At 70.5% G+C, this 56,770-nt stretch carries 56 protein-coding genes and 1 pseudogene (2 of these 57 running past the window's edge); 42 read left to right on the top strand and 15 right to left on the bottom strand.

The window, feature by feature from the left end; all coding sequences use genetic code 11:
• The 8 genes from murG to ACQEV2_RS10880 form a co-directional block, all read left to right on the top strand.
• Positions 1–476, top strand: partial view of an undecaprenyldiphospho-muramoylpentapeptide beta-N-acetylglucosaminyltransferase gene (murG, locus tag ACQEV2_RS10915; RefSeq protein WP_433039082.1) — the 3' portion only. It extends 616 nt beyond the left edge of the window; only the last 476 of its 1,092 coding nucleotides appear in the window; the start codon falls outside the window, past its left edge; its stop codon occupies positions 474–476.
• Between the two features lie 25 nt (positions 477–501).
• Positions 502–1,296 (top strand): cell division protein FtsQ/DivIB, encoded by a 795-nt coding sequence (locus ACQEV2_RS10910; RefSeq protein WP_433039080.1) that lies wholly within the window; start codon positions 502–504, stop codon positions 1,294–1,296.
• A gap of 287 nt (positions 1,297–1,583) precedes the next feature.
• Positions 1,584–2,783, top strand: coding sequence for a cell division protein FtsZ (gene ftsZ, locus ACQEV2_RS10905; RefSeq protein WP_433039072.1), 1,200 nt, complete (start codon positions 1,584–1,586; stop codon positions 2,781–2,783).
• A 10-nt stretch (positions 2,784–2,793) separates the two neighbouring features.
• Complete coding sequence (gene pgeF, locus ACQEV2_RS10900) at positions 2,794–3,522, top strand: peptidoglycan editing factor PgeF (protein ID WP_433039070.1); 729 nt, start codon at positions 2,794–2,796, stop codon at positions 3,520–3,522.
• Positions 3,523–3,528: 6 nt separating this feature from the next.
• Entirely contained in the window at positions 3,529–4,248 is a 720-nt protein-coding gene (locus ACQEV2_RS10895; protein ID WP_433054348.1) for a YggS family pyridoxal phosphate-dependent enzyme, read from the top strand.
• 127 nt (positions 4,249–4,375) lie between these two features.
• Positions 4,376–5,017: a cell division protein SepF gene (locus ACQEV2_RS10890; RefSeq protein WP_433039068.1), complete on the top strand. Its 642-nt coding sequence runs from the start codon at positions 4,376–4,378 to the stop codon at positions 5,015–5,017.
• Between the two features lie 50 nt (positions 5,018–5,067).
• Complete coding sequence (locus tag ACQEV2_RS10885) at positions 5,068–5,355, top strand: YggT family protein (protein ID WP_004001943.1); 288 nt, start codon at positions 5,068–5,070, stop codon at positions 5,353–5,355.
• Between the two features lie 55 nt (positions 5,356–5,410).
• Complete coding sequence (locus ACQEV2_RS10880) at positions 5,411–6,526, top strand: DivIVA domain-containing protein (RefSeq protein WP_433039065.1); 1,116 nt, start codon at positions 5,411–5,413, stop codon at positions 6,524–6,526.
• Positions 6,527–6,736: 210 nt separating this feature from the next.
• Here the strand turns inward: ACQEV2_RS10880 and ileS are convergent, their stop codons facing one another.
• Positions 6,737–9,898, bottom strand: coding sequence for an isoleucine--tRNA ligase (ileS, locus tag ACQEV2_RS10875; RefSeq protein WP_433039063.1), 3,162 nt, complete (start codon positions 9,896–9,898; stop codon positions 6,737–6,739).
• Between the two features lie 640 nt (positions 9,899–10,538).
• Here ileS and ACQEV2_RS10870 point away from each other — a divergent pair.
• The 6 genes from ACQEV2_RS10870 (at position 10,539) to ACQEV2_RS10845 (ending at position 16,515) form a co-directional block, all read left to right on the top strand.
• Entirely contained in the window at positions 10,539–11,861 is a 1,323-nt protein-coding gene (locus tag ACQEV2_RS10870; RefSeq protein WP_433039061.1) for a TraR/DksA C4-type zinc finger protein, read from the top strand.
• A gap of 94 nt (positions 11,862–11,955) precedes the next feature.
• Entirely contained in the window at positions 11,956–12,552 is a 597-nt protein-coding gene (lspA, locus tag ACQEV2_RS10865; RefSeq protein WP_433039059.1) for a signal peptidase II, read from the top strand.
• A gap of 86 nt (positions 12,553–12,638) precedes the next feature.
• Complete coding sequence (locus ACQEV2_RS10860) at positions 12,639–13,583, top strand: RluA family pseudouridine synthase (RefSeq protein WP_004001950.1); 945 nt, start codon at positions 12,639–12,641, stop codon at positions 13,581–13,583.
• Positions 13,580–14,062, top strand: a complete 483-nt coding sequence (locus ACQEV2_RS10855; protein ID WP_433039057.1) for a GNAT family N-acetyltransferase — start codon at positions 13,580–13,582, stop codon at positions 14,060–14,062. The genes ACQEV2_RS10860 and ACQEV2_RS10855 overlap by 4 nt, the downstream gene beginning before the upstream one ends.
• An 87-nt stretch (positions 14,063–14,149) precedes the next feature.
• Positions 14,150–15,736 carry a Na+/H+ antiporter gene (locus tag ACQEV2_RS10850; RefSeq protein ID WP_433054345.1) on the top strand — a complete coding sequence of 529 codons (1,587 nt, stop codon included), beginning with the start codon at positions 14,150–14,152 and terminating at the stop codon, positions 15,734–15,736.
• A 38-nt stretch (positions 15,737–15,774) separates the two neighbouring features.
• A complete protein-coding gene (locus ACQEV2_RS10845) occupies positions 15,775–16,515 on the top strand; it encodes an SDR family NAD(P)-dependent oxidoreductase (RefSeq protein ID WP_433039054.1) in 741 nt (246 codons plus the stop codon).
• 46 nt (positions 16,516–16,561) lie between these two features.
• Here the strand turns inward: ACQEV2_RS10845 and ACQEV2_RS10840 are convergent, their stop codons facing one another.
• The gene (locus tag ACQEV2_RS10840) at positions 16,562–17,680 is read right to left on the bottom strand and encodes a mechanosensitive ion channel family protein (protein WP_433039052.1); all 1,119 of its coding nucleotides are present in this window, start codon (positions 17,678–17,680) and stop codon (positions 16,562–16,564) included.
• A gap of 94 nt (positions 17,681–17,774) precedes the next feature.
• On the opposite strand from ACQEV2_RS10840, the gene ACQEV2_RS10835 reads away from it, so the two are divergent.
• The gene (locus tag ACQEV2_RS10835; RefSeq protein ID WP_433039050.1) at positions 17,775–18,344 is read left to right on the top strand and encodes a dienelactone hydrolase family protein; all 570 of its coding nucleotides are present in this window, start codon (positions 17,775–17,777) and stop codon (positions 18,342–18,344) included.
• Between the two features lie 2 nt (positions 18,345–18,346).
• Here ACQEV2_RS10835 and ACQEV2_RS10830 read toward each other — a convergent pair whose 3' ends face one another.
• The 5 genes from ACQEV2_RS10830 to ACQEV2_RS10810 form a co-directional block, all read right to left on the bottom strand.
• A complete protein-coding gene (locus ACQEV2_RS10830; RefSeq protein ID WP_433039048.1) occupies positions 18,347–19,339 on the bottom strand; it encodes a zinc metalloprotease in 993 nt (330 codons plus the stop codon).
• Between the two features lie 319 nt (positions 19,340–19,658).
• Positions 19,659–21,320 (bottom strand): alkaline phosphatase D family protein, encoded by a 1,662-nt coding sequence (locus tag ACQEV2_RS10825; RefSeq protein ID WP_433039046.1) that lies wholly within the window; start codon positions 21,318–21,320, stop codon positions 19,659–19,661.
• 92 nt (positions 21,321–21,412) lie between these two features.
• Positions 21,413–22,252, bottom strand: a complete 840-nt coding sequence (locus ACQEV2_RS10820) for a thioredoxin domain-containing protein (RefSeq protein WP_433039044.1) — start codon at positions 22,250–22,252, stop codon at positions 21,413–21,415.
• Positions 22,253–22,329: 77 nt separating this feature from the next.
• Entirely contained in the window at positions 22,330–23,028 is a 699-nt protein-coding gene (locus tag ACQEV2_RS10815; RefSeq protein ID WP_433039042.1) for a hypothetical protein, read from the bottom strand.
• A gap of 89 nt (positions 23,029–23,117) precedes the next feature.
• On the bottom strand, positions 23,118–24,458 hold the full coding sequence (locus ACQEV2_RS10810) for a DUF2252 domain-containing protein (RefSeq protein ID WP_433039040.1): 1,341 nt from the start codon (positions 24,456–24,458) through the stop codon (positions 23,118–23,120).
• Positions 24,459–24,692: 234 nt separating this feature from the next.
• Here ACQEV2_RS10810 and dnaE point away from each other — a divergent pair, with 234 nt between their 5' ends.
• A complete protein-coding gene (gene dnaE / locus ACQEV2_RS10805) occupies positions 24,693–28,232 on the top strand; it encodes a DNA polymerase III subunit alpha (protein ID WP_433039038.1) in 3,540 nt (1,179 codons plus the stop codon).
• Positions 28,233–28,332: 100 nt separating this feature from the next.
• On the opposite strand, the gene ACQEV2_RS10800 is transcribed toward dnaE, so the two are convergent.
• Positions 28,333–28,497, bottom strand: coding sequence for a hypothetical protein (locus ACQEV2_RS10800; RefSeq protein ID WP_433039036.1), 165 nt, complete (start codon positions 28,495–28,497; stop codon positions 28,333–28,335).
• Between the two features lie 247 nt (positions 28,498–28,744).
• On the opposite strand from ACQEV2_RS10800, the gene ACQEV2_RS10795 reads away from it, so the two are divergent.
• The 5 genes from ACQEV2_RS10795 (at position 28,745) to ACQEV2_RS10775 (ending at position 33,925) form a co-directional block, all read left to right on the top strand.
• Complete coding sequence (locus tag ACQEV2_RS10795) at positions 28,745–29,965, top strand: NYN domain-containing protein (protein WP_433039034.1); 1,221 nt, start codon at positions 28,745–28,747, stop codon at positions 29,963–29,965.
• A 215-nt stretch (positions 29,966–30,180) separates the two neighbouring features.
• Positions 30,181–31,155, top strand: coding sequence for an ABC transporter ATP-binding protein (locus ACQEV2_RS10790; RefSeq protein WP_433039032.1), 975 nt, complete (start codon positions 30,181–30,183; stop codon positions 31,153–31,155).
• A gap of 100 nt (positions 31,156–31,255) precedes the next feature.
• Positions 31,256–32,080, top strand: coding sequence for an ABC transporter permease (locus ACQEV2_RS10785; protein ID WP_433039030.1), 825 nt, complete (start codon positions 31,256–31,258; stop codon positions 32,078–32,080).
• Positions 32,081–32,114: 34 nt separating this feature from the next.
• Positions 32,115–32,906, top strand: coding sequence for an AAA family ATPase (locus tag ACQEV2_RS10780; RefSeq protein ID WP_433039028.1), 792 nt, complete (start codon positions 32,115–32,117; stop codon positions 32,904–32,906).
• 71 nt (positions 32,907–32,977) lie between these two features.
• Positions 32,978–33,925, top strand: a complete 948-nt coding sequence (locus tag ACQEV2_RS10775) for a hypothetical protein (RefSeq protein WP_433039026.1) — start codon at positions 32,978–32,980, stop codon at positions 33,923–33,925.
• A gap of 167 nt (positions 33,926–34,092) precedes the next feature.
• Here the strand turns inward: ACQEV2_RS10775 and ybaK are convergent, their stop codons facing one another.
• The 4 genes from ybaK to ACQEV2_RS10755 all read right to left on the bottom strand — a co-directional run bounded on the left by ybaK (position 34,093) and on the right by ACQEV2_RS10755 (position 38,226).
• Positions 34,093–34,599, bottom strand: coding sequence for a Cys-tRNA(Pro) deacylase (gene ybaK / locus ACQEV2_RS10770; protein ID WP_433039024.1), 507 nt, complete (start codon positions 34,597–34,599; stop codon positions 34,093–34,095).
• Between the two features lie 43 nt (positions 34,600–34,642).
• A complete protein-coding gene (locus ACQEV2_RS10765) occupies positions 34,643–35,380 on the bottom strand; it encodes an LON peptidase substrate-binding domain-containing protein (RefSeq protein ID WP_433039022.1) in 738 nt (245 codons plus the stop codon).
• Positions 35,381–35,391: 11 nt separating this feature from the next.
• Positions 35,392–36,468, bottom strand: coding sequence for a hypothetical protein (locus ACQEV2_RS10760; RefSeq protein WP_433039020.1), 1,077 nt, complete (start codon positions 36,466–36,468; stop codon positions 35,392–35,394).
• A 180-nt stretch (positions 36,469–36,648) separates the two neighbouring features.
• On the bottom strand, positions 36,649–38,226 hold the full coding sequence (locus ACQEV2_RS10755) for an oxidoreductase (protein WP_433039018.1): 1,578 nt from the start codon (positions 38,224–38,226) through the stop codon (positions 36,649–36,651).
• Between the two features lie 179 nt (positions 38,227–38,405).
• On the opposite strand from ACQEV2_RS10755, the gene hisD reads away from it, so the two are divergent.
• The 10 genes and pseudogenes from hisD (at position 38,406) to ACQEV2_RS10705 (ending at position 45,909) form a co-directional block, all read left to right on the top strand.
• Positions 38,406–39,731: a histidinol dehydrogenase gene (gene hisD, locus ACQEV2_RS10750; RefSeq protein ID WP_433039016.1), complete on the top strand. Its 1,326-nt coding sequence runs from the start codon at positions 38,406–38,408 to the stop codon at positions 39,729–39,731.
• Positions 39,728–40,834, top strand: a complete 1,107-nt coding sequence (locus ACQEV2_RS10745; RefSeq protein WP_433039014.1) for a histidinol-phosphate transaminase — start codon at positions 39,728–39,730, stop codon at positions 40,832–40,834. The genes hisD and ACQEV2_RS10745 overlap by 4 nt, the downstream gene beginning before the upstream one ends.
• The gene (hisB, locus tag ACQEV2_RS10740) at positions 40,831–41,424 is read left to right on the top strand and encodes an imidazoleglycerol-phosphate dehydratase HisB (RefSeq protein WP_037889654.1); all 594 of its coding nucleotides are present in this window, start codon (positions 40,831–40,833) and stop codon (positions 41,422–41,424) included. The genes ACQEV2_RS10745 and hisB overlap by 4 nt, the downstream gene beginning before the upstream one ends.
• 4 nt (positions 41,425–41,428) lie before the next feature.
• Positions 41,429–41,593: a hypothetical protein gene (locus ACQEV2_RS10735; protein ID WP_031483405.1), complete on the top strand. Its 165-nt coding sequence runs from the start codon at positions 41,429–41,431 to the stop codon at positions 41,591–41,593.
• The gene (gene hisH, locus ACQEV2_RS10730) at positions 41,590–42,231 is read left to right on the top strand and encodes an imidazole glycerol phosphate synthase subunit HisH (protein WP_433039011.1); all 642 of its coding nucleotides are present in this window, start codon (positions 41,590–41,592) and stop codon (positions 42,229–42,231) included. Before ACQEV2_RS10735 ends, hisH begins: the two co-directional genes overlap by 4 nt.
• Before the next feature lie 4 nt (positions 42,232–42,235).
• Positions 42,236–42,961, top strand: coding sequence for a bifunctional 1-(5-phosphoribosyl)-5-((5-phosphoribosylamino)methylideneamino)imidazole-4-carboxamide isomerase/phosphoribosylanthranilate isomerase PriA (gene priA, locus ACQEV2_RS10725; RefSeq protein WP_433039010.1), 726 nt, complete (start codon positions 42,236–42,238; stop codon positions 42,959–42,961).
• Positions 42,958–43,356, top strand: coding sequence for a RidA family protein (locus ACQEV2_RS10720; protein ID WP_433039008.1), 399 nt, complete (start codon positions 42,958–42,960; stop codon positions 43,354–43,356). The genes priA and ACQEV2_RS10720 overlap by 4 nt, the downstream gene beginning before the upstream one ends.
• Positions 43,353–44,108, top strand: a complete 756-nt coding sequence (gene hisF / locus ACQEV2_RS10715; protein ID WP_433039007.1) for an imidazole glycerol phosphate synthase subunit HisF — start codon at positions 43,353–43,355, stop codon at positions 44,106–44,108. The genes ACQEV2_RS10720 and hisF overlap by 4 nt, the downstream gene beginning before the upstream one ends.
• A gap of 6 nt (positions 44,109–44,114) precedes the next feature.
• Complete coding sequence (locus ACQEV2_RS10710; RefSeq protein ID WP_433039005.1) at positions 44,115–44,645, top strand: helix-turn-helix domain-containing protein; 531 nt, start codon at positions 44,115–44,117, stop codon at positions 44,643–44,645.
• Between the two features lie 14 nt (positions 44,646–44,659).
• Positions 44,660–45,909 (top strand): annotated as a pseudogene (locus tag ACQEV2_RS10705) (MFS transporter).
• A gap of 7 nt (positions 45,910–45,916) precedes the next feature.
• Here the strand turns inward: ACQEV2_RS10705 and ACQEV2_RS10700 are convergent.
• Positions 45,917–46,552: a TIGR03085 family metal-binding protein gene (locus ACQEV2_RS10700; RefSeq protein WP_433039003.1), complete on the bottom strand. Its 636-nt coding sequence runs from the start codon at positions 46,550–46,552 to the stop codon at positions 45,917–45,919.
• A gap of 74 nt (positions 46,553–46,626) precedes the next feature.
• Here ACQEV2_RS10700 and hisI point away from each other — a divergent pair, with 74 nt between their 5' ends.
• The 11 genes from hisI to lgt all read left to right on the top strand — a co-directional run bounded on the left by hisI (position 46,627) and on the right by lgt (position 55,478).
• Positions 46,627–47,043 (top strand): phosphoribosyl-AMP cyclohydrolase, encoded by a 417-nt coding sequence (gene hisI, locus ACQEV2_RS10695; protein ID WP_433039001.1) that lies wholly within the window; start codon positions 46,627–46,629, stop codon positions 47,041–47,043.
• Between the two features lie 11 nt (positions 47,044–47,054).
• Positions 47,055–48,542: an anthranilate synthase component I gene (locus tag ACQEV2_RS10690; protein ID WP_433038999.1), complete on the top strand. Its 1,488-nt coding sequence runs from the start codon at positions 47,055–47,057 to the stop codon at positions 48,540–48,542.
• A 112-nt stretch (positions 48,543–48,654) separates the two neighbouring features.
• A complete protein-coding gene (locus ACQEV2_RS10685) occupies positions 48,655–49,296 on the top strand; it encodes a TIGR02234 family membrane protein (RefSeq protein WP_433038998.1) in 642 nt (213 codons plus the stop codon).
• Positions 49,297–49,410: 114 nt separating this feature from the next.
• Positions 49,411–49,662, top strand: a complete 252-nt coding sequence (locus ACQEV2_RS10680; RefSeq protein ID WP_433038996.1) for an HGxxPAAW family protein — start codon at positions 49,411–49,413, stop codon at positions 49,660–49,662.
• Between the two features lie 79 nt (positions 49,663–49,741).
• The gene (locus ACQEV2_RS10675; protein ID WP_433038994.1) at positions 49,742–50,206 is read left to right on the top strand and encodes a DUF2752 domain-containing protein; all 465 of its coding nucleotides are present in this window, start codon (positions 49,742–49,744) and stop codon (positions 50,204–50,206) included.
• Between the two features lie 138 nt (positions 50,207–50,344).
• Positions 50,345–51,154, top strand: a complete 810-nt coding sequence (trpC, locus tag ACQEV2_RS10670) for an indole-3-glycerol phosphate synthase TrpC (protein WP_128429144.1) — start codon at positions 50,345–50,347, stop codon at positions 51,152–51,154.
• A gap of 21 nt (positions 51,155–51,175) precedes the next feature.
• Positions 51,176–51,349 (top strand): tryptophan biosynthesis modulator TrpM, encoded by a 174-nt coding sequence (trpM, locus tag ACQEV2_RS10665; protein ID WP_367669387.1) that lies wholly within the window; start codon positions 51,176–51,178, stop codon positions 51,347–51,349.
• 108 nt (positions 51,350–51,457) lie between these two features.
• Positions 51,458–52,744: a tryptophan synthase subunit beta gene (gene trpB / locus ACQEV2_RS10660; RefSeq protein ID WP_433038992.1), complete on the top strand. Its 1,287-nt coding sequence runs from the start codon at positions 51,458–51,460 to the stop codon at positions 52,742–52,744.
• Positions 52,741–53,559: a tryptophan synthase subunit alpha gene (trpA, locus tag ACQEV2_RS10655; RefSeq protein WP_433038990.1), complete on the top strand. Its 819-nt coding sequence runs from the start codon at positions 52,741–52,743 to the stop codon at positions 53,557–53,559. The genes trpB and trpA overlap by 4 nt, the downstream gene beginning before the upstream one ends.
• Before the next feature lie 97 nt (positions 53,560–53,656).
• Positions 53,657–54,433 (top strand): DsbA family protein, encoded by a 777-nt coding sequence (locus ACQEV2_RS10650; RefSeq protein ID WP_433038988.1) that lies wholly within the window; start codon positions 53,657–53,659, stop codon positions 54,431–54,433.
• A gap of 100 nt (positions 54,434–54,533) precedes the next feature.
• Entirely contained in the window at positions 54,534–55,478 is a 945-nt protein-coding gene (gene lgt, locus ACQEV2_RS10645; protein ID WP_433038986.1) for a prolipoprotein diacylglyceryl transferase, read from the top strand.
• Positions 55,479–55,616: 138 nt separating this feature from the next.
• Here the strand turns inward: lgt and ACQEV2_RS10640 are convergent, their stop codons facing one another.
• Positions 55,617–56,435, bottom strand: coding sequence for an HpcH/HpaI aldolase/citrate lyase family protein (locus tag ACQEV2_RS10640; RefSeq protein WP_433038984.1), 819 nt, complete (start codon positions 56,433–56,435; stop codon positions 55,617–55,619).
• On the bottom strand, positions 56,432–56,770 hold the final stretch of the coding sequence (locus tag ACQEV2_RS10635) for a CaiB/BaiF CoA transferase family protein (protein WP_433038982.1). It continues 876 nt past the right edge of the window; only the last 339 of its 1,215 coding nucleotides appear in the window; its start codon lies off the right edge, out of view; it ends in the stop codon at positions 56,432–56,434. The genes ACQEV2_RS10640 and ACQEV2_RS10635 overlap by 4 nt, the downstream gene beginning before the upstream one ends.

The following is a 56,770-nucleotide window of genomic DNA, read 5'->3' as shown; positions in this document are numbered from 1 at the left end:
AGCAGGTCGCTCCCTGGCTGCAGCAGGCCGGCATCCAGATCCTGCACGCGGTCGGCCCGAAGAACGAACTGCCGCAGGTGCACCAGATGCCGGGGATGCCCCCCTACATCCCGGTAAGTTACCTGGACCGGATGGACCTCGCGTACGCCGCGGCCGACATGATGCTCTGCCGGGCGGGCGCGATGACCGTCGCCGAACTCTCCGCCGTCGGACTCCCGGCCGCCTACGTCCCGCTGCCCATCGGCAACGGGGAACAGCGGCTCAACGCCCAGCCGGTGGTCAAGGCCGGCGGCGGGCTGCTGGTCGACGACGCGGAACTCACGCCCCAGTGGGTGCAGCAGAACGTCCTGCCCGTGCTCGCCGACCCGCACCGGCTGTACGAGATGTCCCGCGCCGCCGCCGAGTTCGGCCGCCGGGACGCCGACGACCTGCTCGTCGGCATGGTGTACGAGGCGATCGCCTCGCACCGTCGATAGGACCGTATGACGGAAGGCAGGGGACGTGGTCGGACCGACTACCGCCGAGCGCGGTGAACGCCAGCAGGAGTCGTCCGACCCGCCCCTCGTCCGGCGGAGGTTGAGGCCGCGCCTTCGTACGATCATCATCCTTGCCGTCACCCTTGTGCTCCTCGGCGCTGGCTCCGTCTGGGCGTTGTACGGCTCCCAATGGCTGCGCGTCGAGCGCGTATCGGTCTCCGGAACCCGGGTTCTGACGCCCGCGCAGGTCCTCGAGGCCGCCGACGTCCCGGTCGGGGCACCGCTGATTTCCGTCGACACCGATGCGATTGAGGCACGACTGCGCCGGAAATTGCCCCGAATTGACGTGGTTGACGTGGTCCGTGGCTGGCCGCATGGAATCGGCCTGAAAGTGAAGGAGCGGACTCCGGTTCTGATTGTCCAAAAGGGAAGAAACTTCATCGAAGTGGACGATGAAGGTGTCCGATTCGCCACGGTTTCTGAGGCTCCGAAAGGTGTCCCCGCTCTGGAATTGACGGTGTCCCGGTCGAGCTCCGCCGCCGCGAGCCTGCGCCGCTTCGGCGAGGAACGTCTCGTGCGCGAGGCGGTGCGGGTCGCCCGTGCCATTCCGGCCGCCGTCGCGCGCATCACCCAGGTCGTCAAGGTCCGTTCCTACGACGACATCTCACTGGAGTTGGGCGACGGCCGGACCGTCGTATGGGGGAGTGGCGAGAAGGGCGCCGCGAAGGCTCGCGCACTCACCGCTCTCATGAAAGCCTCGCCGGATGCGCGGTACTTCGACGTCAGTGTTCCCACCGCCCCTGCGTCAGCGGGGAGTTGACGCACATCCGCGCAGGCCAGCACCCTGGTTGGGCAGCGACACGGCTGATCACATAGGGTGAAAAGAAAAACGGGAGGTTCGGCGTGTTCGTTGAACGTGCGCCACTTGTCGACTTAGTGTCCTGTTCAGAAGACTTCAAGGAACAGACACACTGGTAACCCTAAACTTCAGGGTTAGGGTTCGGGTCGGCGCTACGGACCGTCCCATTCGGCATCAGTCGCCGGTTCACGAAGCACACCGCTTCCCGTGATCCGACGACCCGTAACTCGAGGCGAGAGGCCTTCGACGTGGCAGCACCGCAGAACTACCTCGCAGTCATCAAAGTCATCGGTGTCGGCGGCGGTGGTGTCAATGCCATCAACCGGATGATCGAGGTCGGTCTCAAGGGCGTCGAGTTCATCGCTATCAACACCGACGCGCAAGCTCTGTTGATGAGCGACGCCGACGTCAAACTCGACGTCGGCCGTGAACTCACCCGCGGACTCGGCGCCGGAGCCAACCCGGCCGTCGGCCGCAAGGCCGCCGAGGACCACCGCGAGGAGATCGAGGAGGTCCTCAAGGGGGCCGACATGGTCTTCGTGACGGCCGGTGAAGGCGGCGGCACCGGCACCGGCGGGGCGCCCGTCGTGGCCAACATCGCACGCTCCCTCGGCGCCCTCACCATCGGTGTGGTGACGCGCCCGTTCACCTTCGAGGGACGGCGCCGCGCGAACCAGGCCGAGGACGGCATCGCCGAACTCCGCGAAGAGGTCGACACCCTCATCGTCATCCCGAACGACCGGCTGCTGTCCATCTCGGACCGCCAGGTCTCGGTGCTCGACGCCTTCAAGTCGGCCGACCAGGTCCTCCTCTCCGGTGTCCAGGGCATCACCGACCTCATCACCACCCCCGGTCTCATCAACCTCGACTTCGCCGACGTCAAGTCGGTCATGTCCGAAGCCGGTTCGGCCCTCATGGGCATCGGCTCGGCCCGCGGCGACGACCGCGCGGTGGCCGCGGCCGAGATGGCGATCTCCTCCCCGCTCCTCGAGGCCTCCATCGACGGAGCCCGGGGCGTGCTGCTCTCCATCTCCGGCGGCTCGGACCTCGGCCTGTTCGAGATCAACGAGGCCGCCCAGCTGGTGAGCGAGGCCGCCCACCCCGAGGCCAACATCATCTTCGGCGCCGTCATCGACGACGCCCTCGGCGACGAGGTCCGGGTCACCGTGATCGCGGCCGGCTTCGACGGGGGCCAGCCGCCGGCCCGCCGGGACACCGTCCTCGGCTCGACCTCGTCCTCCTCGGCCCGCCGCGAGGAGCCCACTCCGGTACGGCAGACCGAGAGCCGTCCGTCCTTCGGCTCGCTCGGCAGCGTCAAGCCGAAGGAGGACCCGGAGCCGGAGCCCGAGCCGGTGGCCGACATTCCGGTCGCCCCGCCGGTCCCGCCGTCGCGGACCTACGCCGACAGCGCGGCGGAGGAACTGGACGTCCCGGACTTCCTTAAGTGATCCTTCTGACGTGATAGGACAGCGCGACACCGTGAGCGGCGCGCACTTCGCCTTCACCGACCGGTGGGGCGGGGTGAGCGCCGCTCCGTATGAGGAGCTCAATCTCGGCGGGGCGGTCGGCGACGACACCGACGCCGTCCTGGCCAATCGCGAGCTCGCCGCCAAGTCCCTCGGGCTCGACCCGGGTGACGTCGTCTGGATGAACCAGGTGCACGGGAACGACGTCACGGTGGTCGACGGGCCATGGCGTGATCGTCCGGTCCCCGAGGTCGACGCGATCGTCACGGCGCGGCGGGGTGTCGCCCTCGCCGTCCTCACGGCCGACTGCGTGCCGGTCCTGCTGGCCGACCCGGTCGCCGGGATCGTCGCAGCCGCGCATGCGGGGCGGCCCGGCATGGTCGCCGGCGTCGTCCCGGCCGCGCTACGCGCGATGACCGAACTGGGCGCCGACCCCGCCCGGATCGTCGCCCGCACCGGCCCCGCCGTCTGCGGCCGGTGCTACGAGGTGCCGGAGGCGATGCGCGCCGAGGTGGCCGCCGTTGAGCCGGCGGCGTACGCCGAGACGAGTTGGGGCACGCCGGCGGTGGATGTGGCCGCCGGGGTGCACGCGCAGCTCGCGCGGCTCGGGGTGCGCGACCGGGAGCAGTCGCCGGTGTGCACCCGGGAGTCGGATGACCACTTCTCGTACCGCCGCGACCGCACGACCGGTCGGCTCGCGAGCTATGTCTGGCTGGACTGAATGGACATGACGGACCGTAAGGACGAACTCGCCGCGAACCTGGCGAAAGTGGAGGACCGTATCGCCGCGGCCTGTGCGGCCGCCGGGCGCCCCCGCGAGGAGGTGACACTCATCGTGGTCACCAAGACCTACCCCGCGAGCGATGTGCGGATCCTGTCGGAACTCGGTGTGCGCCATGTCGCCGAGAACCGCGATCAGGACGCGGCGCCGAAGGCCGCCGAATGCTCGGATCTGCCCCTTGTTTGGCACTTTGTCGGCCAGCTGCAGACCAACAAGGTGCGGTCCGTGGTCGGTTATGCGGATCTCGTGCAGTCCGTCGATCGTTCCAAGCTCGTGACGGCGCTTTCGAAGGAGGCCGTACGACAGGGGCGCGAGGTGGGCTGCCTCATCCAGGTGGCGCTGGACGCGGGAGAGAAGGAGAGGGGCGAGAGGGGTGGCGTGGCGCCGGGCGGGGTCGAAGAGTTGGCCGGCCTCGTCGCGAAGGCTCCGGGGCTACGGCTCGACGGGCTCATGACCGTCGCTCCGCTCACCGGGGAGTACGCGGGGCGCCAACAGGCGGCGTTCGAGCGGTTGATGGATTTGTCGACCGACCTGCGCCGAGCCCATCCGGCTGCGAACATGGTGTCGGCAGGGATGAGTGCGGATCTCGAAGAGGCCGTGGCGGCCGGTGCGACACATGTGCGCGTCGGCACTGCGGTACTCGGAGTCCGCCCCAGGCTCGGGTAACGTCGCCAAGAAGTCGGACCACAGCAGAAAATATGGTCAATGTCGCCGAAAGGCGGACGTAACGACCACGTGGATCGCGGGCATTGGCAGTCGTCGTCGATCCACCACAGAGCGGAGGACTCAGAGAATGGCCGGCGCGATGCGCAAGATGGCGGTCTACCTCGGCCTCGTGGAGGACGATGGGTACGACGGCCGGGGGTTCGACCCCGATGACGACTTCGAGCCCGAACTGGACCCGGAGCCCGAGCGGGACCACCGACGGCACGAGCCGTCGCACCAGTCGCACAGTGCACATCAGTCCCAAAGGGACGAAGAGGTGCGAATCGTGCATCCGCCCGCGCCGCGTGAACCCGTGGCCCGATCGACTTCGCTACCCGCGGAATCCAGCCGTCCGGCGCGCATCGCGCCCGTGGCGTCCATCACACAAGAACGCGCAAGCCTGGAGAAGAACGCACCGGTGATCATGCCCAAGGTCGTGTCGGAACGAGAGCCTTACCGGATCACCACGCTTCACCCGCGGACCTACAACGAGGCCCGTACCATCGGGGAACACTTCCGTGAAGGCACCCCGGTGATCATGAATCTGACTGAGATGGATGACACAGACGCGAAGCGACTTGTCGACTTTGCGGCCGGTTTGGTGTTTGGTCTTCACGGCAGCATCGAGCGGGTGACCCAGAAGGTGTTCCTGTTGTCTCCTGCTAACGTCGATGTCACGGCGGAGGACAAGGCCCGCATCGCAGAGGGCGGGTTCTTCAACCAGAGCTGAGACGCACCACCGGATAGACCGCACGAACAGGGGAGAGGGAAGCACCAGTCATGAGCGTGGTCCTGCAGGTTCTCTACATCGCGCTGATGGTGTTCCTCATCGTGCTCATCTTCCGGTTGGTCATGGACTACGTCTTCCAGTTCGCCCGCTCATGGCAACCCGGCAAGGCGATGGTGGTCGTTCTGGAGGCCACCTACACTGTCACTGATCCACCGTTGAAGCTTCTGCGGCGGGTCATCCCGCCGCTGCGTCTCGGGGGCGTGGCGCTCGACCTGTCCTTCTTCGTACTGATGATCATCGTCTACATCCTGATCACGCTCGTGCGGAGCGCGATGTGAGCGATGTGACAGATACGGTCTTGCCGACTGCCGACGACTACGTTGAGGTGAAGAGATGCCGTTGACCCCCGAGGACGTGCGGAACAAGCAGTTCACGACCGTCCGCCTCCGAGAAGGCTATGACGAGGACGAGGTCGATGCCTTCCTCGACGAGGTCGAAGCCGAACTGACGCGCCTGCTCCGCGAGAACGAGGACCTGCGCGCCAAGCTGGCCGCGGCCACGCGCGCTGCTGCCCAGAACCAGCAGAACATGCGCAAGCCTCCGGAGCAGCAGGACCAGCAGCAGGGCGGCATGCCGCAGCAGGGCATGCGCGGTCCCGGGGCTCCCGTCCCCGCCGGGATATCGGGCCCGCCGCAGCAGCAGATGGGTGGCCCCATGGGTGGCCCGCCCCAGCTGCCGAGCGGTGCCCCGCAGCTGCCCGCCGGTCCCGGCGGTCAGGGTGGCCCGCAGGGTCCCGGTCCGATGGGCCAGGGTCCGGGGCCGATGGGCCAGCCCCCTATGCAGCAAATGGGTGGCCCGATGGGCGGTCCGATGGGTGGCCCCATGGGTGGCCCCGGTCAGGGCGGCCCCGGTGGCGACAGCGCCGCGCGCGTTCTGTCGCTTGCCCAGCAGACCGCCGACCAGGCGATCGCCGAGGCCCGTTCCGAGGCCAACAAGATCGTCGGCGAGGCGCGTTCGCGTGCCGAGGGTCTTGAGCGTGACGCTCGTGCCAAGGCTGACGCCCTGGAGCGGGACGCGCAGGAGAAGCACCGTGTCGCGATGGGCTCCCTGGAGTCCGCCCGCGCCACGCTGGAGCGCAAGGTCGAGGACCTGCGTGGCTTCGAGCGCGAGTACCGCACGCGGCTGAAGTCCTACCTCGAGTCCCAGCTGCGCCAGCTGGAGACCCAGTCGGACGACTCGCTCGCCCCGCCGCGGACCCCGGCCACGGCGTCCCTCCCGCCGTCCCCGGCGCCCTCCATGGCACCGGCCGGCGCGAGCGCCCCGTCGTACGGCGGCAACCAGACGATGGGTGGTGCGCCGAGCCCTGCCGCTCCCTCCTACGGGGGTCAGCAGCAGATGTCTCCGGCCATGACCCAGCCGATGGCGCCGGTGCGGCCGCAGGGCCCGTCCCCGATGGGCCAGGCTCCCTCGCCGATGCGCGGGTTCCTGATCGACGAGGACGACAACTGACGGTTGGTAGTACGCCGTAGGCGTCGGCAGCGTTCAGGGCGGGGCCCCGGATTTCGATCCGGGGCCCCGCCCTTTTGCTACGCGTGTTCACGGGGTTTGCGGTGTTTGTTCGGGGGTTGGGTGCGGTGTCCGACGTACACAACGCCGAAGGCCCGGGACCACCAAGATTTTTTGGCGGTCCCGGGCCTTCGGATGTTCGGCCGAGCCTCGCTATGCCTTGCGCAGGCGGAACGTCAGGGTCAGCCCCTCGTCCGTGAACGCGGAGCCATACGTGGCGTCCGCCTCGCCCTGGGCGAAGTCAGTCGCCAGGACCTCGTCGGCGATCAGCTCGGCGTGCTCGCTCAGCGCCCCGATCGTCGCCGTGTCCGTCGCCGTCCACCGCAGAGCGATCCTGTCGGCCACGTCCAGGCCGCTGTTCTTGCGGGCCTCCTGGATCAGGCGGATCGCGTCACGGGCGAGGCCCGCTCGGCGGAGCTCCTCCGTGATCTCCAGGTCCAGGGCGACCGTGGCGCCGGAGTCGGAGGCGACCGACCAGCCCTCGCGCGGCGTCTCCGTGATGATCACCTCGTCCGGAGCGAGCGTGACCGTCTCGCCGTCGACCTCCACCGACGCGGTGCCCTCGCGCAGGGCCAGGGACAGCGCCGCCGCGTCCGCGTTCGCGATCGCCTTCGCCACGTCCTGGACGCGCTTGCCGAACCGCTTGCCCAGGGCGCGGAAGTTGGCCTTGGCGGTGGTGTCCACCAGGCTGCCGCCCACCTCGGACAGCGACGCGAGCGACGAGACGTTCAGCTCCTCGGTGATCTGCGTGTGCAGCTCGGGGTCGAGGGTCTCGAAGCCCGCGGCCGCGACCAGGGCACGGGACAGCGGCTGGCGGGTCTTGACGCCCGACTCCGCGCGCGTGGCGCGGCCCAGCTCGACCAGCCGGCGCACCAGCACCATCTGCTTGGACAGCTCCGGGTCGATGGCGGCGAGGTCCGCCTGCGGCCACGACGCCAGGTGCACCGACTCCGGGGCGCCCGGCGTGACCGGGACGATCAGGTCCTGCCAGACCCGCTCGGTGATGAACGGGGTCAGCGGGGCCATCAGCTTGGTGACCGTCTCGACGACCTCGTGCAGGGTGCGCAGTGCCGCCTGGTCGCCCTGCCAGAAGCGGCGACGCGAGCGGCGGACGTACCAGTTCGACAGATCGTCGACGAACGCCGAGAGCAGCTTGCCGGCGCGCTGGGTGTCGTACGCCTCCAGGGACTGGGTCACCTGGTCGACCAGCGCGTGCAGCTCGGACAGCAGCCAGCGGTCCAGGAGCGGGCGGTCGGCCGGGGCCGGATCGGCCTCCGACGGCGCCCAGTTGGACGTACGGGCGTACAGGGCCTGGAAGGCGACCGTGTTCCAGTACGTCAGGAGCGTCTTGCGGACGACCTCCTGGATCGTGCCGTGGCCCACGCGGCGGGCCGCCCACGGGGAGCCGCCGGCCGCCATGAACCAGCGGACCGCGTCGGCGCCGTGCTGATCCATCAGCGGGATCGGCTGCAGGATGTTGCCCAGGTGCTTGGACATCTTGCGGCCGTCCTCGGCGAGGATGTGGCCGAGGCAGACGACGTTCTCGTACGACGACTTGTCGAAGACCAGCGTGCCGACCGCCATCAGCGTGTAGAACCAGCCGCGGGTCTGGTCGATCGCCTCGGAGATGAACTGCGCCGGGTAGCGGCTCTCGAACAGCTCCTTGTTCTTGTACGGGTAGCCCCACTGCGCGAACGGCATCGAACCCGAGTCGTACCAGGCGTCGATGACCTCCGGCACGCGCGTGGCCGTCTTGCCGCAGCCGTCGTGGCGGCAGGCGAAGGTGACGTCGTCGATGTACGGGCGGTGCGGGTCGAGGCCCGACTGGTCGGTGCCGGTCAGCTCGGTGAGCTCCGCGCGGGAGCCGACGCAGGTGAGGTGGTCGTCCTCGCAGCGCCAGATCGGCAGCGGGGTGCCCCAGTAGCGGTTGCGGGACAGCGCCCAGTCGATGTTGTTCTGCAGCCAGTCGCCGAAGCGGCCGTGCTTGACGGTCTCCGGGTACCAGTTCGTCTTCTCGTTCTCTTCGAGGAGACGGTCCTTGATCGCCGTCGTGCGGATGTACCAGGACGGCTGCGCGTAGTAGAGCAGCGCGGTGTGGCAGCGCCAGCAGTGCGGGTAGCTGTGCTCGTACGGGATGTGCTTGAAGAGCAGACCGCGCTGCTGGAGGTCCTCGGTGAGGTTTTCGTCCGCCTTCTTGAAGAAGACGCCGCCGACCAGCGGGACGTCCTCCTCGAAGGTGCCGTCCGGGCGGACCGGGTTCACGACGGGCAGGCCGTATGCGCGGCAGACCTTGAGGTCGTCCTCACCGAAGGCGGGGGACTGGTGGACCAGACCCGTACCGTCCTCGGTGGTGACGTACTCGGCGTTGACCACGTAGTGGGTGCCGCCCTCGGTCTCCGGGAACTCGACGAGCTCGAACGGACGTTGATACGTCCAGCGCTCCATCTCGGCGCCCGTGAAGGTCTGGCCGGTGGTCTCCCAGCCCTCGCCGAGGGCCTTGGCGACCAGCGGCTCGGCGACGACGAGCTTCTCCGCGCCTTCTGGGCCCTTCGTCGCGACGACGTAGGTCACGTCCGGGTGCGCGGCCACGGCCGTATTGGAGACGAGGGTCCAGGGCGTCGTCGTCCACACCAGGAGCGCGGCTTCGCCGGCGAGCGGACCGGAGGTGAGCGGGAAACGGACGTACACCGAGGGGTCGACGACCGTCTCGTAGCCCTGCGCCAGCTCGTGGTCGGACAGGCCGGTGCCGCAGCGCGGGCACCAGGGGGCGACGCGGTGGTCCTGGACCAGCAGACCCTTGTTGAAGATCTCCTTGAGCGACCACCAGACGGACTCGATGTACTCGGGTTCCATCGTGACGTAGGCGTCGTCGAGGTCGACCCAGTAGCCCATGCGGGTCGTCAGGTCGGAGAAGGCGTCGGTGTGGCGCAGCACGGACTCGCGGCACTTGGCGTTGAACGCCGCGATGCCGTAATCCTCGATGTCCTTCTTGCCGCTGAAGCCGAGTTCCTTCTCGACCGCCAGCTCCACCGGGAGGCCGTGGCAGTCCCAGCCGGCCTTGCGCGCCACGTGGTAGCCACGCATGGTGCGGAAGCGGGGGAAGACGTCCTTGAAGACGCGGGCCTCGATGTGGTGGGCGCCGGGCATGCCGTTGGCGGTGGGCGGGCCCTCGTAGAACACCCACTCGGGGCGGCCCTCGGACTGCTCCAGGCTCTTGGCGAAGATCTTCTGCTCGCGCCAGAAGTCGAGCACGGCGTGCTCGAGGGCGGGCAGGTCGACCTGGGCGGGCACCTGGCGGTACGTCGGCGTTGTCATCAGCGAGCTTCCTCCGGCGGACTTGCTGCCTTCCGTCCGGAGGGACGAGAGCCGTGTCTTTCCGTACGCCGGTTTCGGCGCGCTCCCGCGGTACCACCCTCCTTGGCCCGCCGACACGGGGTGTGCGTCGGTGAGCCCCCTCATTGGGGTCGCGATGCCGGTTCTACTGGCCGCCGCCTACGGCTGCGGTGTTCTTCCGACGGCTCCGGGGTGATCTTCACGTCGCGCTCGCCCCCGGGCTTCCACCGTCCCCGGGTCGCTCTGGGCTGCGTACGTCGCTACTCGTCCCCATCCACGCTGTTCGCTCCGCCCAGTGTACGGCGCCCCGCGGACAGCGGCCGACCGGATTTCCGGGACGGCAGCGGGGGAAGGCAGCCGACCGGATTTTCCGGGCCGTGGGGGCGGGGATGGTGTTCGGGCCGCGATGACCCGAATGGTGCGGTACGCGTGTTCGGATTCTGGGACGTCCGGCTCGGCGGCATACCCCGCGGGGAGCTGGGCACAACGCATGCATGCCTGGCGCGCGACCTGCGCGAGGCGGGCGAATCGGGCGGTGTGCCCCGTTGCCGCGGGACTCAAGTCGATTTATCGTCCCAGCACGATTCGCGTGCAAGATCACAATATGTGAAGGGGCCGCGGCATGGTGGCGAAGAAGACCGCCGTACAGCAGTCGGCGTCGGGCCGGTCCACCCATGCGAGTGCCTCCGGCGGTGCGAGTGCCTCCGGCGGTGCGGCCAAGGATGTGGGCGGGAAGAAGAGTGCGCAGGGGGGCTCCGCGGGAGTGCGCGGCGGTCAGCCGGTGAAGACGGTGCGGGGGGCCGCTGAGTCGGCGGCGAAGAAGGCCGGGAAGAAGACGGGGGCGAGGGCGGGGGAGGCGGCGAGGACGGGTGCGAAGGCGGGAGCCAAGAAGACGTCGGAAGCGGTCCCGAAGACAGCCGCGAAGAAGGCGGTCGTTGCCAAGACCTCGGCGCCCAAGACCTCGGCCCTCAAGGCGGTCGGAGGGAAGGCGGCCGTATCGAAGACCGCCGTCGAGAAGGGCGTCACCGAGAAGGGCGCCGCTGAGAAGGGTGCCACTGAGAAAGCCACGTCCAAGAAGGCGGCCGCTGCCAAGGGGGCTCCTTCGAAGAAGGCGGTCGAGGGGGCGGCTGCCAGGAAGGCGGCGACCAAGAAGACCGCCAAGGCCGCCAAGGGCGCGAAGACGGCGAAGGGAGCCACGACCGCGTCCAAGGGCAGGGCGGCCAAGGAAGGCGCGGCCAAGAAGGCCGTGGCCGCGGAGCGGGCGGGCGAGAAGGCGGTCGGGGAGAAGGGCGTCGGTGTGATGGGGGGCGTCGAGGAGGGCGGCGCTGGGGAGAAGAGCACCTCCAAGAGGAGCGCGGCCAAGAAGAGCGTGGCCGCGGAGCGGGCGGCCGAGAAGGCGGTCGCCAAGAGCACGTCCAAGAAGGCGGGCGCGGCGCAGGCCGCGGAGCAGACGGGAGCCACGACAGTGGTTGCGAAGAAGACTCCTGGCACGGCCACGGCGGCGAAGACCGCCGTTCCCAAGGCACGCATCGCCGCGGCGGTGGAGCCCGGCGAGCTCGCCGTACGCCCCGGTGAGGACCCCTGGACCCTGGAGGAGGTCGAGGAGGCACGGGCCGAGCTGATGTCCGAGGTGATGCGGCTGCGCGACGAGATCACGTCGTCCGAGCAGTCGCTGGTCGGCCTGATGCGGGACTCCGGGGACGGCGCCGGCGACGACCAGGCGGACACCGGCGCCAAGAACATCACGCGCGAGCACGAGCTGGCACTCGCCGCCAACGCGCGCGAGATGCTCACCCAGGCCGAGCGGGCCCTGGAGCGGCTCGACGCGGGTACCTACGGCCTGTGCGAGAACTGCGGCAACCCGATCGGCAAGGCGCGGATGCAGGCCTTCCCGCGCGCGACCCTGTGTGTCGAGTGCAAGCAGAAGCAAGAACGCCGGTACTGACCGGTACAAGAAGGCCGGTACCGACCGGTAGGCGGGTGCCGCTGGACGTGTCGTACTCTCGTCCTCAGTCAGGTACCTAGGTCGAGGGACTCACGTGGCAGAGGCGGAGCGCATCATCGGTACGCCGAATACCCCAGAGGCGGCGGGAGCCGAGCCGGAGCAGTCCGACGAGAAGGCGAAGGACGCCGGGGCCGAGCGGCCCCGGGGCAGGCGCCGGATCGCCGTGCTGTTCGGGATCGCGGCCTTCGCGTACGTCCTCGACCTGGTCAGCAAGATGATCGTGGTCGCCAAGCTGGAGCACCACCCGCCGATCGAGATCATCGGGGACTGGCTGAAGTTCGAGGCGATCCGCAACGCGGGTGCGGCCTTCGGCTTCGGCGAGGCCTTCACCGTGATCTTCACGGTGATCGCGGCGGCCGTGATCGTGGTGATCGCCCGGCTCGCCCGCAAGCTGTACAGCCTGCCCTGGGCGATCGCCCTCGGCCTGCTGCTCGGCGGTGCGCTCGGCAACCTCACCGACCGGATCTTCCGCTCGCCGGGTGTCTTCGAGGGGGCGGTCGTGGACTTCATCGCGCCCAAGCACTTCGCCGTGTTCAATCTGGCGGACTCGGCGATCGTGTGCGGCGGCATCCTGATCGTGCTGCTGTCGTTCAAGGGGCTCGACCCGGACGGCACCGTCCACAAGGACTGAGGCCCGCAAGGGGCCGCGAGGCGTCCGCGAGGGGTTGTCCACAGGCTCCGTACGGGACTGTCTCACCCGTCCGGCATACTCGTCGGGTGAGCACGATTCCCGAGATCCGTACCCTGCCCGTGCCCGACGGCCTGGAGGGCGAGCGTGTCGACGCCGCCATCTCCCGCATGTTCGGCTTCTCCCGTACCAAGGCGGCCGAGCTTGCCGCGGCGGGGAAGGTCACGGTCGACGGGTCGGTGGTCGGGAAGTCCGAGCGGGTGCACGGTGGCGCCTGGCTCGAGGTGGAGATGCCCCAGGCTCCGGCGCCCGTGCAGGTCGTCGCCGAGCCGGTCGAGGGCATGGAGATCGTGCATGACGACGATGACGTGGTGGTGATCGTCAAGCCGGTCGGCGTCGCCGCGCACCCGTCGCCGGGCTGGAGCGGACCGACGGTCATCGGCGGGCTGGCCGCGGCCGGGTACCGGATCTCCACGTCCGGTGCCGCCGAGCGTCAGGGCATCGTGCACCGGCTCGACGTGGGCACGTCCGGGCTGATGGTCGTAGCCAAGTCCGAGTACGCGTACACGTCGCTCAAGCGCCAGTTCAAGGAGCGCACGGTCGACAAGCGGTACCACACGCTCGTCCAGGGCCACCCCGACCCGACCAGCGGCACCATCGACGCGCCCATCGGCCGCCACCCCAACCACGACTACAAGTGGGCGGTCACGGCCGAAGGCAAGCCGTCCGTCACGCACTACGACCTCATCGAGGCGTTCCGCGCGGCCTCGCTGCTCGACGTGAAGCTGGAGACCGGCCGCACCCACCAGATCCGCGTCCACATGGCGGCCCACCGCCACCCCTGCGTCGGCGACCTGACCTACGGCGCCGACCCGACCCTCGCCAAGCGCCTGCGGCTGACCCGCCAGTGGCTGCACGCCGTACGGCTCGGCTTCGAGCACCCGGGGGACGGGCAGTGGGTGGAGTTCGAGAGCGACTACCCGGCCGACCTGCAGAAGGCCCTGGACCAGGTCCGCGAGGAGACCTGGGCATGAGCTCTCCGGCGAATCCCCCGTCGTACGTCGTGCGGGTCGCCGAGGACCCCGCCGACCGCGAGGCGTGCTTCGCGGTGCGCAAGGAGGTCTTCGTCGTCGAGCAGGGCGTCCCGCAGGAGATCGAGTACGACGCCTACGACGCCGGTGCCGTGCATGTGCTGGCGGTCCGGGAGGACAGCATGCCGCTCGGGACCGGGCGGCTGCTGCACGGGGAGGCGGCGGCGTCCAAGGTCGGCGGTGACCCGTCCGTGGGGTCGCTGGGGCGGCTCGCCGTGACCCAGGCGGCGCGTGGCCTCGGCGTCGGGGCGGCCCTGGTGCGGGCCATCGAGGAGGCGGCACGCACGCGTGGCCTCACGGCCGTGGACCTGCACGCGCAGACGCATGCGCTGGGGTTCTACGAGCGGCTCGGGTACGTGGCGTACGGGCCGGAGTTCCCGGACGCGGGGATACCCCACCGGGCGATGCGGCGCGCTCTGTAGGCGAGGGCCTGTGGGCGCTGGTGAGAAGGGTGGCGTGGCAGGCTTGAGGTCTGCCCTGTGGACGCCGCTATCACCGGAGCGCTGACCGTGGATCAGTTGGCCCTGCTGTTCGTGCTGTTGCTCGGTGCCCTGGTGAGTGTCCCCGTGGGGGACCGGTTCCGACTGCCGGCGCCGGTGTTGATGACGTTGCTCGGGGTCGTGCTCGCGCTGCTCGACTTCGTGCCGAACGTCGACATTCCGCCCGACCTGATCCTGCCGCTGCTGCTGCCGCCCTTGCTCTACGCCGCCGTACGGCGGACCTCCTGGCGGCAGTTCGCGGCGAATGTGCGGCCCATCTTCCTGCTGGCCGTCGCGCTGGTGTTCGTCACGACGGTGTGCGTGGCCGCGGTCGCCCACGCGATCGTGCCGGGGCTGCCGCTCGCCGCCGCCGTGGCGCTGGGCGCCCTCGTCGCGCCGCCCGATCCGGTCGCGGCCACCGCCGTCGCCGGGCAACTCGGGCTGCCGCGGCGGCTGGTGTCCATCCTGGAGGGCGAGGGGCTCTTCAACGACGTGACCGCCATCGTGCTGTACCACGTGGCGATCGCGGCCGCCGTGAGCGGCACGTTCTCGCCGTGGCAGGCCGGACTCGACCTGGTGCTGTCCGCCGTCGTGGCCCTGGCCGTCGGGCTCGCCCTGGGCTGGGGCGCCAACAAGCTGATGGACCTGCTGGGGGACGCCACCCTGCAGATCGGGCTGACCCTGCTCGTGCCGTACGCCTCGTACGTGCTGGCCGAGGAACTCCACAGCTCGGGTGTGCTCGCCGTGCTGACGACCGCCCTGTTCCTCGCCGAGTACGCCACCGACGCCGACGACGTGATGACGCGGCTGGCCGGGCACGCCTTCTGGGACATCGTCGACACGCTGGTCACCGGCGTCGCGTTCGGGCTGATCGGGCTCGAACTGCACAACGCCGTGCGGACGGCGTCCGGGCGGTGGGGCGAGATGCTCGGCTGGGCGGCCGCGGTGGTCGGGGTCGTCGTACTGGTACGGCTGCTGTGGCTGCTGCCGGCCACCTGGCTCACCCAGCGGATGCATGCGAAACGGGACTACGACGAGGAAATCCCGGTGAGCTGGCGCGAGACCGTCGTGATGTGGTGGGCGGGCATGCGCGGCGTCGCCTCGGTGGCCCTGGCGCTGGCCGTTCCGCTGGAGACGGACGCGGGCGCCGCCTTTCCCGACCGGGACGAGATCGTGTTCATCGCGTTCGGGGTGATCATGGCGACGCTGGTGGCACAGGGCCTGACCCTGCCGTGGCTGGTGAAACGGCTCGGGGTGCGCGCCGACAGCGAGCGGGAGAAGGAGCTCGAGAAACAGCTGGCGGTGCGGGCGGCCAAGGCGGCGAAGCGGAGGCTGAAGGAGATCGAGGCCGTCGAGGAGCTGCCGGAGGAGCTGTCCGAGCAGATGCTGCGCCGGGCGTTCGAGATCGGGGTCCGGATCAGCCCGGAGTTCGGCGAGGAGGAGCGCCGGGAGGCGCATCAGCAACGCGTGCGGCGGCTGAAGCGGGTCCGGCGGATCCAGGGGGAGCTGCTGAGCGCGGCACGCCACGAGGTGCTGGCGGCGCGCAGTGAGCCGGGGGCCGATCCGGAGGTGGTGGATCGGGTGCTGCGGCATTTGGACGTGCGCAGTATGCGGTGACCGCGCCGCCGACCACGGTCTCTTCGTACGATCTGATCATGGCTCGCAACGTGGTGATCAGTGGTGGCGGTACGGGAATCGGGCTCGCGACGGCGCAGCTGTTCGCGGCGGACGGGGATCAGGTGCTGCTGCTCGGGCGGCGCGCCGAGGTGCTGGAGCAGGCGGCGGTGCCCGGGGCGCTCACCTACGCGGCCGACCTGAGCAAGGTGAGCGGCGTGCGGGGCGTGGAGCGCTTCGTGGCGGCGGAGCTCGGCACCGTGGACGTACTGATCCACAGCGCCGGAGGCTCCGGGTACCTGGAGCCCAAGGTGGACAGCGACGAGCCCCTCGACGTCGTCCTGCACAACTGGACCCTCAACTTCGGCCTCAACACCCTGACCGCGGCCCTGCTCACCGAGGCGCTGAAGGACCGGCTCGCCGACCCCGGCGGGCGGGTGCTGTTCCTCAGCTCGATCGCCGCTTTCCGGGGCTCGGGCAGCGGGGCGTACGCGGCGTCCAAGGCGGCGCTGCATCCGTACGTCCATGATCTGGCCCGGCAGTTGGGGCCGCGCGGCATCACCGTGAACGCGGTCGCGCCCGGCTATGTCGAGGACACCGAGTTCTTCGGCGACGGGATGGACGAGCAGCGGCGCGCGCGGCTCATCGCGGAGACCTCGACCGGCCGGGCCGGGACGCCCGGGGACGTCGCCTCGACCCTGCACTGGCTGGCGTCCCACGCCGCCGGGCACATCACCTCGCAGATCATCCAGGTCAACGGCGGAGCCGAGCGCGGCCACTGAGGCGGTCAGGAGCGTTCAAGGACAGTCACGAGCAGTCGGTGGGTGGTCAGGGGCGCTCAGGGCGTGACGCCGCCTGGTGGTCGTGCTGGTGGGTGCGGCGGGCCGGGATGCGGCCGGGTACGGGGAAGCCGGGCGGCAGGGCCGCGTCCGCCGCGTTGACGCGCGGCAGGGCGTACGGGTGCTGCTCGACCAGCCAGCGGATCAGCTGCTCGCGCACCGCGACCCGGACCGTCCACAGGTCGTCCGCGTCCTTGGCCGTGACCAGGGCCCGCACCTCCATGGTGCTCGGCGTGGAGTCGGTGACGACCAGACCGTAGTCGCGGCCGTCCCAGGCCGGGCACGCGCGCAGGATGTCGCGGAGCTGATCGCGCATCTTCTCCATGGGCGCCGAGTGGTCGACGTGGAGGAAGACGGTGCCGGTCATCTGGGGGCCGCCGCGCGACCAGTTCTCGAAGGCCTTCGCGGTGAAGTACGACACCGGCATGGTGATCCGGCGCTCGTCCCAGGTCCGCACGGTCAGGAACGTCAGCGTGATCTCCTCGACCGTGCCCCACTCGCCGTCCACCACGACGGTGTCCCCGATGCGCACCATGTCGCCGAAGGCGATCTGCAGACCGGCGAACATGTTGCTCAGCGTGGACTGGGCGGCGACACCGGCGACGATGCCGAGGATGCCGGCCGAGGCCAGCAGCGAGGCGCCGGCCGCGCGGAACGCCGGGAACGTCAGCAGCATCGCCGCCACGGCCACGACGCCGATGACCGCCGACACCACGCGCATGATCAACGTCACCTGCGTGCGCACCCGCCGCACCCGGGCCGGGTCGCGGTGGGCACGGGCATAGCGGCTGTACGAGGTCTCGACGACCGCCGCCGCGATGCGGATCGCCAGCCAGGCCGCCGCCCCGATCAGCACCAGCGTCAGCACCCGGCCGATGCCGACCTCGTGCTCCTCCAGCAGCTTCGCCTCGTCGTACGACCCTCTGAGCAGGGCCGCGCACAGGACGAGCTGGTAGGGGATGCGGGCGCGGCGCAGCAGACCCCACAGCGGGGTCTCACTGTGCCGTTCGTCGGCCTTGCGCATCAGGCGGTCGGTGGCCCACCCGATGATCAGGGTGAGCATGACCGAGCCACCGATCACGATCAGCGGTCGGAGTATCGTCTCCATCCCCCGAACGTAACCAGTCGGGCGGGGTCATGAACATGTGCGCCGGTGAGGCGGTGGTCACGATGCTGTCGTACCCGGCTGGCACCATGGCCTCATGAACATCATGCTGTTTCACTCGACCTATGGCCTCAGGCCCGCGGTGCGCCAGGCCGCGGACCGGCTGCGCGCCGCCGGACACGAGGTGTGGACGCCGGACCTCTTCGAGGGACGTACGTTCGAGACGGCCGAGGAGGGCATGGAGTTCAAGGAGCAGGTCGGCAAGGACGAGCTGCTGAAGCGGGCCGTGCTGGCCGCCGCGCCGTACTCGGAGCGAGGCCTCGTGTACGCCGGGTTCTCGCTCGGCGCCTCCATCGCCCAGACCCTAGCGCTCGGCGACGAGAAGGCGCGCGGCCTGCTGCTCCTGCACGGCACGTCGGACATCGCGCCGAACGCCTCGGTGGACGACCTGCCGGTCCAGCTGCACGTCGCCGAGCCGGACCCGTTCGAGACGGACGACTGGCTGAGCGCCTGGTATCTCCAGATGGGCAGAGCGGGCGCCGATGTCGAGGTGTACAGATACGCCGGGGCCGGCCACCTCTACACCGACCCCGACCTGCCGGACTACGACGAGGAGGCCGCCGAGGCCACCTGGCGGGTGGCACTCGGCTTCCTGGAGACCCTCTAGTCTCAGCCCGCGGCCCGGTACGCCGCCCAGTTCTGCTGCATGCGCGTCACCTGGCCCGCGGTGAACTGGTACATGCAGGAGTCGTACGTGTAGTCCATGAAGTTGTGGATCGGGTCCACGCCCGCCTTGCGGGTGCAGGTGTCGCGGCCTTCGGGGCACTGGTAGGCGGCGCTCTTCTCGGCCGGGGTGTCGTCGACGTAGTCGCCGTTGCCGTTACAGCCGCCCTGGAAGGTGTGGTAGAGGCCCATCCAGTGGCCGACCTCGTGGGTCGCCGTGTCGCCCTCGTTGTAGTTGGCGGCCGAGCCGCCCGGCAGCGAGGCGTCGAGGAGCATCACGCCGTCCATGGACGGGCTGGACTTGTAGGAGCTGGGGAAGGTCGCCCAGCCGAGGAGGTCGTCGCCGAGGTTGGCGGTGTAGATGTTGAGCGCGTTGGCGCCGCCCTTGCGCAGGGCGGACTTCATCGCCTTCTCCTCCGCGGAGCCGTAACCGACGTTGTACCAGGCCGCGTTGTCCGTGTAGTCGGTGCCGGCCAGGGTGAACTGGTAGCCGGAGTCGACGTTTCCGCTGCCCTGGCCGGCGTAGGCCGCGTTCAGGACGCTCAACTGGGCGTTGATGTCGGCGGAGTCGAGCCGGCCGGTCGCGCCGTCGTGGATGACGTGGAAGTAGACCGGGACGGTGGTGGAGGCGGCCGCGGCGAGGCTGCGGCTGCCCGAGGCGGGCAGCTTGCCGAGCTTGGCGCGCAGATCGGCGTCCATGGCCTGGGCCTTGGCGGCGCTGACCTCGTTCGGTTCGGCGACGGCTTCGCCGCTGTGTCCGGGGTGGGCCTCGCGGGCCGCGGAGTGGCCGGCCTCCTCGACGCAGTCGGCGGCCGGAGCCTGGGCCGCCGCGACTGTGGTGGGCGCCGAGAGGGGAGCGAACATCAGGGTTCCGGCCACCGCGGTCGTGGCGAGAACACGTCTGCGCGTATGGGGTGATATCCGGGCAAGCGCACGCATGCCGACTCCTAGCTGATGCGTTGGGGAGAGGGGCGCAGGGGTCTTCCTGGCCGCCGCCCGGAGATTACGTGGACATGTTCATGTCCGAAGAGAATCGTTCAGGCCCAATCAATCACCCGGCAAACAGGGGCGATTGGGGTAAGTGAATGATCAACCGTCCAGAGTCCGAGATCGCGGCGTAACGGGTTCCGCCGCCCGGGCGGGTGGTGTGTCCGGATTCGGACCGCGACTCACACCACCCGCCGTAGCGATGTGATCTCCGGTTAACGGCTCTCAAATGGGCCAGGGTTGGCTGAAAATCGACCCTGGGGCACAGCTCTTACACAGGGTCGTAGGTCCGCTCGACCTTCTGCGTGCCGCTGCGCGTGCGGTACGAACGGGTCCACTTCGCGGTCGCGTCCTGCTTCGTCTTGTCGGACAGGACGTAGTAGTCCATCTGCGCGCGGTCGGCCGTGATGTCCAGGACGCCGTAGCCGTGGCGGTCGGTGTCGACCCAGTGGACATGCCGGTTGGCGGACTTGATGATCGGCGCGGCGATCGCGGAGACCGTGCCCTCGGGGACCTTGACGATGTCGTCGAGGTTGTCCGAGGTGACCGAGGTGACGACGAACTCCGTGGCGGCGGAGGCCGACAGCGGGTACGTACCGGCGTCCACCGGCACGTCGTTGGCCCACGCCATGTGAATGTCGCCCGTCAGGAACACGGTGTTGCGGATCGCGTTCGAGCGCAGATGGGCCAGCAGCTCCCGGCGGTCGTCCGTGTAACCGTCCCACTGGTCGGGGTTGAGGGCGAGACCCTCCTGCGGCAGGCCCAGCAGTTTGGCGAGCGGCTTGAGCAGGTCCGCGGTGAGGGAGCCGATCGCGAACGGCGAGATCATCACCGAGTTGCCGACCAGCCGCCAGGTGGTGTCGGAGGACTTCAGCCCCGCCTTCAGCCAGTCCAGTTGGGCCCGGCCGGTGAGCGTGCGGTCCGGGTCGTCGACCTCGCCGTTGCCGACCGAGACCTGCTGCGAGCGGAAGGAGCGCAGGTCGAGCAGGGAGAGGTCGGCGAGCTTGCCGAAGCGCAGCCGGCGGTAGGTGGTGCCGGCGACGGCCGGGCGCACCGGCATCCACTCGAAGTAGGCCTGCTTCGCGGCGGCCTGGCGCGCGGCCCACGTGCCCTCGGCGCCCTCGGTGTGGTTCTCGGCGCCGCCCGACCAGGTGTCGTTGGCGATCTCGTGGTCGTCCCAGATCGCGATGACGGGCGCCTTCGCGTGCAGGGCCTGCAGATCCGGGTCCGTCTTGTACTTGCCGTGCCGGACCCGGTAGTCGGCGAGCGTGAGGGTCTCGTGGGCGGGCGCGGTCTGGCGTACGACGGTGCCGCGTGTGCCGTACTGACCGGTGCCGTACTCGTAGATGTAGTCGCCGAGGTGGAGCCAGGCGTCCAGGTCGCCGCGGGCCGCGAGATGGCGGTACGAGGCGAAGTATCCGGCCTCCCAGCTGGCGCAGGAGACCACGCCGAAGCGGAGGTTGGACACGGACGCGCTCGCCGCCGGCGCGGTGCGGGTGCGCGCCACCGGGGAGTCGGTGCCGCCCGCCGAGAAGCGGAACCAGTAGTCGGTGGCCGGCTCCAGGCCGCGTATGTCGGCCTTGACGGTGTGGTCGGAGGCGGCGGTCGCGGTGGCCGAGCCCTTGGCGACGATGGTCGTCAGCGCCTTGTCCCGCGCGACGACCCAGCTGACCTCGGTGTCCGGGCCGAGCCCGGAGCCGGGCGTCGCCTCGGGCGTGGGCGTCACCCGGGTCCACAGCAGGACGCCGTCGGGCAACGGGTCACCGGACGCGACGCCGTGCAGGAAGGCAGGGACCGCTTCGGCGGCACCCGCGGGCAGGCCGACGGCGAGCGGGCCGGCCAGGACAGCCGTCGCCGCCGCGGCCTTGACGACCGTACGGCGGCGAGGGGTAAGGGAATTGAGCTGTTCAGATGCTCTGTATCGACTGGTCACAGCCGATCAGATTACTGATCGGTATGAACAAAGGCGGGCGAACCTGTGAAAGTTCGCCCGCCTGTCAGACGAAGGCCGGTCTCCCGTCGGCGTCAGCCCTTGAGGGCCGCGTCCACCGCCTTGGTGAACTCCTCCGCCGTCCACGGCTGGTTGGGGCCGGAGGTCTTCAGCTGCTTGCCGTCCATGACGAAGCTGGGGGTCCCCGTCACGCCGTCCTTGTTGGTGTCGAAAGCCTTCGACATGGCCAGCGCCCAGGCGTCGTAGGTGCCCTCCTTCACCGCGTTCTCGAACTTGGCGTTGTTCTTCAGGGCGGGGACGGCGTCCGCGATCTCGATCAGGTAGTCGTCGTCCTTGAACTTGTCGTCCGTCTCCTCGGGGTGGTACTTCGCCGAGTAGAGCGCGGTCTTGTACTCGAGGAACGCCTCCGTGCTCACGTTCAGCGCGGCGCCCATGGCGCTCATCGCGTTCTTGGAGCCCTCGGCGTTGGCGCCGATCTTGCCGTCCTTCAGCTGGTCGCCGTCGAGGAAGGTGCCACCGATGAACTGGATCTTGTACTTGCCGGCCTCGATGTCCTTGTCGACGACCGAACCGGCGGCCTGCTCGAACGAGGCGCAGACGGGGCAGCGCGGGTCCTCGTAGATCTTGAGGGTCTTCTTGGCGCTGTCCTTGCCGATGACGACGGTCGTGCCGTTCGTGCCCGTGGTGTGGGCCGGGGCGACGACCTTCTCGTCCTTCACCGCCTCCCAGTGGCTGGGCTTGCTCGCCTGGACGACGGCGTAACCTATGCCGCCCGCCGCCGCCAGGACGCCGACGACCGAGCAGGCGACGATGATCTGCCGCCTGGCCTTGGCCCGCTTGGCCTCGCGCTCGCGTTCGGCGCGCAGCCGCTCCCGGGCCGCCGTCTTCGCCGCCTGGCTGTTCCGCTTGCTCATGCTGGTGATCTCCATGGGGACGCGCACACGTCGTGTGCGGGATACGTAGGGGGTGGGCTGTGGTGCTCAGATGCTGTTCACGCGAAGGTGAAGGCGGGCGAGCACGGCGGTCCACGCCGTCCCAGGGAGTGCACGAGGAAGCGGGTGCGGGCGGTGCCCGTACGACGGGCCGGGCGCGGCAGGCGGCGGACCGGCAGGGTGCGGCTTACCGTCACCGCGGCGACCGCCAGCAGCAGCGGGCGGAACGTCGTCGCCGTCACCGCCCTCAGCAGCTGGGCCAGGGCCCGCTCGCCGCGCCGCAGCCAGGCCGCGGCGAGGAGGCCGACGCCGATGTGCGCGCCGAGCAGGAGCCAGGGCGTCGCCGGGCCGGCCTGGGCGAGGACGGTGGCCAGGCGGTGCGGGTCGGCAGCGGTCACGCCGGCCAGGGGAGTGCCCACGGCGGTGTTGTCGCCGCACAGCACGTCGAAGCCGACGGACCGCAGTGGACCGGCGACCGGGCCGCCCGCCCTGCCGTAACAGACGTGCTGGCCGGTGGTGAGGATCGTGTCGGCTGCCAGCTCCAGCGGGATCAGCAGCGCGGCGATCCGCCCGAAGGTCCGCTCGCGGCCGGCCAGGGCGTACGCGACGACGAACACGGCGGCCGTGAGCAGGGCCACCGTGTTCAGCGGCAGCGGCGCGCGGGACAGCAGCACGTGCGACGCGGTGCTGAGCGTCACGACGAGTGACGTGAACAGCGCCGCGCGTACGGCTCGTAGCTGGGTCCCGGATATGTCCATAGCGGAGGAGAGTGTGTCACGTAGTCCTGTAAGAGACCCTTAAAGGGTGCCTGTGAGTGGCCGGACGGGACCTGTGAGCGGCCTTTCCGTCACAGACCCGGAATGCGGCCGTTGCGGAACAGGTCCACGAAGATCTGGTGGTCGGCACGCGCGCGTGCGCCGTAGCCGTGCGCGAAGTCGACCAGGAGCTCCGCGAACCCCTCCTCGTCGGCCGCGATCGCCGCGTCGATGGCCCGCTCGGTGGAGAACGGCACCAGGGACTCGCCGGAGGTGTCGTCCGCCGCCGCGTGCATCGTGGCCGTGGCCCGGCCGAGGTCGGCGACGACCGCCGCGATCTCCTCCGGGTCGTCGATGTCGCCCCAGTCCAGGTCCACGGCGTACGGCGAGACCTCGGCGACCAGCTGGCCCGCGCCGTCCAGCTCGGTCCAGCCCAGCCACGGGTCGGCGTTCGCCTGCAGGGCGCGCTGGGAGATCACCGTGCGGTGCCCCTCGTGCTGGAAGTAGTCGCGCAGCGCCTGGTCCGTGATGTGCCGGGAGACGGCCGGGGTCTGGGCCTGCTTGATGTAGATCACGACGTCGTTCTCGAGGGCGTCGGTGTGGCCCTCCAGAAGGATGTTGTACGACGGCAGCCCGGCCGATCCGATGCCGATGCCGCGACGGCCGACCACGTCCTTGACCCGGTAGGAGTCCGGGCGGGCCAGCGAGGCGTCCGGCAGCGTCTCCAGATAGCCGTCGAAGGCCGCGAGCACCTTGTAGCGCGTGGCCGCGTCCAGCTCGATCGAGCCGCCGCCCGGGGCGAAGCGGCGCTCGAACTCACGGATCTCGGTCATCGAGTCCAGCAGCCCGAAGCGGGTCAGCGCGCGGGCGTCGCGCAGCGCGTCCAGCAGCGGGCCCTGGGCGGTGTCCAGGGTGAAGGGCGGCACCTCGTCGCTCTTGGCGCCGGTCGCCAGGGCGTGCACACGCTCGCGGTAGGCGCCCGCGTAGATCCGCACCAGCTCGCTGATCTGCTCGTCGCCGAGCGCCTTGGCGTAGCCGATGAGGGCGATCGAGGCGGCGAAGCGCTTGAGGTCCCAGGTGAAGGGGCCGACGTACGCCTCGTCGAAGTCGTTGACGTTGAAGATCAGCCGGCCGTTGGCGTCCATGTACGTGCCGAAGTTCTCCGCGTGCAGATCACCGTGGATCCAGACGCGGGACGTCCGCTCGTCCAGGTACGGTCCGCCCCGCTTCGAGCCAAAACCATTGTTTGCAGTCAGGTCGTGGTAGAAGAGGCACGCCGTGCCGCGGTAGAACGCGAAGGCCGAGGCCGCCATCTTCCGGAACTTCACGCGGAACGCGGCCGGGTCGGCGGCCAGGAGCTCGCCGAAGGCGGTGTCGAAGACGGCGAGGATCTCGTCGCCGCGCTGCTCGTCGTTGAGCTGGGGGACCGACATCGCTGGGTGCCTCCTGGTGCAGGTGGTGCATGACGTGTGGGGCGGATGCTCCCCTCACGGCAACGTGCGAGGGTCCGTGGGAGTGCCCGCGTTCTTCGGATGAAGGTACGCGGGGAACGCGCCCGAGTGTCAGTGCCGAGGCATAGACTTCGACGCTGTCCCCCAGACTGTCCGCAGCCCGTCGGGATCCTTTCTGGATCTTGTCGACGTATGTTTGCCTTGGAGGCCCGAACCGTGTCGAAGCCGCCGTTCACGCACCTGCACGTCCACACCCAGTACTCGCTGCTGGACGGTGCCGCGCGGCTGAAGGACATGTTCAACGCGTGCAACGAGATGGGCATGACGCACATCGCCATGTCCGACCACGGCAACCTCCACGGGGCGTACGACTTCTTCCACTCCGCGCAGAAGGCCGGAATCACCCCGATCATCGGGATCGAGGCGTATGTCGCCCCCGAGTCCCGGCGCAACAAGCGCAAGATCCAGTGGGGCCAGCCGCACCAGAAGCGGGACGACGTCTCCGGTTCCGGTGGTTACACCCACAAGACGATGTGGGCCGTGAACAAGACGGGTCTGCACAACCTCTTCCGCCTGTCCTCGGACGCGTACGCCGAGGGCTGGCTGCAGAAGTGGCCCCGTATGGACAAGGAGACGATCTCCCAGTGGTCCGAGGGGATCGTGGCCTCCACCGGCTGCCCCTCCGGTGAGGTCCAGACCCGGCTGCGGCTGGGACAGTTCGACGAGGCTCTGAAGGCGGCCGCCGACTACCAGGACATCTTCGGCAAGGACAAGTACTTCCTGGAGCTGATGGACCACGGCATCGACATCGAGCACCGGGTCCGCGACGGCCTCCTGGAGATCGGCAAGAAGCTCGGCATCCCCCCGCTGGTCACCAACGACTCGCACTACACGTACGCGCACGAGGCGGGCGCCCACGACGCGCTGCTGTGCATCCAGACCGGCAAGAACCTCTCCGACCCGGACCGCTTCAAGTTCGACGGCACCGGCTACTACCTCAAGTCCACGGACGAGATGTACGCCATCGACTCCTCGGACGCCTGGCAGCAGGGCTGCGCCAACACGCTCCTCGTCGCCGAGATGGTCGACACCACCGGCATGTTCGAGAAGCGCGACCTCATGCCCAAGTTCGACATCCCCGAGGGCTACACCGAGGTCACCTGGTTCAAGGAGGAGGTCCGCCGCGGCATGGAGCGCCGCTTCCCGGGCGGCATCCCCGAGGACCGCCAGAAGCAGGCCGAGTACGAGATGGACACCATCATCTCGATGGGCTTCCCCGGCTACTTCCTCGTCGTCGCCGACTTCATCATGTGGGCCAAGAAGCAGGGCATCGCGGTCGGCCCCGGCCGAGGCTCCGCGGCCGGCTCGATCGTCGCCTACGCCCTGGGCATCACCGACCTCGACCCCATCCCGCACGGCCTGATCTTCGAGCGGTTCCTCAACCCCGAGCGCATCTCGATGCCCGATGTCGACATCGACTTCGACGAGCGCAGGCGCGTCGAGGTGATCCGGTACGTGACCGAGAAGTACGGCGCCGACAAGGTCGCCATGATCGGCACGTACGGCACCATCAAGGCCAAGAACGCGATCAAGGACTCCGCGCGCGTGCTGGGCTACCCGTACGCGATGGGCGACCGCATCACCAAGGCCATGCCCGCCGACGTCCTCGGCAAGGGCATCCCGCTCTCCGGCATCACCGACCCCAACCACCCCCGGTACTCGGAGGCGGGCGAGGTCCGGTCGATGTACGAGAACGAACCGGACGTGAAGAAGGTCATCGACACCGCGAAGGGCGTCGAGGGCCTGGTCCGGCAGATGGGTGTGCACGCCGCCGGCGTGATCATGTCCAGCGAGACCATCACCGAGCACGTCCCCGTCTGGGTCAGGCACACCGACGGCGTGACCATCACCCAGTGGGACTACCCGAGCTGTGAGTCGCTCGGCCTGCTGAAGATGGACTTCCTGGGCCTGCGCAACCTGACGATCATGGACGACGCCGTCAAGATGGTGAAGTCCAACAAGGGGATCGACATCGATCTCCTCAGCCTCCCGCTGGACGACCCCACGACCTTCGAACTGCTCCAGCGCGGCGACACCCTCGGCGTCTTCCAGTTCGACGGCGGCCCCATGCGCTCGCTGCTGCGCCTGATGAAGCCGGACAACTTCGAAGACATCTCCGCCGTGTCGGCCCTGTACCGCCCGGGCCCGATGGGCATGAACTCCCACACCAACTACGCCCTTCGCAAGAACGGCCAGCAGGAGATCACCCCCATCCACAAGGAGCTCGAAGAGCCCCTCAAGGAAGTCCTGGACGTCACCTACGGCCTGATCGTCTATCAGGAGCAGGTGCAGAAGGCCGCCCAGATCATCGCGGGCTACTCACTCGGCGAAGCCGACATCCTCCGGCGCGTGATGGGCAAGAAGAAGCCCGAGGAGCTGGAGAAGAACTTCGTCATCTTCCAGGCCGGCGCCCGCAAGAACGGCTACAGCGACGAAGCGATCCAGGCCCTGTGGGATGTGCTGGTGCCCTTCGCCGGCTACGCCTTCAACAAGGCGCACTCCGCCGCGTACGGCCTGGTCTCGTACTGGACCGCCTACCTGAAGGCCAACCACCCCGCCGAGTACATGGCCGCGCTCCTGACCTCCGTCAAGGACGACAAGGACAAGTCGGCCGTCTACCTCAACGAGTGCCGTCGCATGGGCATCAAGGTGCTCCCGCCGAACGTCAACGAGTCGGTGCACAACTTCGCCGCCCAGGGCGACGACGTGATCCTCTTCGGCCTCGAAGCCGTGCGCAACGTCGGTACGAACGTGGTCGAGTCGATCATCAAGGCCCGCAAGGCCAAGGGCAAGTACGCCTCCTTCCCCGACTACCTCGACAAGATCGACGCGGCCGCCTGCAACAAGCGCACCACGGAGTCGCTGATCAAGGCGGGCGCCTTCGACAGCCTGGGGCACACCCGCAAGGGCCTCACCGCGCACTTCGAGCCGATGATCGACAACGTGGTCGCGGTCAAACGCAAGGAGGCAGAGGGCCAGTTCGACCTCTTCGGCGGCATGGGCGAGGAGGAGAGCAACGAGCCCGGCTTCGGACTCGACGTGCAGTTCACGGACGAGGAGTGGGACAAGACCTATCTGCTCGCCCAGGAGCGGGAGATGCTCGGCCTGTACGTCTCCGACCACCCGCTCTTCGGCCTGGAGCACGTGCTGTCCGACAAGGCCGACGCGGGCATCGCCCAGCTCACCGGAGGTGAGCACGCGGACGGCGCGGTCGTCACCATCGGCGGCATCATCTCCGGCCTGCAGCGCAAGATGACCAAGCAGGGCAACGCCTGGGCGATCGCCACCGTCGAGGACCTCGCCGGTTCCATCGAGTGCATGTTCTTCCCGGCGACGTACCAGCTCGTCTCGACCCAACTCGTCGAGGACGCCGTCGTGTTCGTCAAGGGCCGCCTCGACAAGCGCGAGGACGTGCCGCGCCTGGTCGCGATGGAGCTCCAGGTCCCCGACCTGTCGAACGCAGGCACCAACGCGCCCGTGATCCTCACCATCCCCGCCACCAGGGTCACCCCGCCGATGGTCAGCCGCCTCGGCGAGATCCTCAGCCACCACAAGGGCGAGAGCGAGGTCCGCATCAAGCTCCAGGGCCCGACCAAGACCACGGTGCTGCGTCTCGACCGGCACCGGGTGAAGCCGGACCCGGCGCTGTTCGGCGACCTGAAGGTGCTGCTCGGACCGTCCTGCCTGGCGGGCTGAGCGGCAGGGCAGCCGCCGAGGTGATCGCGAGAGGGGCGCGTCCCGCACGGGACACGCCCCTCTTCATGTGCCTGGGTCTCAACAACCCGTTATGCAGATGTCAGTTGTGACCGAAGCGCTTCTGCCGGCCCTTGCGGGCCATGTCGCCCGGCGTCACCGGTGTGATGCGCGGCTCGGCCTGCGTCTCCATCGTGGACTGCTGGGCCTGCTGCTGACCACGCTCGGGCTGCGGCTGCTTTCGGTCCTGCTTCTTGTTCTTGGCCATGGTGATCTGCCTCCTGTGGGGGATCTAGGGGCCAGGGCCGCGACCAGATTCACATAGGCTGATAAAGAACGCATTTCGGATAATTACCCTGTGTAACAGCGGTTGTCGGGGCGTGGGGCATGGCGCGCCACGGTGGCGATGCCCCGAAACGCCACGCCGAAGATCGAGTTCGCCCCGTTAACCCCCGCGCGGTCGGGCAGACTCGAAGGAAGCCCGAAGCAAACCTCCCAGGAAGAGGGTGAGTCGCGTGGACCGCTGCATCGTCCTGGTGGACGCCGGGTATCTGCTGGGGGCCGCCGCCAGCCTCCTCGCCGGGGAGCCCTCCCGGTCCCGGATCACCGTCGACCACACCGCCCTCATTCAAGGACTGCGCGAGCGCGCCGAGTCCGACACCCAGCAGCCCCTGCTGCGCATCTACTGGTTCGACGGCGCCCCCGACCGCGTCCCCCAGCCCGAGCACCGCAGGCTGCGCGTGATGCCCCGGGTCACCGTCCGGCTGGGCGCCCTGACCCGCAGCGACGGCCGCTGGGCCCAGAAGGGCGTGGACGCCGCGATGCACGCCGAGCTCACCGAGCTGGCCCGCAACCGCGCCTGCTCCGACGTGGTGCTGGTGACCGGAGACGGCGATCTGCTGCCGGGCATGATGGCCGCCAAGGAGCACGGAGTCGCCGTACACCTGTGGGCGGTGCAGGCCGCCGACGGCGATTACAACCAGTCCGAGGACCTGGTCGCCGAGGCCGACGAGCGGCGCGTCCTCGACCGTACGTGGATCACCAAGGCCGTACGCGCCAAGGAGCTCACCGGAGTCTGCGCGCCCCCGCCCGCCCCCCGCCCCGAGATCGCCGCGATTCTGTCCGCGCCGCTGCCCGACTCCGCGCTGGCGGCGCCGGCCGAGCGGTCCGCCGACGAGGGCCGGCACGCCCCCGCGGTCGCCGCCTCGGAGAACGGCACGCAGGAGCGGGTGCCGGCACCCAAGGGCGTGCCCACGCCGAAGGACCTCGCCGCCCTGCGTGCGCCCGGCTTGCAGCAGGCCCAGCCCCCGGCGAGCGCGACGCTGCGCTGGTCCTCCGACAAAGGGTGGGTCGACCGGCCCGGCGTCGCGGCCGAGTCGCCCGAGGCCGCCTCGATGCCGACGCTCGCGCAGCTGACCACGGCGGAGCAGCGGTGGGCCGACCGGGAGGAGGACATCACGACGGTCGGCGGCGATCCGTACGAGGTGGGGCAGGTGTTCGCGCGGCGGTGGATGGGGCGGCTGGGGGACCAGAGCCATCTGCAGCGGCTGTCCGGGATGTATCCGCGGATTCCGCATCGGATCGACGGAGAGCTGCTCAGGTACGCGGCCCGGTTCGGGCTGCTCGCGCACAAGGACGACCAGATCGACGAGCATGATCGGTATGCGATCCGGGCCGGGTTCTGGCGGGAGATCGATGTGCGGACCGCGGCGGAGCATGCGCCTGCGGGTGAGTGAACCGGGTGGGTTGCGGTGAGTTCGTCACCGCCGGACTTCGCCGTCGTGGTTGAGCGCCGTTGCGGTGGATTTACCGGGACAGGGGGATTTGTGACCGCGAGCTGGCGATTTGTGCCGAGTGGCCGACCCGAGGGCGGAGCCGGGGGCCGGACCCCGTAGTCTCGTCCCTTGTGAGTACGCGCGCGGCACAGGCACTTCGGCACAGTGGTGATGTCGTGTGCGCCGTGCGCGGGCTGACCAAGACCTATCCGGCGGTACGCGGGCGGCGCGGGACGCCCGGGACGCCCGAGGTACGGGCCACCGACGACGTACGGCTGGACATCCGGCGCGGCGAGATCTTCGGACTGCTCGGGCCGAACGGCGCCGGCAAGACCACTCTCGTACGGCAGCTCACCGGGCTGATGCGCCCCGACCGCGGCAGCGTGGAGATTCTCGGGCACGACATCGTGCGGCACCCGGAGCGGGCCGCGCGCATCCTCGCCTACCTCGGACAGGAGTCGACCGCCCTCGACGAGCTGACCGTGTCGCTCGCCGCCGAGACCACCGGGCGGCTGCGCGGCCTGGACGTGCGGCAGGCGCGGGCCGAGCGGGACGCCGTACTCGACGAGCTGGGGCTCACGCCGATCGCCGGGCGGCCGCTGAAGAAGCTGTCCGGCGGGCAGCGGCGGCTGGCCTGTTTCGCCGCCGCGCTGGTGGGGGAGCGGCCGTTGCTCGTGCTCGACGAGCCGACCACCGCGATGGACCCGGTGGCGCGGCGGGCCGTGTGGTCGGCTGTGGACCGGCGGCGGGCCGAGCTGGGGACGACCGTGCTGCTCGTCACCCACAACGTCATCGAGGCCGAGACCGTGCTCGACCGGGTCGCGGTGCTCGACCGGGGCCGCGTGATCGCCTGCGACACGCCGTCCGGGCTCAAGGAACGCGTCGCGGGCGAGGTGCGCGTCGAGCTGCTGTGGCGGGACCGGGCGCCCCTGGACGTACCCGAGGTCGCCGCGCTGCAGGACCGGGCCGTGGAGTCCGGGCGGCGCTGGACGCTGCGGCTCGCCCCCGAGGAGGCGCGCGCGGTCGTCGCCACCGTCACCGGCGGGGCCGCCTTCGCCGCGCTGGACGACTTCACGCTCGCCACGCCGAGCCTGGAGGACGTGTATCTGGCGCTGGGTGGGGCCGCACAGCAGGGGCTGGTGAAGGCGTGAGCACACGGACTGTCGTATCCGTATCCGTACGGAGCAGGGTCACCGCAGGGAACAGGGCCACCTCCCCAGTGATCCCCAGTGTGAAAGGGAGCAGCGCCACGTGAGTGTCGTACCCGCCGAGGTTCTGCCGGGCAGCGCCCTGGCCGTGGACGAGACGGCCGCTCCGGCCGCGGCCGAGCTCGGGCCGCGCGCCCGGCTGTGGCCGTCGCTGTGCGCCGTGTACCGGGCGCAGCTGTCCCGTGCGCGGGTCGCGCGGATCCCGCTGCTGTTCGTGGCGACCTTCCAGTCGATCGGGATCATGGTCCTGATGCGCGGAGTCGTGGACGGCGGGGCCGAGGCGCAGGCCGTGGTGGCCGGGTCGGCGGTGCTCGTGGTGGCCTTCGTCGCGCTGAATCTGCTCGCGCAGTACTTCGGGCAGCTGCGGGCCAGCGGCGGGCTCGACCACTACGCCACGCTGCCGGTGCCGCCGGCCGCGGTGGTGCTGGGGGCGGCCGGGGCGTACGCCTCCTTCACCGTGCCGGGGACCGTGGTGACGGCCGTCTTCGGGTGTGTGCTGTTCGGGTTGCCGGTGGCGCATCTGTGGGTGCTGGCGGCGGTGATCCCGTTGGCCGGAGCCGCGCTGGCGGGGCTGGGGGCGGCCCTCGGGCTGCTCGCCCCTCGTCCCGAACTGGCCACGCTGCTCGGGCAGTTGGGGATGTCCGCGGCGCTGCTGCTGGGCGTGCTGCCGGCCGACCGGATGCCGGAGGCGGTGCGGCTCGCGCGGGATCTGCTGCCGTCGACGTACGGCGTGGAGGCCTTCGCGCGGACGTTCGGGCCGCATCCCGACTGGGCCTTCGTGCTCAGGGACCTCGCGGTGTGCGGGATGGTCGGGGTCGTCTCGCTGGCCGTCGCCACCTGGGCGTACCGCCGGGCGGCCGTCCGGTGACGCGCCGCACAGGTCGGCCTGGCACGATGGCAGGGTGACCGCTCCGCTGACTCCACCACCGCCGCCGCGTGACCAGTCCCCGAACAATGCGTGGCAGCCGCCCGCTGCCGGGCACGCGGCCTCCGCGCCGCATGACGCCGGGTACGGCGCCCCGTCCGGTTCCTCCGGTCCTCCCGGTCCCCAGAGCCTCCAGGGTCCCCAGGGCCCGCACGGCGGGTACGCCATGTACGGCGTCCATGGTTCGTACGGACAGGACGGTCCCGGGATGAAGACCGAAGTGCGAGAGGCTGCCCTGGTCACGGTGGTGGTGGCGCTCTGTGGGGCGCTGCTCGGGGTGCTGTGGTGGTGGCTGGCCCCCAGTGTGCCGCTGGTCGGGGACGTCGTCGACGAGAACTGGGTCGTCTACTTCAAGGACACCGAGGGCGAGCAGGCGGTCGGGGTGGACGGAACGTTCACTCTGCTTGCGCTCGCGTTCGGGCTGGTGAGTGCGGTTGCCGTGTTTCTCATACGGCGGCGTGGGGGCGTGCCGTTGGTGGTGGCGCTGGCCGTCGGGGGGTTTCTCGGGTCGTTGCTGGCCTGGCGGGTGGGGGTGTGGCTCGGGCCGACCGAGGATGTGATCGCCCACGCGAAGGATGTGGGGAAGGGGGTTGCCTTCTCTGCGCCGTTGAAGCTGGGGGCCAAGGGGGTGTGGCTGGTGTGGCCGCTGGCTGCGCTGGTGGTGCATCTCGGGCTGATGGCGTTGTTCGGACCGCGGGACGGGGATCCGTATCAGCAGCATGCGGAGGGGCATGCGCAGCAGGGGCCGTACGGGGCGCCGCCGGTGTAGGGCTCCGGGGGGCGCGTTCGCGCCGGAGACCAACTGCGCGGTCGAACACGCGCGTCCCTTAGGGTCTCGGCATGCGGCGCACGGACATCACTCGGGACGACGGCACGTGGACCGGCTTGTCCCTGGAGATACAGGCGCGTCGCCAACCGGGTCTGTGCCTTTTCAGCGCCGAGCGACGGCTGCTTCTCGCCCAGCAGTCGCGGCCTGTGCTCCTTGCCGCTGTCGACGAGGACCACTGTGGCGTGGAGTTCTGGCGCACCGACGCGTACCGCTCTGTCGTCCCGCCGCTGCGTGCCGAGACAGGACGGGCTCTGGCCGGTCGGCTGGATCGCTGGGCGTACCGCTTCGCCCAGTGCCTGCTCGACGCGCCCGGCAGCCCTCTGCACGACGGCCGATGGCTGATCTCGCAGGACAGCCCGCTGCTGCGCTGGAACCACGGCCACCTGCCGCAGTCCGAGTACTGGGCCTCCATGCTCATCGAGGGGCATCCGGACGGATACATCGACTGGTTCGTCCATTCCGGCTCGTGGGAGGTCCTCGCCCTGCGGCGCATGCCCGACGCGGGCGACGGCCGGGTCAAGGCGTACCGCAAGCAGGCCCGTGACGGGACGCTCCCGCCCGTCCTGCTGTGGTGGGTCAGCGGCTTGGACTGCCATCTGATCCTGGACGGCCATGCGCGACTCGCCGCGGCGATCGCCGAGTCGACCGCGCCCCCGCTGCTGCAACTGGACCGCATCTCACCGAGCGATGAGGTGGTCGCAGGCACCGGGCAGGCAGTGCAGCGTTACGAGGCAGAACTGGCGCGCTTCGCCGAGCTGCGCGCCAGCCATGGGGCCGCTGTCCCGGATGGTGCCGCCATCGCGGGACCGTCCCTGGCCCGCCGCCTCCACGAACTGCATACGGCGCCACAGCGCACCTGGGCCTGGCCGCTGCCGGGCGGTGAGGCCCAGTGGCGGGGCATCGCACGTGAGGTGACTGCCAGCCAGGGCTGGGCCCCGGCCGGTCGGCCACCGACCTGACGTCGAGCGGACCCCTGCCAGGGGGCGTGCGCCCCCTGGAGGTGCCGGTGTCTACGCCGGGCGGTGGCCGTGGTTCGAGCGGCCCTTCTTGGTGCGCCACTTGCGTTTGCGTGTTTTCTTCGACATGTCCTTCGTAGTTAGCCGAGGATGCCGTGGGCGTCGAGGGGTCACGCACGCCCGATGGGGGCGAGGGCCGCGTTCGTGAGCTTGGTCAGGGCTTCGGGGGAGAGTTCGACCTCCAGGCCGCGGCGGCCCGCGGAGACGCAGATCGTGGCGTGGGCGGAGGCCGATGCGTCCAGGACCGTCGGGAGCTTCTTGCGCTGGCCCAACGGGGAGATGCCGCCCCGGACGTATCCGGTGGTGCGTTCCGCCAGGGCCGGGTCGGCCATCGTCGCGCGCTTGCCGCCGACGGCCGATGCCAGGGCCTTGAGGTCCAGCTGGCCCGCCACCGGGACCACCGCCACGGTCAGGTTGCCGTCCACGTCCGCCACCAGGGTCTTGAAGACCCGGTCCGGGGAGACGCCCATCGCCTCGGCCGCTTCCTCACCGTAGGAGGGGTGGGAGGGGTCGTGGTCGTAGGAGTGCATCGTGTACGAGACGCCGGCTGCGGTGAGTGCCACCGTCGCGGGCGTGCCGCCGGGCTGCTGCTGTTGCTTCTTCGACTTCTTCGCCATGTGGCCGGTTCCCCAGAAGGCTGTGCTTCAGTAAGGCTGTGCGTCAGTTGAGACTCGTCGGGCCGCGCGTCAGGTCCGACGCCGGCAGCGACGGCAGGGTACGGATGATCGAGGTCTCGGTGCGAAGGAGTTTCAGCTCGTCGCGCAGGCGGGACGCCGTGTCGGGGGATTGCAGCAGGCGCTGCTTGGTCGGGGTGTCCAGCATCATCGCGGCCGCCACCAGGTAGGAGACGACCGAGGGCTGGTCCGGAAGTTCGGCGGCCGTGGACAGGGAGCGTTCGCGGGCGCCCGCCAGGCGCTTCTGGTACTGGCGGAAGGCCCGCAGGACCCCCTCCGCCAGCGCCCCCGCCTCGTCGCCCGGCTCCTCCGTGAGTTCTTCCAGTTCCGCCGTCAGGAACGGGCCCGACGCGTCCACCGACAGCAGGCGTACGCGCGTCGTTCCTGTCGCCAGTACCTCGAAGGTGCCGTCGGCCCGCTCCCGGATCGTCGCCGCGTCCGCCACGCAGCCCACCCCGTGGAACGCCTTGAGCGGGTCCGGGCCGAAGCCCGCCGCCGGGCCGCGCTCGGGGATGGATGTGGGATCCGGCATGCCGGGGGCGCTCTGGGCCACCTCGTGGCCGTCGCGGATCGCCACGACGGCGAAGCGGCGCGGTTCCTCCTCGGGGGTTTTCAGGAGTTCGCGCATCATGGCGCGATAGCGCTCCTCGAAGACGTTCAGTGGCAGCACGAGCCCCGGGAACAGCACCGAGTTCAGGGGGAAGAGCGGAAGGCGGACGGTCACGGCGTCAAAGCCTAGTGGTCACCGGGCTGAACACGTCCGGCGTGCCCACTCCGTGGATGACCGGCCCCTGGAGGACCGGTCCGTGGGTGACCCGCGCGCGCATCCCGCGGAGCGGCGGCAGCCGCCCGCGCCCGGACCTCCTCGCGTACCTCCAGGAACCGGCCCAGCGGATCCTCCGAGAACCGGCCCCACGGGAAGGACGTGGCGTACGGGCCGATCAGGCGCAGCTGCTCCAGGGCGTCCTCCCAGCGGCCCAGCCGTACCAGGACGTACGCCAGCTTGTTGCGCATCCCGGCCGGCCAGAGGTCGGCCGCAGGGAACAGGGAGGAGAGCGCGATGGCCCGGTCGGCCGCCGCGTCCAGCCGCTCCGGCGGCACGCCCGGACCGCAGCCGTCGGTCAGGTAGGCGAAGGCGGCCCGGGTCGGCAACGCCTGCACGAGGGAGTCGGCCGGGGCATCCTGGGCCGCCCGGTCGGCGAAGTCGAAGCACTCCCGGTGGGAGCCGTGCCAGGACGTGGCCAGGTAGCGCAGGGCGGCCACATGGCAGCCGTAGTGGAGCGGGGCGCGCCGCAGCGCCGCCTCCCACAGTTCCCCGAAGTAGGTGTGCCCGGCGCGGGAGCCGCGCGCGTGGTCCAGCGCGATCCGCCACGGCACCGGGTCGCGGTCGTCGGCGCGAGCGGCGGCCGTGATCAGCGGGCTCACCCCGCGCAGCTGCTCGGCCCGGGCCGGTGACTGCCAGGCGCGGTCCACCGCGAGCTGGGCCTGGACCAGCAGCGCGTCCGGATCGTGCGGGGCGGCCGCGCTCCAGGCCTGCAGCCACTCGGGCCGCGAGCGGGCGAAGGCGGCAAGGCGCAGCACATACCCGTCGCGGGACTCCCACCGTGCCCCGAGCCGGGTGGCGGCGAGCAGCCGGGCAGCAGGTTCGTACGCGCCCCGCCCGGCCGCGACCAGCGCGGGTCCGAGGTGGTCGTCGGGCGCGTCGAGGAGCACCTCGCCGTCGGCGGGGAGCCCGACGGCGGGGTGTTCTACGTTCCTTGTCGTCCGGGACGCACGGCCGAACGGGAGCAGCAGAGCCATGGTGTCGACCATTGAAAGACCGCTGGTCCTACCCGCGCCAGAGGGAACGGACAACCCGTGGAAAGTTGTACGCGGATGGGTCAAGAACCGGTAAAGGTCAACGGTTCAACAACTGTCCGACATTCGTATGTTCTCCTCAAGAACCCCACTGACCTCACAAAACTCAGGGAAATTCTGCGAAACTCCGCCGGGTCAGTTCCGTCGCAGCAGCCGCGTGGCCCCCGCCGCCACCGTCGTCGCCAGGATCCAGCCCAGCAGGATCATCGCCGCGGCGAGCCACTGCCAGCCACCGCTCAGCTGCCAGAACCCGACCTGCCCCAGTTCGATGACCGGCAGCAGCAGATCGAGGGCGAACAGGGCCGGGTTCCAGGTCGGATGCTCGCCGCCCTTCAGCGGGGGATGGTCGGCGTACGCGAAGGCCACCGAACTCGCCGCCCACAGCACCGCCATCCATACGGCGGCCCGGCCCGGCCGGTAGCCGTAGGCGACCGTCCAGTCCTGCGCGTACCCCCACAGCTTGGCCGCGGGCGGCAGGGTCTCGCGGCGGCGGCGCTGCTTGGCGAGCAGCACCTCGCGCGCGTCCTCGTCCTCACCGCCCGCCCGCAGCACGGAGGCCAGCCGCTCGTACGGTTCCGGGTTGTACTCGGCGGTCGCCGCGGCCACCCACTCCAGCCGTCGCTCAAGCGGGAACGGGCCGCGCGGGACGAGGTTCTCGTAGGTGAAGCCGCCCATGTGCAGCAGGCCGGGACCCGGCCAGGCGTCCGCCCGGTCCATCAGGTTGACGACCCGCGCCCCCGACAGCACCACCCCGCCGCGCTCCGGCCGCTCCCCGAGGAAGCGCAGCTCGGGCGTCTGGATGCGGCGCAGCGACAGCTCCTGCTCGTCGGTGAAGGTGAACCGGGCCCGCTCCAGGTCGACAGCGTCCCCGAACCGACCGTCGTCCAGCCGCACCCCGCCCTGGCAGGCGAACCGCTGGATGCGTGTCCCGCGCGCGGGTGTGCGGCCGCTCAGCAGCGGGCTGCCGATGCCCGCCGGGGTCAGATAGAGGGTGCGCCCGACGGTCAGCTGGGGGGCGTTCAGCGCGAGCCGCGTGTACGGGTTGACCAGCCGCGCGCCCCGCAGGCTGAGCGACACGCCGATGTTCGCGCCGCGCAGACTCAGCTCGCCGTGCGACTCCAGCATCTCGGCCTGGAAGTCCTGGCCGACGTTGATGCCGTCCGCGGCGATCGACCGGCCGCTGCGGTCCCGGTAGACGATCGCCTGATTGAGCAGCAGATCCGTGCCGATCTGCGCGTCGGTGAGCCGTACCCCGTTGTGGAAGCGGCAGCGCGGCAGGTGCAGGTCACCCTCGGTGTGCACCCGGGCCGCCTCCAGACGCGGCACCGAGCAGCCGACCAGCCGCACGGTGGTGAAGTGGGCCTCCGGCAGCCGGATCTCCTGATCGAAGCGGCAGCCGCGCATCTCGACGTACGGCACCACCGTGCCGCCCGCGAGGTCCATCGTGTCGCTGATCCGCACGCCGACCAGCTTCAGCGACGACACCCGGCCCGCGAGGGCGGGCGGTCCGTCCAGCAGCAGCCAGCAGACGATCCGCGCGCGTACGGTCCGCTCCTCACCCCAGGGATGCCCGCCGTGCGGATCGTCGACGACCGTGTCGCCGCTGCTCAGGTCGTACACGGTGCCATTGCGGAAGGCCTGCCACATGCCTATCTCGGCGGCGGTCAGACCGTCCGGCAGTTCCCCGTCCGGGGTGCCGGGCCCCTCGGTCACAGCTTTACCTTCCTCCCCGTCTACTCGCGGGTCGTTTGTCCTCGTACAACCGTTCATGCCCGCTGAGTAACGCCCCGAACGCTAGACGTGAAGGGGATCTTCCGGGTTCCTGACGACGCGCGTATCAGCCACTGGAATGCGCGGACGGCTCGCGACCCGGGTCTGAGAGAATTGAGCCCGTGATCTCCCGAATCGATCTGCGCGGCGACGCCCTTCCCGAGGGCCCCGCCCTGCGTGACCTGCTGCCCCGAGCCGAGTTCGACGTTCAGGCCGCCCTGGAGAAGGTGCGTCCGATCTGCGAGGCCGTGCATCATCGGGGCGACGCGGCGCTGATCGACTTCGCCGAGAAGTTCGACGGCGTCAGGCTCGACCAGGTGCGGGTGGCGCCCGCGGCGCTCAGCCGCGCGCTGGAGGAACTCGACCCGGCCGTGCGCGCGGCCCTGGAGGAGTCCATCCGCCGCGCCCGGCTCGTCCACCGCGAGCAGCGCCGTACGACGCACACCACCCAGGTCGTGCCCGGCGGCTCGGTCACCGAGAAGTGGGTGCCGGTCGAGCGGGTCGGGCTCTACGCGCCCGGCGGCCGCTCGGTGTACCCGTCCTCCGTGGTCATGAACGTCGTGCCCGCCCAGGAGGCCGGCGTCGAGTCGATCGCCCTGGCCTCGCCCGCCCAGGCCGAGTTCAACGGCCTGCCGCACCCGACGATCCTCGCCGCGTGCGCGCTGCTCAGCGTCGACGAGGTGTACGCGGCCGGCGGTGCGACGGCCGTCGCGATGTTCGCGTACGGCACCGAGTCCTGCCCGCCCGCCAACATGGTCACCGGCCCCGGCAACATCTGGGTCGCCGCGGCCAAGCGCTACTTCACCGGCAAGATCGGCATCGACGCCGAGGCGGGCCCGACCGAGATCGCGATCCTGGCCGACTCCACCGCCGACCCGGTGCACGTCGCCTCCGACCTGATCAGCCAGGCCGAGCACGACCCGCTCGCCGCGGCCGTCCTCGTCACCGACTCCGTGGAGCTCGCGGACGCGGTGGAGAAGGAGCTGGAGCCGCAGGTCGCGGCCACCAAGCACATCGACGACCGGATCGTCCCGGCCCTCAAGGGCAAGCAGTCCGCGATCGTCCTGGTCGACGGCGTGGACGAGGGCCTGCGGGTCGTCGATGCGTACGGCGCCGAGCACCTGGAGATCCAGACGGCCGACGCGGCCGCCGTGGCCGACCGGGTGCGCAACGCCGGCGCGATCTTCATCGGCCCCTGGGCGCCGGTCTCGCTCGGCGACTACGCCGCGGGCTCCAACCACGTGCTGCCGACCGGCGGCTGCGCCTGCCACTCCTCCGGGCTGTCCGTGCAGTCGTTCCTGCGGGGCATCCACATCGTCGACTACACCAAGGACGCGCTGGCCGAGGTCGCGCATCACGTGGTCACGCTGGCGGAGGCGGAGGACCTGCCGGCGCACGGTGCGGCCGTCAAGGCTCGGTTCGGTTGGAAGGTTCCTGAAGGCAAGTGACTGGCATCGACGATCTCCCCGTACGGGACGAGCTGCGCGGCAAGTCCCCCTATGGCGCGCCCCAACTCGACGTCCCCGTACGGCTGAACACCAACGAGAACCCCTACCCGCTGCCCGAGCCCCTCGTCGAGCGCATCGCCGAGCGGGTCCGCGAGGCGGCCCGGAACCTCAACCGCTACCCGGACCGGGACGCGGTCGAGCTGCGCACCCAGCTCGCCAAGTACCTGACGGACACGTCCGGTTACGAGGTGGGCCTCGCGAACGTGTGGGCGGCCAACGGGTCCAACGAGGTCATCCAGCAGCTGCTGCAGACCTTCGGCGGACCGGGCCGTACGGCCATCGGCTTCGAGCCGTCGTACTCGATGCACGGCCTCATCGCGCGCGGCACGGGCACCGGATGGATCTCCGGACCCCGCAACGACGACTTCACGATCGACCTCGCCGCCGCCCAGAAGGCGATCGCCGAGAACCGGCCGGACGTCGTCTTCATCACCACGCCCAACAACCCCACCGGCAACGCGGTCCCGCCCGAGACGGTCCTCGCCCTGTACGAGGCCGCGCAGGCCGCCAAGCCCTCGATGGTGGTGGTCGACGAGGCGTACATCGAGTTCAGCCACGGCGACTCGCTGCTGCCGCTGCTCGAAGGCCGGCCGAATCTGGTCGTCTCCCGGACGATGTCGAAGGCCTTCGGCGCGGCCGGCCTGCGCCTCGGCTATCTCGCCGCGCACCCGGCGGTGGTGGACGCCGTCCAGCTCGTACGGCTGCCGTACCACCTGTCGGCCGTCACCCAGGCGACCGCCCTGGCCGCCCTCGAACACACCGACACGCTGCTGAAGTACGTCGAGCAGCTGAAGGCGGAGCGGGACCGGCTGGTGAGCGAACTGGTCGCCATCGGCTACGACGTCACGGCGTCGGACGCCAACTTCGTGCAGTTCGGACGGTTCGACGACGCGCACGCCGTCTGGCAGAAGATCCTCGACCGGGGCGTCCTGGTCCGGGACAACGGCGTGCCCGGATGGCTGCGCGTGACCGCCGGAACCCCCGAAGAGAACGACGCGTTCCTCGACGCGGTACGTGAACTGAAGAAGGAGCAGAGCGCATGAACCGCGTAGGACGCGTGGAGCGGGTGACCAAGGAGACCTCGGTCCTCGTCGAGATAAACCTGGACGGCACGGGCCAGGTCGATGTGTCGACCGGCGTCGGCTTCTACGACCACATGCTCGACCAGCTCGGCCGGCACGGTCTGTTTGACCTGACCGTGAAGACCGAGGGCGACCTGCACATCGACTCCCACCACACCATCGAGGACACCGCCCTCGCGCTGGGCGCCGCCTTCAAACAGGCGCTCGGCGACAAGGTGGGGATTTATCGATTCGGCAACTGCACGGTTCCCCTTGACGAATCGCTGGCCCAGGTGACGGTCGACCTCAGCGGCCGCCCGTACCTCGTGCACACCGAGCCCGAGAACATGGCGCCGATGATCGGCGAGTACGACACCACGATGACCCGGCACATCCTGGAGTCCTTCGTCGCCCAGGCGCAGATCGCGCTGCACGTGCACGTGCCGTACGGGCGCAACGCCCACCACATCGTGGAGTGCCAGTTCAAGGCGCTGGCGCGGGCCCTGCGGTACGCCTCCGAGCGGGACCCGCGCGCGGCCGGCATCCTTCCCTCCACGAAGGGTGCGCTGTAAAGCCATGAACGGTCTGTCGACCCTGCTGATCGTCGTCGGCCTCTTCCTGGTCGGCGGCATCTACTCCTTCGTCAAGCAGCAGATGCCGAAGGGCCTCATCGTGCTGCTCTCGATAGGCGCCGCGATGTGTCTCGTCGCGGGCGTCCTGAGGCTGGAGGTGTGGAATTGACCGAGTCCAAAAAGGTCGTGGTCTTCGACTACGGCTTCGGCAACGTCCGCTCCGCCGAACGCGCCCTCGCGCGCGCGGGAGCCGACGTCGAGATCACCCGTGACTTCGACAGGGCCATGAACGCCGACGGCCTGCTGGTGCCGGGCGTCGGCGCCTTCGCCGCCTGCATGCAGGGGCTCACGGAGGCCCGCGGCGACTGGATCATCGACCGCCGGCTGTCCGGCGGACGTCCCGTGATGGGCATCTGCGTCGGTATGCAGATCCTGTTCGCGCGCGGCATCGAGCACGGCGTCGAGACCGAGGGCCTCGGCGAGTGGCCCGGCTCGGTCGAGCCGTTGCAGGCCGACATCGTGCCCCACATGGGCTGGAACACCGTGGACGTGGCGGCCGGCTCCGAGCTGTTCGCCGGCCTGGACGCGGACGCGCGCTTCTACTTCGTGCACTCCTACGCCGTCCACGACTGGAATCTGGAGACGCACAACCCGGCGATGACCGCTCCCAAGGTCACCTGGGCGACGCACGGCAAGCCCTTCGTGGCCGCCGTGGAGAACGGCGCCCTGTGGGCCACCCAGTTCCACCCCGAGAAGTCCGGCGACGCCGGAGCGCAGCTGCTCACCAACTGGATCGGAACCCTGTAGAGACATGGCCAAGCTCGAACTCCTCCCCGCCGTCGACGTCCGCGACGGCCAGGCCGTCCGCCTCGTGCACGGCGAGTCCGGCACCGAGACCTCCTACGGTTCCCCGCTGGAGGCCGCCCTGGCCTGGCAGCGGGCGGGCGCCGAGTGGCTGCACCTGGTCGACCTGGACGCCGCGTTCGGCACCGGCGACAACCGGGAGCTGATCGCCGAGGTCACCAAGGCGATGGACATCAAGGTCGAGCTGTCCGGCGGCATCCGCGACGACGCCTCCCTGGCCGCCGCCCTCGCCACCGGCTGCACGCGCGTGAACCTCGGCACGGCCGCCCTGGAGACCCCCGAGTGGGTCGCCAAGGTCATCGCCGAGCACGGCGACAAGATCGCCGTAGGCCTCGACGTACGCGGCACCACCCTGCGCGGCCGCGGCTGGACCCGCGACGGCGGCGACCTCTACGAGACGCTGGAGCGCCTCAACAAGGAGGGCTGCGCCCGCTACGTCGTCACGGACATCGCCAAGGACGGCACCCTCCAGGGCCCGAACCTGGAGCTGCTGAAGAACGTCTGCGCGGCGACGGACCGTCCGGTCGTCGCCTCCGGCGGCGTCTCGTCCCTGGACGACCTGCGGGCCATCGCCGAGCTGGTGCCCCTCGGTGTCGAGGGCTCCATCGTCGGGAAGGCCCTGTACGCGAAGGCGTTCACCCTGGAAGAGGCCCTGGAGGCGGTAGCCCGGTGAGCGGCGTACGACGCGTCACGACGGGTGCGCCCTGGGAGGAGGACTTCGGCTACTCCCGGGCGGTCGAGCTGCCGAACGGCCTGGTGCTGGTCTCCGGCTGCACGTCCATAGTCGACGGCCAGATCGCCGGAGGCGGTCCGTACGAGCAGACGGTCAACGCCTTCAACGTCGCCTTCGCGGCGCTGGAGCAGGTGGGCCTCGGCCGCGACGACGTCGTACGTACGCGCATGTACATCACCCACGCCCGGGACGTGGACGAGGTCGGACGCGCTCACAAGGAGCTGTTCGACGCCGTCCGGCCCGCCACATCCATGATCATCGTCTCCGGCTTCGTGGACCCCAGCCTGGTCGTCGAGGTCGAGGTGGAGGCGTACCGAGAGGCACCCGAGTCATGACCCTGGCCGTTCGAGTCATCCCTTGCCTGGACGTGGACAACGGCCGGGTCGTCAAGGGCGTCAACTTCCAGAACCTGCGCGACGCGGGCGATCCCGTCGAGATGGCCAAGGTGTACGACGCCGAGGGCGCCGACGAGCTGACGTTCCTGGACATCACCGCCTCGTCGGGCAACCGCGAGACGACGTACGACGTGGTGCGCCGCACCGCCGAGCAGGTGTTCATCCCGCTGACGGTCGGCGGCGGCGTCCGTACGGCCGAGGACGTGGACCGGCTGCTGCGCGCGGGCGCGGACAAGGTGGGCGTCAACACCGCCGCCATCGCCCGCCCCGACCTGATCCGCGAGATCGCCGAGCGGTTCGGGCGGCAGGTGCTGGTGCTGTCGGTCGACGCGCGGCGCACTCCGGAAGGCACCTTCGAGGTCACCACCCACGGCGGCCGCAAGGGCACCGGCATCGACGCCGTCGAGTGGGCGCACCGGGCCGCGGAGCTGGGCGCGGGAGAGATCCTGCTCAACTCGATGGACGCGGACGGCACGAAGGACGGCTACGACCTGGAGATGATCCGGGCGGTACGCAAGCACGTGACGATCCCGGTGATCGCCTCCGGCGGCGCCGGCAAGCTCGACGACTTCCCGCCGGCCGTCGGGGCGGGGGCGGACGCGGTGCTCGCTGCCTCCGTGTTCCACTTCGGGGATCTGCGGATCGGCGAGGTGAAGGAGACCCTGCGGGCGGCGGGGCACGCCGTCCGCTAGCGGGGCGTGGCCCGGTCAGCCCCGGTCGACCGGCGACTGATCATCGCGCGCTCGGCGACCGCGTCCCAGCTGGCCGACCAGGTCGACGAGGCCGTCTCGCTGGTCAGCTACCACCTGCGCAAGCTCGCCGAGCACGGGCTGATCGAGGAGGCCGAAACGCAGAGCGCGGACGGCCGGGAGCGCTGGTGGCAGCCCGCCTCCGACGGGATCTCCATCCGCGACGAGGACTTCCGGGACGCGCCGGAGAAGGCCGCCGCGCACACCGCGGCCAGCCGGCTCTTCTTCGAGCAGCGCGCCGACATGTACCGCCGCTACCTGGACGAGCGCCCCCACTGGGGCGACGCGTGGACCACGGCCTCCGACTCCGCCGAGTGGCTGCTCAGACTCACCGCGGATGAGCTCTCGGAGCTGTCCAAGGAGATGTACGCCCTCGTCCGCAAGTACGAGGAGCGTGGCCGGGCCGCCGACGCATCCGGCGACACCGAGGGCCGCGAGAACGTCGCGGTGCACACGTACGGCTTCCCGTTCCGCTTCTGAGAGGAACAGCACCCGTGACCGTCACGCTCACAGGCCCTGCCGTCGCCGCCGAGCGGCCCGCCCACCGCGACCCCAACGTACTGCGCTGGCTCACCGCGTACACCGCCTCCATGGTCGGCGACAACATCTACTACCTGGCCCTGTCCTGGGCGGCCGTACAGGCCGGGACGCCCGCGCAGGCGGGCCTGGTGATGACGGTGAGCGCTGTGCCGCGGGCCCTGCTGATGCTGGGCGGGGGAGTGATCGCCGACCGGTTCGGCCCGCGCAGGGTGGTCATCGGCAGTGACGCCGTGCGCTGCGTGGCCGTCCTGGCCGTGGCCGCGCTGCTCTTCCTCACCGACCCTGGGCTGTGGCCGCTGGCCGTCCTCGCCGTGGTCTTCGGCACGGTCGACGCCGTGTTCATGCCCGCCGTGGGCGCCCTCCCCGCGCGCGTGACGAGCCGGGCCCAGCTGGCGCGCGTGCAGGGCATGCGCGGGCTCGGGATCCGGTTCGCGAGTGTCGTCGGCGGCCCGCTCGGCGGCCTCGGCGTGGCCATGGGCGGTGCCGCGGCGGCCTTCGGGCTGGCGGGGCTGCTGATAGCGGTGTCCATGCCGCTGCTGGTCTCCGTACGGGTACGTGAACTGCCCCCGACGACAAGGCGAGCCCCGCCGCCGAAACGGCCTGGCGCGATCTGGTGGTCGGCCTGCGCTACATCCGCCGGCACCGTGTCCTCGCCCCGCTGATGATCGCCATCGCCCTCGGAGACCTCGGCTTCGTCGGCCCCTTGAACGTGGGACTGGCGCTGCTGGCCGACCAGCGCGGCTGGGGCGCCGCCGGGATGGGCTGGGTGCTCGCCGGCTTCGGCGTCGGCGCGGGGGCCGCCTCGCTGCTGCTTACCGTGCGGGGGCGGCTACCGTACGCCGGTCATGTCGCCGCGTACGCGATCCTGGCGGGCGCGGTCGCGATCGGCGCCCTCGCCTACGCCCCCGCCGTCGCCGTGGCGGTCGGCGTGGCCGTGCTGATCGGGGTGCTCGCCGGACTCAGCGGCGCCCTGTGCGCGGCCCTGCTGCAGACCCAGTCCGACCCCGCCTACCTCGGTCGCGTCTCCGCCGTCGCGAGTCTGGCCAGCCTCGGCCTCGCCCCGCTCAGCATGCCGCTGGCCGCCATGGCGATCGAGGCGTGGGGCACAGGTCCGGTCTTCGTCGTCAGCGCGGCGGTCTGCGGTCTCGGCGGCGTCGTCGCCCTTGCCGCCCGTCCCCTCCGCCGCGCCGAACTGCCTCGCTGACCGCCCCTCAGATGCCCAGCTGCTTCGTCTCGTGCAGCTTGGCGATCGCGTCCTTGTCGCCGTCCAGCTCCACCTTGGCGGCGCTCTGCCGGCCGTAGGCGAACAGCAGCAGCTCCGACGGCTCGCCGGTCACCGTGACCACCGGCGTGCCGCGGTGGGCGACCGCCGTCTGGCCGTTCGGGCGGCGCAGCACCAGGCCCGTGGGGGCGCTGCGGCCCACGAGACGGGCGGAGCGCTCGAAACGGGACCACAGAGCGTCCTGGAACACCGGGTCGAGCTCGCGGGGCGTCCAGTCCGGCTGGGCGCGGCGGACGTCCTCGGTGTGGACATAGAACTCGATCGTGTTCGACGCCTCGTCGATCTGCTTGAGCTGGAACGGCGAGAAGCGCGGCGGGCCGGTGCGGATGAGCTGGATCAGCTCCTCGTACGGCTTGGCCGCGAACTCCTCCATCGCCTTGTCCAGGCGCGGCGCGAGCTGCTTGATCAGCAGGCCGGCGGCGGCGTCGGGGCGGCGCTCGCGCACCACGACGTGCGCGGCGAGATCACGGGTCGTCCAGCCCTCGCAGAGGGTGGGGGCGTCGGGGCCCTCGGCCTCCAAGAGGTCGGCCAGGAGAAGTCGTTCACGCTTGGCGAAGGTCGACATGGAGTCAGCCTACGACCGCCCATGAGGTCCGCCCAATGGACAGTCACGCAGCGTTGTCAGTGGCGCGCGGCACAATGGCATCCATGACCACCAGCACGCCCCGTCAGCCCAGCCGGCTGGACCCCGAGATCGCCGCGCGCCTGAAGCGCAGCGCGGACGGGCTCCTCCCCGCCATCGCCCAGCAGTACGACACCGGAGAGGTGCTGATGCTCGGCTGGATGGACGACGAGGCCCTGCATCGCACGCTCACCACCGGCCGCTGCACCTACTGGTCCCGCAGCCGCCAGGAGTACTGGGTCAAGGGCGACACGTCCGGCCACTTCCAGTGGGTCAAGTCGGTGGCCCTGGACTGCGACGCCGACACCGTGCTCGTCAAGGTCGACCAGGTCGGCGCCGCCTGCCACACGGGCGCGCGCACCTGCTTCGACGTCGATGTGCTGCTCAGGGAGACCGAGGGCGCCGATTCCGGCGTACCGGTCTCGGATCAGTAAGGTCAGCCGCCATGGACCTCGAGACGTTCCGCAAGCTGGCCACCGACCGCCGGGTCATTCCGGTCACCCGCAAGCTCCTCGCCGACGGCGACACCCCGGTCGCGCTCTACCGCAAGCTCGCCGCCGAGCGCCCCGGCACGTTCCTGCTGGAGTCCGCGGAAAACGGCCGTTCGTGGTCCCGCTACTCATTCGTGGGCGTACGTTCGTCGGCGACCCTCACCGAGCGGGACGGCCAGGCCCACTGGCTCGGCGCCCCGCCCGTCGGCGTCCCCGTCGAGGGCGACCCGCTCGCCGCCCTCCGCGCCACCATCGAGGCCCTGCACACCCCGCGCGACCTCGCCCACGACCTGAACCTGCCGCCCTTCACCGGCGGCATGGTCGGCTATCTCGGCTACGACATCGTGCGCCGCCTGGAGAAGATCGGCCCCGGCGAGCGGGACGACCTGGGACTGCCCGAGCTGACCATGCTGCTCACCAGTGACCTCGCCGTCATGGACCACTGGGAGGGCTCCGTCCTGCTGATCGCCAACGCGATCAACCACAACGACCTCGACACCGGCGTCGACGAGGCCTACGCGGACGCCGTCGCCCGCCTCGATGCCATGGAGGCCGACCTGTCGCGCGCGGTCGCCCAGCCCCCGGCGGTGCTCCCGCCCTCCGAACTCCCGGAGTACACGGCCCTGTGGGGCGGCGAGGACTTCCAGGAGGCCGTCGAGGACATCAAGGAGCGCATCCGGGCCGGGGAGGCCTTCCAGGTGGTCCCCTCCCAGCGCTTCGAAACCCCGTGCACGGCAAGCGCGTTGGACGTCTACCGGGTCCTCAGGGCGACCAATCCCTCCCCGTACATGTACCTGTTCCGCTTCGACGGCTTCGACGTCGTCGGCTCCTCGCCGGAAGCCCTGGTGAAGGTCGAGGACGGACAGGCGATGGTCCACCCCATCGCCGGGACCAGGTGGCGGGGCGCCACGCCGCAGGAGGACCAGGCCCTCGCCGACGAACTGCTCGCCGACCCCAAGGAGCGCGCCGAGCACCTCATGCTGGTCGACCTGGGCCGCAACGACCTGGGGCGGGTCTGCGAGCCGGGTTCGGTCGAGGTCGTCGACTTCATGTCCATCGAGCGGTACTCCCATGTGATGCACATCGTCTCGACGGTGACGGGACGGGTCGCGCCGGGACGCACCGCCTTCGACGTCCTGACGGCCTGCTTCCCGGCCGGCACCCTCTCCGGCGCCCCCAAGCCCCGCGCGATGCAGATCATCGACGAACTCGAGCCGTCCCGGCGCGGGTTGTACGGCGGCTGCGTCGGCTATCTCGACTTCGCGGGCGACTCCGACACCGCCATCGCGATCCGTACGGCCCTGCTGCGGGACGGCACGGCGTACGTCCAGGCCGGCGCGGGCATCGTCGCCGACTCGGACCCGGTCGCCGAGGACACCGAGTGCCGGAACAAGGCGGCCGCGGTCCTCCGGGCGGTCCACACGGCGAACCGGCTCGGGTGACCGCGAGAGCCTGGCGCCCGGTTCACATGACCGCGCGCGCCCGGCTCGGGTGAACCCGGGTGGCCGTTCTCACCGAACCCCGGGTGACTGATCGTTCCGGGTTCGGGTGATAGTGGAGTACGTGACTGCTGTACCTCACCTCCGTTCCGAAGCCCCCGGTTCCGCCCGGGCCGGCCGTATGAGCCTCGCCGTCGCCCTGCTGTGCGGGGCGCTCGGCGCGGCCGTGGCGCTGCTCGCCACCCGGCAGCGCTGGTCGGAGGGCACCGTGACGGTGGCCGGCGGCCCGTTCCCCCTGATCGCCAAGGGCAGCGACGTCACGGGCGTCCCCGCGGCCCTGGCCATAGTGGGGCTCGCCGCGCTGGTCGCCGTCTTCGCCGTCCGCCGGGCCGGCCGCTTCATGGTCGCCGCCCTGCTCGCGCTCTCCGGCGCCGGCACCGTCGCGGCCGCCCTGCTCGGCGCCTCCGACAGCTCCGCGCTCGACGAAAAGGCCGCGCAGGCCTCCGGCGACACCTCGGCCACCGTCCAGGCCCTCACCCACACCGCGTGGCCGTATGTCGCGGCCGTGGGCGGCGTCCTGATCCTGCTCGCCGGACTGCTGGCCCTGCGCTACGGCCGCCTGTGGCCCGGCATGTCCGGCCGCTACGAGCGCGGCGGCGCACCCCGGCCGCGCCGCAGGGCCCCGGCCACCGACCCCGACCGCCCCGAGGAACTCTGGAAGGCCCTCGACCGCGGCGAGGACCCGACCGGAACATAGCCCCGGCCTCCGCGTCGTGACCCCCGATCACCGCACCCGCACGCGTGCGGGACAATGACAGCGAGCGACCGGCTCACCCACGTACAACACGTACACAGCAACGAGGAGCAAGCAATGGCGGGCAGCAGCCACGGTCACACCCCGGCCGCCTGGACCGGTGTCACGATCGCCTTCATCGGTTTCTGCGTGGCGGGCGCCTTCATGGTGATGGACCAGCCCGCAGGCTTCTGGGGCGGCATGGGCCTCGTGGTCGTCGGCGGCATCGTCGGCTGGGTCATGAGCGCGATGGGCATGGGTCAGCCGAAGGACGCGCACAAGGCGCTGCTCACGACCCAGGAGCGCGAGACGGCCGGCGCCGAGAGCTGAGACGCGCAGCACCTCGCTGAGGGGCGACCCGGCGCCGATGGGTGCCGGGGGACGCCCCTCACGCGCGTACGGGGGCACAATGCGAGACGTGAACGCCGACAGCCAGGAGCCGACCGACAGCCGCGGGGCGACGCAGCCCGGCACCGGCGCCGTCCTGGGGCGACTGGCCGTCCCGGCGGGGGTGCTCGCCGCCGTCGCCGGCGCCTTCGCGTACGTGGGGGCCGTGGACCCGAACGAGCCCGGCCACTATCCCGCCTGTCCGCTCCTGCAGTACACCGGCCTCTACTGCCCTGGCTGCGGCGGACTGCGCAGCGCGCACGCCGTCGTCCACGGGGACCTCGCGGCGGCACTCCAGGACAACGCGCTCGCCGTCGTCGGCTATGCGCTCTTCGCCGTGGTGTGGACCGTCTGGGTGATCCGGTCGGTACGAGGGCGGCCGCTCAGGCTCGATCTGTCGTCGGCGCAGCTGTGGGCGGCGGGGGCGTTGCTGCTGGTCTTCACCGTTGTCCGGAACCTGCCGTTCGGTGGCTGGCTGCATCCTTGATCAACTGAGGAATGTCCAGGTAGTGGGACCGCCGTCAACCGGATGCGAGGCCTACGCCCTCCTCCGGATACCATCGCAGTGACCACCTGTTTTCACCGGTCGCTGGAACTGTCAACCGTCTGGAAGGGGGCCGCTCGCGTGAGTGTGCTCGACGAGATCATCGACGGAGTCCGTGCCGACCTCGCGGAGCGGCAGGCGCGCGTCAGCCTCGACGAGCTCAAGGAGCGCGCGGCGAAGGCTCCCGCGGCCAAGGACGGGGTCGCCGCGCTCAAGGGCGACGGCGTCAAGGTCATCTGCGAGGTCAAGCGCTCCAGCCCCTCCAAGGGCGCGCTGGCCGCGATCGCCGACCCGGCCGGGCTCGCCGCGGACTACGAGGCGGGCGGCGCGGCCGTCATCTCCGTACTGACGGAACAGCGGCGCTTCGGCGGCTCGCTGGCCGACCTGGAGGCGGTCCGCGCGCGCGTGGACATCCCGGTCCTGCGCAAGGACTTCATCGTCACGTCGTACCAGCTGTGGGAGGCCCGGGCGTACGGCGCCGACCTCGCCCTGCTGATCGTCGCGGCCCTCGACCAGTCCGCACTGGAGTCGCTGATCGAGCGGGCGGTGTCCATCGGCCTCACGCCCCTCGTGGAGGTGCACGACGAGGACGAGGTCGAGCGCGCCGTGGACGCGGGCGCGAAGATCATCGGTGTCAACGCGCGGAACCTGAAGACCCTGGAGGTCGACCGCGGGACGTTCGAGCGCGTAGCGCCCGAGATCCCCGCCGGCCTGGTCAAGGTGGCCGAGTCGGGCGTCCGCGGCCCGCACGACCTCATCGCGTACGCCAACGCCGGCGCCGACGCGGTCCTGGTAGGCGAGTCCCTGGTCACCGGCAAGGACCCGAAGACGGCGGTCGCCGACCTGGTGGCGGCGGGCGAGCACCCCGCATTGCGGCACGGGCGCGGCTGATCACCCGCTAGGCTTACCCCGATGACTCTCCCGACCACCCTGACGACCCGGGACCCGTACGCCCGCCTCGCGCGCGGCTGCCGGCCCCGAGGTTGCCGCGCGCCCGCGCGCAGGGTCCACGGGCGGAGGGTCAGGTACGTCATCGGAGACGAACCTGGGCAGGTCAACGGCCGTCGATGGCAGCGCGCCCCTTAGGGGCGCGGGGAACTGCGCGACAAGCCACAGCCGGCCGTCAGCCGACTGACGAAGCCCCGCCCCCACGGCGATTAGTGCACTCAACACAACTCACCGTGAGGTATCCGCATGCCCAGCGACTTCTTCATCCCCGACCCGGAGGGTCAAGTCCCCAGCGCCGAAGGCTACTTCGGCGCGTTCGGCGGCAAGTTCATCCCGGAGGCCCTCGTCGCCGCCGTGGACGAGGTGGCCGTCGAGTACGACAAGGCCAAGCACGACCCCGAGTTCGCCCGCGAGCTCGACGACCTGCTGGTCAACTACACCGGCCGCCCCAGCTCCCTCACCGAGGTGCCTCGTTTCGCCGAGCACGCCGGAGGCTGCCGCGTCTTCCTCAAGCGCGAGGACCTCAACCACACCGGCTCCCACAAGATCAACAACGTGCTCGGCCAGGCCCTGCTCACCAAGCGCATGGGCAAGACCCGCGTCATCGCCGAGACCGGCGCCGGCCAGCACGGTGTCGCGACGGCGACGGCCTGCGCGCTGTTCGGCCTCGAGTGCACGATCTACATGGGCGAGATCGACACCCAGCGCCAGGCCCTCAACGTGGCCCGGATGCGGATGCTCGGCGCCGAGGTCATCGCCGTGAAGTCGGGCTCACGCACCCTCAAGGACGCCATCAACGAGGCGTTCCGCGACTGGGTCGCCAACGTCGACCACACCCACTACCTCTTCGGCACGGTCGCCGGCCCGCACCCCTTCCCCGCCATGGTCCGCGACTTCCACCGCGTGATCGGCGTCGAGGCCCGCCGCCAGCTGCTGGAGCGCGCCGGACGTCTCCCCGACGCCGCCATCGCCTGCGTCGGCGGCGGCTCCAACGCCATCGGGCTCTTCCACGCCTTCATCCCCGACACGGACGTACGCCTCATCGGCTGCGAGCCCGCGGGGCACGGCGTGGAGACCGGCGAGCACGCGGCGACCCTGACCGCGGGCGAGCCCGGCATCCTGCACGGCTCGCGCTCCTACGTCCTGCAGGACGACGAGGGCCAGATCACCGAGCCGTACTCGATCTCGGCCGGTCTGGACTACCCGGGCATCGGCCCCGAGCACTCCTACCTCAAGGACACCGGCCGCGGCGAGTATCGCGCGATCACCGACGACGCGGCCATGCAGGCCCTGCGCCTGCTGTCACGGACCGAAGGCATCATCCCGGCGATCGAGAGCGCGCACGCCCTCGCGGGCGCGCTGGAGGTCGGCCGTGAGCTGGGCAGGGACGGCCTGATCGTGGTCAACCTGTCCGGCCGCGGCGACAAGGACATGGACACGGCCGCCCGTTACTTCGGCCTGTACGACACCGATGCCGAGGTCGCCGCCGACGCAAACGGCGGTGCCGCCGAGATCCAGGGGGACGCCAAGTGAGCGGGAACATCCAGCTGCTGACCGACACCCTCGCCGGCGCCAAGGCCGAGGGCCGCTCCGCGCTCATCGCCTACCTCCCGGCCGGGTTCCCGACCGTGGACGGCGGCATCGAGGCGATCAAGGCCGCCCTCGACGGCGGCGCCGACGTCATGGAGGTGGGTCTGCCGCACAGCGACCCCGTCCTCGACGGCCCCGTCATCCAGACCGCCGACGACATCGCCCTGCGGGGCGGGGTCAGGATCGCGGACGTGATGCGCACGGTCCGCGAGGCGTACGAGGCCACCGGCAAGCCGATCCTCGTCATGACGTACTGGAACCCCATCGACCGCTACGGCGTCGAGCGCTTCACCGCCGAGCTCGCCGAGGCGGGCGGCGCCGGGTGCATCCTGCCCGACCTGCCGGTCCAGGAGTCGGCCCTGTGGAGGGAGCACGCCGAGAAGCACGGGCTCGCGACGGTCTTCGTCGTGGCGCCCAGCAGCAAGGACGAGCGGCTCGCGCAGATCACCGCGGCCGGCAGCGGCTTCGTCTACGCCGCCTCGCTGATGGGCGTCACGGGGACCCGCGAGTCCGTCGGCGCGCAGGCCCAGGACCTGGTCGGGCGCACCCGGGCCACCGGCACCGACTTGCCCGTCTGCGTCGGCCTCGGCGTCTCCAACGCCGAGCAGGCCGCCGAGGTCGCCGGCTTCGCCGACGGCGTGATCGTCGGCTCGGCCTTCGTCAAGCGGATGCTGGACGCGCCGGACGACGCGGCCGGTGTCGAGGCCGTGCGCACGCTCGCCGGTGAGCTGGCGAAGGGCGTGCGCGAGCAGGCGTAACACATCCGTACATATCGGATGTTTTCTACTGGTCACTCGAACGGGTGGACCTGAGGCCGGGGAGGCGCGCTGCGCCTCCCCGGTTCGTTCTGCGGGTGTGAGCGAAAAGAATCGTGAGGGAAAGCGGACCGCCAGGGAGCGGCTGGCGGTCGAGCGTGAGAAGCAGAAGGCCGCCGACAAGCGGCGCCGTGCGCTGATCGTCGGCACCAGCGTGGTCTGCGTCCTGGGACTCGCGGCGGTGATCGGAATCGTCGCGGCGAACGCCGGCAAGGACAGCGGCAGTGACTCCGCGGGGCCGGTCGTGGGGCCCTCGGGGGCGCAGGGCAAGGACGGCCTCGCGATCCCGGTGGGCCAGGAGAGCGCCAAGTCGACGCTCACGGTCTGGGAGGACTTCCGCTGCCCGGCCTGCAAGTCCTTCGAGGACGCGTACCGATCGACCATCCATGAGCTGACGGACTCCGGCAAGCTCAAGGTCGAGTACCACCTGGCGACGATCATCGACGGCAACATGGGCGGCACCGGCTCCCGCAACGCCGCCAACGCCGCGGCCTGCGCCCAGGACGCCGGGAAGTTCACGCCGTACCACGACGTGCTGTACCAGAACCAGCCGCCGGAGGTCGACGACGCCTTCGCCAAGAACAGCAAGCTGCTGGAGCTCGCCGCCAAGGTGAAGGGCCTGGACACGCCCGCCTTCCGCACCTGCGTCGAGGACGGCACGCACAACAGCTGGGTCAACAAGTCCAACGAGGCGTTCCAGAAGGGCGGTTTCAGCGGGACGCCGACGGTGCTGCTGAACGGCACGAACATCTACCAGGACCAGACGATGACCCCGGCGAAGCTGAAGCAGATGGTGGAGGAGGCCGCCAAGGGATGAGCTCCGGCGGGCAGGGCCTGCTCAGGGAGCTGCCTGTTATGGACCCGTAGCCGGGCTGCCTGCCATCGGTGCCGCCCGGCAGGGTAGCGTCGACCTTGCCATGGAACTTGCCTACATTCCCAGCCCGTCGCGCGGGGTGATCCACCTCGGCCCCATTCCGCTGCGCGGCTACGCCTTCTGCATCATCATCGGTGTCTTCGTAGCCGTCTGGCTCGGCAACAAACGCTGGATCGCCCGGGGCGGGCGGGCCGGCACGGTGGCCGACATCGCGGTCTGGGCCGTCCCGTTCGGCCTCATCGGCGGCCGGCTCTACCACGTGATCACGGACTACGAGCTGTACTTCAGCGAGGGCCGTGACTGGGTGGACGCCTTCAAGATCTGGGAGGGCGGCCTCGGCATCTGGGGCGCGATCGCGCTCGGCGCGCTGGGTGCCTGGATCGGCTGCCGGCGCCGCGGCATCCCGCTGCCGGCTTACGCCGACGCCGTGGCGCCCGGCATCGCCTTCGCGCAGGCGATCGGACGCTGGGGCAACTGGTTCAACCAGGAGCTGTACGGGCGGGAGACGGATCTTCCGTGGGCCCTGCACATCACCTCCTCGGTGGACGGCCGGGAGCCGGGGTACTACCACCCGACGTTCCTGTACGAGTCGCTGTGGTGCATCGGGGTCGCGCTGCTGGTGATCTGGGCCGACCGCCGCTTCAAGCTGGGGCACGGGCGGGCGTTCGCGCTGTACGTCGCCGCGTACTGCGCCGGCCGTGCCTGGATCGAGTACATGCGGGTCGACGACGCCCACCACATCCTGGGCGTGCGGCTGAACGTCTGGACCGCGCTGATCGTGTTCCTGCTGGCGGTGATCTACCTCGTGGTGTCGGCGAAGAAGCGGCCGGGTCGGGAAGCCGTGGTGGAGCCGGGTGCCTCTGGCGGTGAAACCGACGGTGACGAGGCCTCCGGCGGTGAGGCCGACGGCGATACAGAGGCCGACGTCGAGGGCGACACCAAGGATGACGTCAAGGACGGGGCCGGGTCGACGACGAAGAAGACGTGAGGCTTGGTTCTACGGCTATGAGGGCGCTCGGAGTTGGTCCGGGCGCCCTCGCTGTGTGTGAGCGGTGAGTTCCGGTGAGTCAGGCACCGCCGGAATGCGCCGTGGGGGTGCTCGCCGTTGCGACGGAAAAGAACATGGTCAGCGCCGGCGGCCCAGGCACAGGGTTCGCTGGGCTGCCGTCACCACCGCCGCGTCGATGAAGGTTCCGTCCTGCAGGGCCTGGGCGCCGTGTTCTGTGGCCGCCGCCTTGATGATCCTTTCCGCCTGTTCCAGTTCCTCCTCCGTGGGCAGGTAGGCCTGTTCGATCACCGGGAGCTGGCGGGGGTGGATGGCCGCCCGGCCCAGGAAGCCGAGGGCGCGGCCGTGGGCGCAGGACGCGGCCAGGCCCTCCAGGTCGCGGATGTCCGGGTGGACGGACTGGGGTGGAGGGGGCAGTCCCGCTGCTCTGGCCGCTACGACGACGCGCGAGCGGGACCAGTCGAGGCCCGCGTCCTCCCGTACGCCCAGGTCGGCCCGTAGATCCGCCTCGCCCAGGGAAATGCCGCGCAGGGTGGGATGGGCGGAGGCGATCGCGTAGGCGTGTTCGATGCCGACGGCTGTTTCGAGGAGGGCGTACAGCGGGGGTGTTCTGCCCAGGGTCTCCACGAGGCAGGTGATCTGCTCGGCCGACGTCACCTTGGGGAGGCGGAGGCCGGAGACACCCGGCAGGGGTGCCACCGCCCACAGGTCCGCCGGCGCCAGCGGACCGTCCAGGGCGTTCACCCGGACGTGGACGGGCACCGGTTGCGGCTGGGAGAGAAGTTCGGCGGTGGCCTCACGGGCGTACTCCTTGCGGTGAGGGGCGACCGCGTCCTCCAGGTCGATCACGACGACGTCCGCTCCGGAGACCAGCGCCTTCGCCACCACCGCCGGCCGGTCGCCCGGAGCGTACAGCCAGGTGAGGGGGCAGGCCGTCACAGGGCGCCCTCCTCGCGCAGGGCCGCCAGGTCGGTGGGGGTCAGGCCCAGGCCGGTGAGGATCTCCTCGGTGTCCGCGCCGTGCGGGCGGCCTGCCCAGCGGATCGTGCCGGGGGTGGCGGAGAGCCGGAAGAGGACGTTCTGCATGCGCAGCGGGCCCAGTTCGGGGTCGTCCACGGTGGTGATCGTGTCGAGGGCCGCGTACTGCGGGTCCGTCATCACGTCGCGGACGTCCTGGATCGGGGCCACCGCCGCCTCCGCCTTCTCGAAGGCCGCGAGGACGTCGGCGCGGGTGTGGCGGGCGATCCAGTCGCCGACCGCCCGGTCGAGGACGTC

This window comes from Streptomyces sp. CA-251387, from assembly GCF_050936625.1.
GTDB lineage: Bacteria > Actinomycetota > Actinomycetes > Streptomycetales > Streptomycetaceae > Streptomyces.
This window is presented reverse-complemented; position numbering and strand designations above follow the sequence as displayed.

Excerpts from the sequence above, each read along its gene's own strand:
- ACQEV2_RS10895 (WP_433054348.1), top strand. The coding sequence starts at position 3,529 with ATGACGGACCGTAAGGACGAACTCGCCGCGAACCTGGCGAAAGTGGAG.
- ACQEV2_RS10890 (WP_433039068.1), top strand. The coding sequence starts at position 4,376 with ATGGCCGGCGCGATGCGCAAGATGGCGGTCTACCTCGGCCTCGTGGAG.
- ACQEV2_RS10885 (WP_004001943.1), top strand. The coding sequence starts at position 5,068 with ATGAGCGTGGTCCTGCAGGTTCTCTACATCGCGCTGATGGTGTTCCTC.
- ACQEV2_RS10880 (WP_433039065.1), top strand. The coding sequence starts at position 5,411 with ATGCCGTTGACCCCCGAGGACGTGCGGAACAAGCAGTTCACGACCGTC.
- ileS (WP_433039063.1), bottom strand. The coding sequence starts at position 9,898 with ATGACAACGCCGACGTACCGCCAGGTGCCCGCCCAGGTCGACCTGCCC.
- ACQEV2_RS10870 (WP_433039061.1), top strand. The coding sequence starts at position 10,539 with ATGGTGGCGAAGAAGACCGCCGTACAGCAGTCGGCGTCGGGCCGGTCC.
- ACQEV2_RS10855 (WP_433039057.1), top strand. The coding sequence starts at position 13,580 with ATGAGCTCTCCGGCGAATCCCCCGTCGTACGTCGTGCGGGTCGCCGAG.
- ACQEV2_RS10845 (WP_433039054.1), top strand. The coding sequence starts at position 15,775 with ATGGCTCGCAACGTGGTGATCAGTGGTGGCGGTACGGGAATCGGGCTC.
- ACQEV2_RS10840 (WP_433039052.1), bottom strand. The coding sequence starts at position 17,680 with ATGGAGACGATACTCCGACCGCTGATCGTGATCGGTGGCTCGGTCATG.
- ACQEV2_RS10835 (WP_433039050.1), top strand. The coding sequence starts at position 17,775 with ATGAACATCATGCTGTTTCACTCGACCTATGGCCTCAGGCCCGCGGTG.
- ACQEV2_RS10830 (WP_433039048.1), bottom strand. The coding sequence starts at position 19,339 with ATGCGTGCGCTTGCCCGGATATCACCCCATACGCGCAGACGTGTTCTC.
- ACQEV2_RS10820 (WP_433039044.1), bottom strand. The coding sequence starts at position 22,252 with ATGAGCAAGCGGAACAGCCAGGCGGCGAAGACGGCGGCCCGGGAGCGG.
- ACQEV2_RS10815 (WP_433039042.1), bottom strand. The coding sequence starts at position 23,028 with ATGGACATATCCGGGACCCAGCTACGAGCCGTACGCGCGGCGCTGTTC.
- ACQEV2_RS10810 (WP_433039040.1), bottom strand. The coding sequence starts at position 24,458 with ATGTCGGTCCCCCAGCTCAACGACGAGCAGCGCGGCGACGAGATCCTC.
- ACQEV2_RS10800 (WP_433039036.1), bottom strand. The coding sequence starts at position 28,497 with ATGGCCAAGAACAAGAAGCAGGACCGAAAGCAGCCGCAGCCCGAGCGT.
- ACQEV2_RS10775 (WP_433039026.1), top strand. The coding sequence starts at position 32,978 with ATGCGGCGCACGGACATCACTCGGGACGACGGCACGTGGACCGGCTTG.
- ybaK (WP_433039024.1), bottom strand. The coding sequence starts at position 34,599 with ATGGCGAAGAAGTCGAAGAAGCAACAGCAGCAGCCCGGCGGCACGCCC.
- ACQEV2_RS10760 (WP_433039020.1), bottom strand. The coding sequence starts at position 36,468 with ATGGTCGACACCATGGCTCTGCTGCTCCCGTTCGGCCGTGCGTCCCGG.
- hisB (WP_037889654.1), top strand. The coding sequence starts at position 40,831 with ATGAACCGCGTAGGACGCGTGGAGCGGGTGACCAAGGAGACCTCGGTC.
- ACQEV2_RS10735 (WP_031483405.1), top strand. The coding sequence starts at position 41,429 with ATGAACGGTCTGTCGACCCTGCTGATCGTCGTCGGCCTCTTCCTGGTC.
- priA (WP_433039010.1), top strand. The coding sequence starts at position 42,236 with ATGGCCAAGCTCGAACTCCTCCCCGCCGTCGACGTCCGCGACGGCCAG.
- hisF (WP_433039007.1), top strand. The coding sequence starts at position 43,353 with ATGACCCTGGCCGTTCGAGTCATCCCTTGCCTGGACGTGGACAACGGC.
- ACQEV2_RS10700 (WP_433039003.1), bottom strand. The coding sequence starts at position 46,552 with ATGTCGACCTTCGCCAAGCGTGAACGACTTCTCCTGGCCGACCTCTTG.
- hisI (WP_433039001.1), top strand. The coding sequence starts at position 46,627 with ATGGCATCCATGACCACCAGCACGCCCCGTCAGCCCAGCCGGCTGGAC.
- ACQEV2_RS10690 (WP_433038999.1), top strand. The coding sequence starts at position 47,055 with ATGGACCTCGAGACGTTCCGCAAGCTGGCCACCGACCGCCGGGTCATT.
- ACQEV2_RS10680 (WP_433038996.1), top strand. The coding sequence starts at position 49,411 with ATGGCGGGCAGCAGCCACGGTCACACCCCGGCCGCCTGGACCGGTGTC.
- ACQEV2_RS10675 (WP_433038994.1), top strand. The coding sequence starts at position 49,742 with ATGCGAGACGTGAACGCCGACAGCCAGGAGCCGACCGACAGCCGCGGG.
- trpM (WP_367669387.1), top strand. The coding sequence starts at position 51,176 with ATGACTCTCCCGACCACCCTGACGACCCGGGACCCGTACGCCCGCCTC.
- trpB (WP_433038992.1), top strand. The coding sequence starts at position 51,458 with ATGCCCAGCGACTTCTTCATCCCCGACCCGGAGGGTCAAGTCCCCAGC.
- lgt (WP_433038986.1), top strand. The coding sequence starts at position 54,534 with ATGGAACTTGCCTACATTCCCAGCCCGTCGCGCGGGGTGATCCACCTC.